Source organism: Agrobacterium sp. M50-1 (assembly GCF_049843495.1).
GTDB classification, from domain to species: Bacteria; Pseudomonadota; Alphaproteobacteria; order Rhizobiales; family Rhizobiaceae; genus Agrobacterium; species Agrobacterium radiobacter.
Genome location: NZ_JBBHZH010000012.1, coordinates 1 through 56,423, shown reverse-complemented (window position 1 = coordinate 56,423; position 56,423 = coordinate 1). Strand labels below are relative to the sequence as shown.

At 59.2% G+C, this 56,423-nt stretch carries 60 protein-coding genes, 1 tRNA gene and 1 pseudogene (1 of these 62 running past the window's edge); 29 read left to right on the top strand and 33 right to left on the bottom strand.

Going from position 1 to position 56,423, the window contains the following annotated elements; genetic code table 11:
* Positions 1-899 carry the 3' portion of a LacI family DNA-binding transcriptional regulator gene (locus WDZ78_RS22095; RefSeq protein ID WP_026363663.1) on the top strand. The gene continues 127 nt to the left of window position 1, outside the view, so 899 of the gene's 1,026 nt are visible here — the last part of the coding sequence; its start codon lies off the left edge, out of view; the stop codon is at positions 897-899.
* Between the two features lie 18 nt (positions 900-917).
* Here the strand turns inward: WDZ78_RS22095 and WDZ78_RS22090 are convergent, their stop codons facing one another.
* The 29 genes from WDZ78_RS22090 to motA form a co-directional block, all read right to left on the bottom strand.
* Positions 918-1,817: a bifunctional methylenetetrahydrofolate dehydrogenase/methenyltetrahydrofolate cyclohydrolase gene (locus tag WDZ78_RS22090; RefSeq protein WP_026363662.1), complete on the bottom strand. Its 900-nt coding sequence runs from the start codon at positions 1,815-1,817 to the stop codon at positions 918-920.
* Positions 1,818-1,894: 77 nt separating this feature from the next.
* The gene (locus WDZ78_RS22085) at positions 1,895-3,670 is read right to left on the bottom strand and encodes a hypothetical protein (protein ID WP_425674249.1); all 1,776 of its coding nucleotides are present in this window, start codon (positions 3,668-3,670) and stop codon (positions 1,895-1,897) included.
* A 114-nt stretch (positions 3,671-3,784) separates the two neighbouring features.
* The gene (locus WDZ78_RS22080; RefSeq protein WP_425674248.1) at positions 3,785-4,459 is read right to left on the bottom strand and encodes a WecB/TagA/CpsF family glycosyltransferase; all 675 of its coding nucleotides are present in this window, start codon (positions 4,457-4,459) and stop codon (positions 3,785-3,787) included.
* Between the two features lie 203 nt (positions 4,460-4,662).
* Positions 4,663-5,202: a flagellar basal body-associated FliL family protein gene (locus tag WDZ78_RS22075; RefSeq protein WP_020010447.1), complete on the bottom strand. Its 540-nt coding sequence runs from the start codon at positions 5,200-5,202 to the stop codon at positions 4,663-4,665.
* Positions 5,202-5,570, bottom strand: coding sequence for a hypothetical protein (locus WDZ78_RS22070; RefSeq protein ID WP_026363659.1), 369 nt, complete (start codon positions 5,568-5,570; stop codon positions 5,202-5,204). The genes WDZ78_RS22075 and WDZ78_RS22070 overlap by 1 nt, the downstream gene beginning before the upstream one ends.
* Before the next feature lie 29 nt (positions 5,571-5,599).
* Positions 5,600-6,157: a rod-binding protein gene (locus tag WDZ78_RS22065; protein ID WP_003503348.1), complete on the bottom strand. Its 558-nt coding sequence runs from the start codon at positions 6,155-6,157 to the stop codon at positions 5,600-5,602.
* A gap of 114 nt (positions 6,158-6,271) precedes the next feature.
* A complete protein-coding gene (locus WDZ78_RS22060) occupies positions 6,272-6,691 on the bottom strand; it encodes a hypothetical protein (RefSeq protein ID WP_003503349.1) in 420 nt (139 codons plus the stop codon).
* A gap of 15 nt (positions 6,692-6,706) precedes the next feature.
* Positions 6,707-7,462 carry a flagellar biosynthetic protein FliR gene (gene fliR / locus WDZ78_RS22055; RefSeq protein WP_020010443.1) on the bottom strand — a complete coding sequence of 252 codons (756 nt, stop codon included), beginning with the start codon at positions 7,460-7,462 and terminating at the stop codon, positions 6,707-6,709.
* On the bottom strand, positions 7,459-9,546 hold the full coding sequence (gene flhA / locus WDZ78_RS22050) for a flagellar biosynthesis protein FlhA (protein WP_026363658.1): 2,088 nt from the start codon (positions 9,544-9,546) through the stop codon (positions 7,459-7,461). The genes fliR and flhA overlap by 4 nt, the downstream gene beginning before the upstream one ends.
* 157 nt (positions 9,547-9,703) lie before the next feature.
* A complete protein-coding gene (gene fliQ, locus WDZ78_RS22045; protein WP_003503352.1) occupies positions 9,704-9,970 on the bottom strand; it encodes a flagellar biosynthesis protein FliQ in 267 nt (88 codons plus the stop codon).
* Between the two features lie 48 nt (positions 9,971-10,018).
* Entirely contained in the window at positions 10,019-10,489 is a 471-nt protein-coding gene (gene flgD, locus WDZ78_RS22040) for a flagellar hook assembly protein FlgD (RefSeq protein ID WP_425674247.1), read from the bottom strand.
* Positions 10,480-10,929 carry a flagellar biosynthesis repressor FlbT gene (flbT, locus tag WDZ78_RS22035; RefSeq protein ID WP_020010440.1) on the bottom strand — a complete coding sequence of 150 codons (450 nt, stop codon included), beginning with the start codon at positions 10,927-10,929 and terminating at the stop codon, positions 10,480-10,482. Before flbT ends, flgD begins: the two co-directional genes overlap by 10 nt.
* Entirely contained in the window at positions 10,926-11,270 is a 345-nt protein-coding gene (gene flaF / locus WDZ78_RS22030) for a flagellar biosynthesis regulator FlaF (protein WP_004432537.1), read from the bottom strand. Before flaF ends, flbT begins: the two co-directional genes overlap by 4 nt.
* Before the next feature lie 34 nt (positions 11,271-11,304).
* The gene (locus tag WDZ78_RS22025; RefSeq protein ID WP_425674246.1) at positions 11,305-12,408 is read right to left on the bottom strand and encodes a flagellar hook-associated family protein; all 1,104 of its coding nucleotides are present in this window, start codon (positions 12,406-12,408) and stop codon (positions 11,305-11,307) included.
* 3 nt (positions 12,409-12,411) lie between these two features.
* Positions 12,412-13,890, bottom strand: a complete 1,479-nt coding sequence (flgK, locus tag WDZ78_RS22020; RefSeq protein WP_026363657.1) for a flagellar hook-associated protein FlgK — start codon at positions 13,888-13,890, stop codon at positions 12,412-12,414.
* Positions 13,891-13,912: 22 nt separating this feature from the next.
* Positions 13,913-15,208 (bottom strand): flagellar hook protein FlgE, encoded by a 1,296-nt coding sequence (locus tag WDZ78_RS22015; RefSeq protein WP_020010437.1) that lies wholly within the window; start codon positions 15,206-15,208, stop codon positions 13,913-13,915.
* Positions 15,209-15,312: 104 nt separating this feature from the next.
* On the bottom strand, positions 15,313-15,984 hold the full coding sequence (locus tag WDZ78_RS22010) for a response regulator transcription factor (RefSeq protein WP_004432529.1): 672 nt from the start codon (positions 15,982-15,984) through the stop codon (positions 15,313-15,315).
* 282 nt (positions 15,985-16,266) lie between these two features.
* Positions 16,267-16,833 (bottom strand): lytic transglycosylase domain-containing protein, encoded by a 567-nt coding sequence (locus WDZ78_RS22005; RefSeq protein ID WP_020010435.1) that lies wholly within the window; start codon positions 16,831-16,833, stop codon positions 16,267-16,269.
* The gene (locus WDZ78_RS22000) at positions 16,781-18,130 is read right to left on the bottom strand and encodes a flagellar hook-length control protein FliK (protein WP_425674245.1); all 1,350 of its coding nucleotides are present in this window, start codon (positions 18,128-18,130) and stop codon (positions 16,781-16,783) included. The genes WDZ78_RS22005 and WDZ78_RS22000 overlap by 53 nt, the downstream gene beginning before the upstream one ends.
* On the bottom strand, positions 18,127-19,404 hold the full coding sequence (motC, locus tag WDZ78_RS21995; RefSeq protein WP_425674244.1) for a chemotaxis protein MotC: 1,278 nt from the start codon (positions 19,402-19,404) through the stop codon (positions 18,127-18,129). The genes WDZ78_RS22000 and motC overlap by 4 nt, the downstream gene beginning before the upstream one ends.
* Entirely contained in the window at positions 19,401-20,687 is a 1,287-nt protein-coding gene (locus WDZ78_RS21990) for a MotB family protein (protein ID WP_425674243.1), read from the bottom strand. Before WDZ78_RS21990 ends, motC begins: the two co-directional genes overlap by 4 nt.
* Positions 20,684-21,340: a hypothetical protein gene (locus WDZ78_RS21985; RefSeq protein WP_425674242.1), complete on the bottom strand. Its 657-nt coding sequence runs from the start codon at positions 21,338-21,340 to the stop codon at positions 20,684-20,686. Before WDZ78_RS21985 ends, WDZ78_RS21990 begins: the two co-directional genes overlap by 4 nt.
* A 313-nt stretch (positions 21,341-21,653) precedes the next feature.
* Positions 21,654-22,946, bottom strand: a complete 1,293-nt coding sequence (locus WDZ78_RS21980; protein ID WP_020010430.1) for a flagellin — start codon at positions 22,944-22,946, stop codon at positions 21,654-21,656.
* Positions 22,947-23,254: 308 nt separating this feature from the next.
* A complete protein-coding gene (locus tag WDZ78_RS21975; protein WP_003503394.1) occupies positions 23,255-23,692 on the bottom strand; it encodes a hypothetical protein in 438 nt (145 codons plus the stop codon).
* A gap of 5 nt (positions 23,693-23,697) precedes the next feature.
* Positions 23,698-24,780 (bottom strand): flagellar biosynthesis protein FlhB, encoded by a 1,083-nt coding sequence (gene flhB / locus WDZ78_RS21970; protein ID WP_425674241.1) that lies wholly within the window; start codon positions 24,778-24,780, stop codon positions 23,698-23,700.
* A gap of 128 nt (positions 24,781-24,908) precedes the next feature.
* Positions 24,909-25,952, bottom strand: a complete 1,044-nt coding sequence (gene fliG, locus WDZ78_RS21965; RefSeq protein ID WP_020010428.1) for a flagellar motor switch protein FliG — start codon at positions 25,950-25,952, stop codon at positions 24,909-24,911.
* 27 nt (positions 25,953-25,979) lie between these two features.
* Positions 25,980-26,519 (bottom strand): flagellar motor switch protein FliN, encoded by a 540-nt coding sequence (fliN, locus tag WDZ78_RS21960; protein ID WP_003503403.1) that lies wholly within the window; start codon positions 26,517-26,519, stop codon positions 25,980-25,982.
* A gap of 63 nt (positions 26,520-26,582) precedes the next feature.
* Positions 26,583-27,542 carry a FliM/FliN family flagellar motor switch protein gene (locus WDZ78_RS21955; RefSeq protein WP_425674240.1) on the bottom strand — a complete coding sequence of 320 codons (960 nt, stop codon included), beginning with the start codon at positions 27,540-27,542 and terminating at the stop codon, positions 26,583-26,585.
* Positions 27,539-28,411 carry a flagellar motor stator protein MotA gene (gene motA, locus WDZ78_RS21950; protein WP_020010426.1) on the bottom strand — a complete coding sequence of 291 codons (873 nt, stop codon included), beginning with the start codon at positions 28,409-28,411 and terminating at the stop codon, positions 27,539-27,541. The genes WDZ78_RS21955 and motA overlap by 4 nt, the downstream gene beginning before the upstream one ends.
* Positions 28,412-28,597: 186 nt before the next feature.
* On the opposite strand from motA, the gene WDZ78_RS21945 reads away from it, so the two are divergent.
* The 17 genes and pseudogenes from WDZ78_RS21945 (at position 28,598) to WDZ78_RS21865 (ending at position 42,207) form a co-directional block, all read left to right on the top strand.
* Positions 28,598-29,377 carry a DUF1217 domain-containing protein gene (locus tag WDZ78_RS21945; RefSeq protein WP_425674276.1) on the top strand — a complete coding sequence of 260 codons (780 nt, stop codon included), beginning with the start codon at positions 28,598-28,600 and terminating at the stop codon, positions 29,375-29,377.
* A 1-nt stretch (position 29,378) separates the two neighbouring features.
* Positions 29,379-30,113, top strand: coding sequence for a flagellar basal-body rod protein FlgF (gene flgF, locus WDZ78_RS21940; protein ID WP_003503411.1), 735 nt, complete (start codon positions 29,379-29,381; stop codon positions 30,111-30,113).
* 11 nt (positions 30,114-30,124) lie between these two features.
* On the top strand, positions 30,125-31,531 hold the full coding sequence (gene fliI / locus WDZ78_RS21935; RefSeq protein ID WP_026363656.1) for a flagellar protein export ATPase FliI: 1,407 nt from the start codon (positions 30,125-30,127) through the stop codon (positions 31,529-31,531).
* A 3-nt stretch (positions 31,532-31,534) separates the two neighbouring features.
* Positions 31,535-32,095, top strand: a complete 561-nt coding sequence (locus WDZ78_RS21930; protein WP_425674239.1) for a hypothetical protein — start codon at positions 31,535-31,537, stop codon at positions 32,093-32,095.
* Positions 32,096-32,266: 171 nt separating this feature from the next.
* A complete protein-coding gene (gene flgB, locus WDZ78_RS21925; protein WP_020010423.1) occupies positions 32,267-32,659 on the top strand; it encodes a flagellar basal body rod protein FlgB in 393 nt (130 codons plus the stop codon).
* 3 nt (positions 32,660-32,662) lie between these two features.
* The gene (gene flgC, locus WDZ78_RS21920) at positions 32,663-33,082 is read left to right on the top strand and encodes a flagellar basal body rod protein FlgC (RefSeq protein WP_003503422.1); all 420 of its coding nucleotides are present in this window, start codon (positions 32,663-32,665) and stop codon (positions 33,080-33,082) included.
* Positions 33,079-33,417: a flagellar hook-basal body complex protein FliE gene (locus WDZ78_RS21915; protein ID WP_003503424.1), complete on the top strand. Its 339-nt coding sequence runs from the start codon at positions 33,079-33,081 to the stop codon at positions 33,415-33,417. The genes flgC and WDZ78_RS21915 overlap by 4 nt, the downstream gene beginning before the upstream one ends.
* A 17-nt stretch (positions 33,418-33,434) precedes the next feature.
* Complete coding sequence (gene flgG, locus WDZ78_RS21910; protein ID WP_003503427.1) at positions 33,435-34,223, top strand: flagellar basal-body rod protein FlgG; 789 nt, start codon at positions 33,435-33,437, stop codon at positions 34,221-34,223.
* Between the two features lie 20 nt (positions 34,224-34,243).
* Positions 34,244-34,732: a flagellar basal body P-ring formation chaperone FlgA gene (gene flgA, locus WDZ78_RS21905; RefSeq protein WP_081629524.1), complete on the top strand. Its 489-nt coding sequence runs from the start codon at positions 34,244-34,246 to the stop codon at positions 34,730-34,732.
* Positions 34,733-34,797: 65 nt separating this feature from the next.
* Positions 34,798-35,850: pseudogene (locus WDZ78_RS21900) on the top strand (flagellar basal body P-ring protein FlgI); the annotation flags it as partial.
* Entirely contained in the window at positions 35,847-36,383 is a 537-nt protein-coding gene (locus WDZ78_RS21895; RefSeq protein ID WP_003503433.1) for a MotE family protein, read from the top strand. The pseudogene WDZ78_RS21900 and the gene WDZ78_RS21895, both read left to right, overlap by 4 nt.
* Positions 36,380-37,099 (top strand): flagellar basal body L-ring protein FlgH, encoded by a 720-nt coding sequence (flgH, locus tag WDZ78_RS21890; RefSeq protein WP_003503434.1) that lies wholly within the window; start codon positions 36,380-36,382, stop codon positions 37,097-37,099. The genes WDZ78_RS21895 and flgH overlap by 4 nt, the downstream gene beginning before the upstream one ends.
* Positions 37,100-37,126: 27 nt before the next feature.
* Entirely contained in the window at positions 37,127-37,627 is a 501-nt protein-coding gene (locus WDZ78_RS21885) for a flagellar basal body-associated FliL family protein (protein ID WP_035259607.1), read from the top strand.
* Positions 37,624-38,361, top strand: coding sequence for a flagellar type III secretion system pore protein FliP (gene fliP, locus WDZ78_RS21880; protein WP_003493833.1), 738 nt, complete (start codon positions 37,624-37,626; stop codon positions 38,359-38,361). Before WDZ78_RS21885 ends, fliP begins: the two co-directional genes overlap by 4 nt.
* 374 nt (positions 38,362-38,735) lie before the next feature.
* Positions 38,736-39,656: a flagellin gene (locus WDZ78_RS21875; protein WP_020010418.1), complete on the top strand. Its 921-nt coding sequence runs from the start codon at positions 38,736-38,738 to the stop codon at positions 39,654-39,656.
* 406 nt (positions 39,657-40,062) lie between these two features.
* Entirely contained in the window at positions 40,063-41,025 is a 963-nt protein-coding gene (locus WDZ78_RS21870; RefSeq protein ID WP_020010417.1) for a flagellin, read from the top strand.
* Positions 41,026-41,265: 240 nt separating this feature from the next.
* Complete coding sequence (locus WDZ78_RS21865) at positions 41,266-42,207, top strand: flagellin (protein WP_020010416.1); 942 nt, start codon at positions 41,266-41,268, stop codon at positions 42,205-42,207.
* A 187-nt stretch (positions 42,208-42,394) separates the two neighbouring features.
* On the opposite strand, the gene WDZ78_RS21860 is transcribed toward WDZ78_RS21865, so the two are convergent.
* A tRNA-Thr gene (locus WDZ78_RS21860) sits at positions 42,395-42,469 on the bottom strand.
* Positions 42,470-42,624: 155 nt separating this feature from the next.
* Between WDZ78_RS21860 and WDZ78_RS21855 the strand changes: the two genes are divergently transcribed.
* The 10 genes from WDZ78_RS21855 (at position 42,625) to WDZ78_RS21810 (ending at position 49,473) form a co-directional block, all read left to right on the top strand.
* Positions 42,625-42,891: a hypothetical protein gene (locus WDZ78_RS21855; RefSeq protein WP_020010415.1), complete on the top strand. Its 267-nt coding sequence runs from the start codon at positions 42,625-42,627 to the stop codon at positions 42,889-42,891.
* Between the two features lie 102 nt (positions 42,892-42,993).
* Positions 42,994-44,286, top strand: a complete 1,293-nt coding sequence (murA, locus tag WDZ78_RS21850) for a UDP-N-acetylglucosamine 1-carboxyvinyltransferase (RefSeq protein WP_425674237.1) — start codon at positions 42,994-42,996, stop codon at positions 44,284-44,286.
* A 114-nt stretch (positions 44,287-44,400) separates the two neighbouring features.
* Complete coding sequence (locus WDZ78_RS21845; protein ID WP_020010413.1) at positions 44,401-44,841, top strand: DUF2948 family protein; 441 nt, start codon at positions 44,401-44,403, stop codon at positions 44,839-44,841.
* Positions 44,842-44,974: 133 nt separating this feature from the next.
* The gene (gene hisD, locus WDZ78_RS21840) at positions 44,975-46,273 is read left to right on the top strand and encodes a histidinol dehydrogenase (protein WP_425674236.1); all 1,299 of its coding nucleotides are present in this window, start codon (positions 44,975-44,977) and stop codon (positions 46,271-46,273) included.
* A 3-nt stretch (positions 46,274-46,276) separates the two neighbouring features.
* Positions 46,277-46,750, top strand: a complete 474-nt coding sequence (locus tag WDZ78_RS21835) for a UPF0262 family protein (protein ID WP_003503448.1) — start codon at positions 46,277-46,279, stop codon at positions 46,748-46,750.
* Between the two features lie 2 nt (positions 46,751-46,752).
* Positions 46,753-47,241, top strand: a complete 489-nt coding sequence (locus WDZ78_RS21830; protein WP_425674235.1) for a low molecular weight phosphatase family protein — start codon at positions 46,753-46,755, stop codon at positions 47,239-47,241.
* 143 nt (positions 47,242-47,384) lie between these two features.
* Complete coding sequence (gene infA, locus WDZ78_RS21825; protein WP_003503453.1) at positions 47,385-47,603, top strand: translation initiation factor IF-1; 219 nt, start codon at positions 47,385-47,387, stop codon at positions 47,601-47,603.
* 33 nt (positions 47,604-47,636) lie between these two features.
* Entirely contained in the window at positions 47,637-48,260 is a 624-nt protein-coding gene (locus WDZ78_RS21820; RefSeq protein WP_020010410.1) for a Maf-like protein, read from the top strand.
* Positions 48,261-48,264: 4 nt separating this feature from the next.
* Positions 48,265-48,489 carry a DNA gyrase inhibitor YacG gene (gene yacG / locus WDZ78_RS21815; protein WP_020010409.1) on the top strand — a complete coding sequence of 75 codons (225 nt, stop codon included), beginning with the start codon at positions 48,265-48,267 and terminating at the stop codon, positions 48,487-48,489.
* Between the two features lie 147 nt (positions 48,490-48,636).
* Complete coding sequence (locus tag WDZ78_RS21810) at positions 48,637-49,473, top strand: DUF6030 family protein (RefSeq protein ID WP_425674234.1); 837 nt, start codon at positions 48,637-48,639, stop codon at positions 49,471-49,473.
* A gap of 12 nt (positions 49,474-49,485) precedes the next feature.
* Here WDZ78_RS21810 and galE read toward each other — a convergent pair whose 3' ends face one another.
* The 3 genes from galE to mscL form a co-directional block, all read right to left on the bottom strand.
* The gene (gene galE / locus WDZ78_RS21805; RefSeq protein WP_425674233.1) at positions 49,486-50,517 is read right to left on the bottom strand and encodes a UDP-glucose 4-epimerase GalE; all 1,032 of its coding nucleotides are present in this window, start codon (positions 50,515-50,517) and stop codon (positions 49,486-49,488) included.
* Between the two features lie 328 nt (positions 50,518-50,845).
* Positions 50,846-52,012 (bottom strand): pyridoxal phosphate-dependent aminotransferase, encoded by a 1,167-nt coding sequence (locus WDZ78_RS21800; protein WP_060722889.1) that lies wholly within the window; start codon positions 52,010-52,012, stop codon positions 50,846-50,848.
* A gap of 154 nt (positions 52,013-52,166) precedes the next feature.
* Positions 52,167-52,595, bottom strand: a complete 429-nt coding sequence (gene mscL / locus WDZ78_RS21795; protein WP_425674231.1) for a large conductance mechanosensitive channel protein MscL — start codon at positions 52,593-52,595, stop codon at positions 52,167-52,169.
* Between the two features lie 217 nt (positions 52,596-52,812).
* On the opposite strand from mscL, the gene WDZ78_RS21790 reads away from it, so the two are divergent.
* Positions 52,813-56,322 (top strand): PAS domain-containing hybrid sensor histidine kinase/response regulator, encoded by a 3,510-nt coding sequence (locus tag WDZ78_RS21790; RefSeq protein ID WP_425674229.1) that lies wholly within the window; start codon positions 52,813-52,815, stop codon positions 56,320-56,322.
* Positions 56,323-56,423 lie beyond the last annotated feature (101 nt).

The window sequence follows — 56,423 nt, the reverse complement described above, 5'->3', positions numbered from 1 at the left end:
GATATCGCCCGAATGCGGCAGCGCAACGGCTGGCGACGGGCAAGGTCGGCTCCATCGGACTTGTGATGCCGATTGGCGAGCATCACCGTTCGGATGTGCATTTCGGCGAATTCCTGAGCGGCCTCGGTGAGGAAGCATCACGTAGCGGCTTTCATCTCGTCATCATGCCAACCGAGCCGGAAAAGGAGCGCGAAGCCCTGCGTGGGCTGGCGGCCAGCGGCAGCGTCGACGGCATCTATCTCGCCTATATGAAGAACAACGATCCACGCATCGCCATGATGCAGTCGCTCTCCCTGCCCTTCCTCGTGCATGGCCGCTCCATCGGCGTGGAGGAGGACTATCCCTATCTCGACGTGGACAATGAGGGCGCCTTCCGCGATGCCACCCAGCTTCTCCTCCAGCTCGGCCATACCCGCATCGGGCTGCTGAACGGCCCCGCGGGTTATGATTTCACTTTCCGCCGCTGTCTCGGAGTGGAAAAGGCGATGGCGGCAAACGGCCTGGCATTACATGCGGACAATGTAAGACACGGCAGCATGACCGACGAGGAAGGTTATCTCGGCATGGAAGCGCTGCTCTCACGCCCGGAAAAACCGACCGCCATCCTCTGCGCCAGTACCGCGCTTGCGCTCGGCGCGATCCGCTCGCTCAATCAGCGAGGCTTAAAACCCGGCAAGGATATTTCGCTGATCGCCCATGACGATGTGCTGCCGCTGCTGAAACCCGATAATTTCTCCGTCCCGCTCACCACCACCCGCTCGTCATTGAGGGCTGCGGGCGTGCGTGTGGGCCAGCGCCTGATCAACCGGATCAAGCTCAACCAGACGGAACCATATCAGGAACTCTGGAAGGCGGAACTTGTGGTGCGCGCGTCGACGGGGCCGGCTCCGAAAGCGTAGCCGGCCATTTTAAACCGCTTAGAACTTCGGCGCCGCCAGACCCACTGCGCGATGGGCGGCGATGACGGTGTTGGCCATCAGCATGGCGATTGTCATCGGGCCGACACCGCCCGGAACCGGCGTGATAGCGGCGGCAACCGCGCTTGCTTCATCATAGGCGACATCGCCCACCAGCTTCGACTTGCCTTCACCCTTTTCCGGCGCGGGAATGCGGTTGATGCCGACATCGATGACGGTCGCGCCTGATTTCACCCAGTCGCCCTTCACCATCGCCGCGCGGCCGACCGCCGCGACGAGAATATCGGCCGTCTTGCAGACGGCGGCCAGATCCTTGGTGCGCGAATGCGCCATCGTCACCGTGGCGTTGGCATTCAACAGAAGCTGGCCCATGGGCTTGCCGAACAGGTTGGAGCGGCCAATGACCACGGCGTTGAGGCCGGAGAGATCATCGCCGTGAATGCCGCGCACCAGAAGCATGGCGCCGGCGGGCGTGCAGGAGATGAGCCCGGTGGCGAGATCGCCGGTCGCGAGCTTGCCGGCGTTCAGCACGCTCAGGCCATCGACATCCTTTTCGGGCAGGATCGACTGGATGATCTCATCGGAATTGAAGTGTTTCGGCAGCGGCAGCTGCACCAGAATGCCGTGAATGGAGGCATCGGCGTTCAGTTCGCCGACCAGCTTCAGAAGGTCAGCTTGCGTGGTTTCCTCCGGCAGCGTGTGCTGGATGGAATTGAAACCGCATTGCTTGGCCATCTTGCTTTTGGAGTTCACGTAAGCATGGCTGGCCGGATCATTTCCGACGATGACAACCGCGAGACCGGGCTTTACGCCCTTTTCCGCCTCAAGCGCTTCTGCCGATTTGCGGACCGCCTCCGTTACCGAAGCCGCCTTCGCCTTCCCGTCAATCACAACTGCCATGCGTCCTGCTCCTGCTGGGTTACGTAGGCTCCGTATGGTGCCCCCTTCGCAGGAATGCAAGCTAAAATGCGGCGTTTTCAGGCTGTTTTGCGGTAGTCTTCGCGGTGATCGGCGTAATCGGTAAGACGCTCTCTCAGGAACGCCAATTCGCGTCGCAATTCCATCAGCTCCTCGGCTTCGGCCTGAGCATGGTCGAAGCGCCCGGCAAGAGCTTCCGCCAGGAGCGGAGGAAGCCCGGAGGAGGCCGGATCAGCAGTGCCGACCGTGCGGTTGCCCATCAGGACCTGACGCACGCGTTCGTCCAGCGGCATATCGTCGTCATCATTGACGGCCTCGCCATAATAATCTGCGAAGCTGTCTTCCTCCGGCTCGATGTTGCCCTCTGCGGCAAGATCCGGCAGATCGTCAAACACAGCAGGCTCGATCGGTTCGAATTCAGAAACCTGCAGAGACTGGACCGGCGGCTCGACGGAGGATGGAAGTTGCGCACCGTCTTCGATGAGCCATGCGCCCTCTTCTTCCTCGTCATGGCGGCGGTAGCTCAGGAGATAGAGACTGCTTAGCAAGCCGATTAATCCGCCGCCGCCCGCCAGCATGGCGGCCTGCGTCAGGTCGCGGGTCAATTCTCCCGGTGCTGCCTTCTTGGTCAAACGTGTTTCGACCGCAGGCGTGGCGGATGCGGACAGGTCACGGCGTTCGCTTGCCTCCAGATAGGTATTTCGCGCTGTTTCCAGTTCACCCTGCAATCTCGAGAACTCGCCGGGGGCGACACCGAGCTCGCTCAGGCGGTCGAGGTATTTCCTGTGCTCGCCATTGGCGGTCGCGGCCTCCTGAGCGATGCGCTTTTCATCCGCCCGCAGACCGTCGAGTAACTGCCGCAATGCGGGGGCGGCAAGTGCCTGTGCCGCGTCCACTGCATTCTGGGCGGCGATGCTGCGGGGATGTTTCGGGCCATAATCGACCGAAACGGCAGCAAGCGCCATGCTGGCGCTCGCATGCTTCTGCCTGACGTCCTCAAGCGCCGAAAAAGCCACGCCGGCCGGCAGAGGCTTCACAAAGACATCATTCGGTTTCAGGCCCGAAGCCGCCGTCAAATCAGCCTGAATGGATTGTTGCTGCGGGGTAATTCCGGCAAGCCTATCGTTTACGTCGCGCAGCTGCTGCTCGAGTTGCTGCACCTCGGACATTACGGCGTCACCGTGACGCATCTGGAAACCGTTCAGCGCGGCTTCCGCCTCATCGAGCCTTGTCCGCGCCCTCTCCGTCTCGCGCATGGCTGGTGTCATCGTGCCGGCCTTGCCATCCGCGATCACGCGCATCGAAAGATAATCGGTCAGCCGCATGGCGGTTTCCGGCGTCGCGGCCTTACCGGTCACGATCAGCGTATTTTCATCCGGTGTCAGTTCCAGCCGGATCGCCTGGCCCACCGCGCCGTTCAGCGCCTCACGCGCGGACAGCGGACGCGCATCCGCGCCGGTCAGAAGGTCGAAAAGCAGGCCAAGCTCGCCCTGATTGCGAACGCCGACCATATCGGCGGGTTTCAGTTTGAGATCGGCGGTTATACGGTCGAGCCCGGAGGGTGACAGCAGGGTGCGACGCGCCATCGCCAGAAAACGGGCCGTATCGGGGGCATCATAGGCGGTCTGGGTAACCTCGATCCGGGCCTGCGAAACATAACCGCGAAAGCCGGAATCGATGAGCAGAAGCGGAAGGGCAGCCCCGGCAACGGTGGCAGCGGCGATGCACCCGGACGTCAGGAGCCGCAGCCAATGTCTGCGCCATTGCGATACTGGCGCGGCGACATCATCCTCGTCAGGGCGGATCGCCATCATGTCCGGATTGTCATCAACCATCTGAAGCCGTCTGCCGCGCTCGGCGCCGCCCGCCACGGGCGACTGTCAAAACCTTACGGGAGGTTAAAGGATCGTGGCAAACAAATGGTTAACGCGGCGATTGCAGACGTTGTCTCAGCTCTTGCCGAGCGCGATGTGCCAGGGTTCGGCGCAAAGGCTGTAGAGCCAGCTCATGTGAAGCTTGCGGAAAATTTCCGGCATACCGGCCACTTCGGATGACAGAACCTTGAACAGAGGCCCAACCGCGATGGTGACCCGCGCATTCTCGCGACTGACCGTGCGGTGCAGCCATGTCTCCTGGTTTTCCTTCAGCATTCCCGCCAGCAGAACATCCACCTTAACGCCCGATGCATCCCGGTTCAGCATGACGAAATCGTGCCAGGGTGCATGCGCCCGCAACTTGGCGAGAACCTCACCGATCTGCGCCGCATCATCTCCAGCTACACCGATCCGTTTCGGCACCGCCATATAGGTCAGAAGCGCCATGGTGAAGGCGACGCCGTCGATGGCGGCACGCACAGGCTCGCCATTCCCGTTGCGCGCGGCGGCCCTCATTGCCTTGCCCTGCGGCAGAAGCAGGCAGCTTTCCAGAATCTGTCGGTAGGCATTGTCCTTGAGCGACAGCTTCGCTTTCTCCAGAGTAAGAAAGGACAGCATCGTGTGCCCTTCACAGGCTGAAGCCCTGCTACTGAGCAATTCCAGCGCCCCATTCCAATCGAGATCACAGACGCGCAGTCCGTGGATATTCCGTTGCGATCCCGGCCGCGCGAAACCTGACGCGAAACTCATTGCCAACCCCCAATACCAAACCCGTCGCCACCGATCCGACGCATGGTCTGCGGGATGGTGGTTCATGGGTCTGTTTATACAGGTGCAGGTTGAATTTAGCTTGAAAGCAATCTCTCGAATGCCCGGGGATGCGGCAAGAGACAATTAACCAGAAAGGTGCTCCGCATCCTGCAGCCGGCCAAAGCCCCCTCGCCCCTTGGCCGTCAGTGGCTTGGCGCCGCAGCCGCTTCTTTTCCGGCTTCGGCCTTCTCGCCTTCGACGAGCTTGACCGAGCGCGGCGTGCCGTTGCCGTTCTGCTCACGGATGTCGGCTTTCGACAGATAATCGAGCTGTTCGATCAGCACATCCTCGACCACCTCGTCATCGAGCCTCTTGTTCAGCCCCTCGCGGATGCGCTGCTTGAAGGCTTCGGGATCGAAGGTGGAGATGTTGGCGATATTGACCATGGAAGAACCCGCGAGCAGCGTGAACAATTCATCGGTCATCAGCTGTGTCGCCGGCAGCTCGATCTTCGCCATCTTGGTCTTGTCGACGCGCAAGGAAATACGGCTGAGGAAATAGCCGTTCACCCCGCCGTCATTGATGACGGGGATCGTGATGCTTTCACCCTTGACCAGTTGCAGACTGGCCTTTTTCGCCCCCGCCTCATCCGGCGCGGGCGCCGTCGCCAACTGGACGGAGAAATACACCGCGCCGAGCGTGACGGCGCAAACCCAGACGCCGGTGAGAAGAAGCTTCAACATCAGGAGGCAGCACCGTACATGAATTGTTCCTGCGAATAGGTGCCGTCCGTATCGGCTTCCTGGATCGCGTTCTTGAGCAAGTCCGCAACGGCGCGAACCGCGTTCAGATGCGCCTCGACACGGCTGGCGTTGGTGGCTAGCTTGGACTTGATGCCCTTGACCTGTTCCATGTAACCGGCGGCGATTTCCTCGCGCGGCGTATCGCGGAACAGCATCGTCAGCTCATAAAGGCAACGGCTCTTGTGAGCATTGGAGACCTTGAAGTCGAACTGTGGGTCCTTACCGATATTGTCGTTCTCATTGTCGATGATCATCTCAAGGCGGCCGAGAACGGATTGGATACGGTGGTCGTTCGACATAAGGTCCATGCTTGTCTCCTCGTTAAGGTTTTTCATTATCAAGCCTCGTCTGTTTTCTCATTGGAAACACCGAGGACCTGCCGCTCGAACTCCGCCACCATCCGAATTGCAGCATTATGGTCTTTTTCATTCATCGATACGTCGGTAATGCCTTTGCTTTCGGCTTTCCGCAACGCATCCTTGTAAGCCTGCTCCGCAATGCCGACGCCGCCATTTCTGGAGATCGTGTCAGCAAACTGTTCGGCCATCATGCTTTTCCAGATCTCGCCGGCATTGCCCTTGCCGTAAACTTCCTCGCTGTCTTTCGGCAGCATGTTGGCCACGAAGGTCTGGAGTACCGAGGCTTCATATTTGCGGTAGGTTTCCGGGATTTCGGTGCGGGCCGCGCGAATATTAGTGTCCCCGAGGCCAGCCTTCGAGGAAGCGCCATCCAGCATATCGACCGCAGCGCCAAAACCCTTGCCGGCATCGGCAAGGCTGGTTGCGGCAAAAGCCGCCTTGTTCGCCTTGAGTTTTTCCTGCGCGACCTGAACTTCCTGGGGATCCGCAGCGCGAACCACATCCATCACCAGATCACTTATCACCGATATCGCCACGTCCAGATCTCCCGAGCTGACGAATGGGCGGCACAGAAAGCCGGCACATCCGCTCAATCAAGAAACATCGCCGGAGGCGTCCTCAAAACGCCTGCGATGCAACAATGGGACAGATTATGGATCGCCAACCTTGCTGGAGGCTGGTGTGTGGGAAACATTCGTAATTTCTAACAAATCATAGATTGCATTATCGTCGGCCTCGCGATCCTCAAGATCGCGGGCGATGTGCATCCGGTCCTCAAGCCTGTCGGCCTTGGTCTTTTCCTTCAGGACCTTGTTTTCCTGAAATTGCTGAACGCCTTCAAGCTGGCGGTCCTGGACGACGAGACGGCCGTAGCGGTCCGAATAATGCTTGGAGAATGTCTGATGCACAGGCTCCATGGAACTCATCGCCTCCAGCACGTTCTCCATGGATTGCGCCACTTCAGTGCGGGTGCGGGTGGTGTCGGCAAGTTCCACCTCGGCCATTTTCTCCATGTGCCGCTGAACCGTTACGAGACGTTTGAGTTTGGCCGAGCGCTTGTCCGAAGCCATGGCGTTTTCTCCCGATCAAAAGCCGATGAAGACCGGGCCGAAACCATCCACGAATTGGCGGATGAGGGCCGCGACCGACAGGTAAAGCATGAAAATGCCGCCCGCGAGAATGAAGGGCGTCGATATGAAGAAAACCGGGATCTGCGGTGCGAGCTTGTTGATGAGGCCAACCGCGACGTTGAACATCAAGCCGTAAATTACGAAGGGGCTGGCGAGCCGCAGCATGATCGAGAAGGAGGCCCGGAGCGTATCGGTCAGCGTAATCAGCATCTTCTGGCCGCTGATGAGCGCGCCGACCGGTGTGGCGGTATAGGAATCCACCAGCGCCTTGAGGACGATGTGGTGGAAATCGAATATGAAAAGCACCAGCAGGCCGCCGAAGGTGATGAAGTTGGATATCTGGTTTTCCTGCACGTCTTCGATGACATCGGCGCCGCCCGGCGCACTGAGACCGATGGAAGCGCCGATGAGCGCACCGGTGAACTGGAAACCGAGCGTGTAGAACCGCGCGATCAGGCCATACATCGAACCGATGACAACCTCGGTAAAGATGAGGCCGACGACCGTGCCCTGGCTTGCGCCGGAAACTTTCGGATAGATCGTGTCCCACAGCACGGGCAGAAGCGCCATGGACACCGCGACGCACAGAAGCATGCGAATCTGCGGCGAAATGCGCGAGCTTGAAAAGCCCGGCATGGTCATGAAGCATGCGCCGATACGGCAAATGGCAAGGAACAATGCAATGATTGTCCCCTGCGGGTCGGTTATCATGAAATGGCGCCCAGAATCTTGATCTCGAGACCCTTGGCCAGTTCCACATGCGAAAGAACCGGCAGGGTCGCAAAGAGTCGCTCGATAATCATGCGCACATAGGACCGCGTTTCCGGCGAGGTTACAAGGACAAAGGGCAGGCCGCGATCCATGAATTCACGGATAACTTTGGATGCCTGCTCGGAAAACTCCTCGAGATGGCGGGGATCGATGTCGAATTCGACGATTTCGCCCTTCTGGTCGCGCTTGAGCGCCTGATGGAAAACCATATCCCACTTGTTGCCGAGGCGCAGGACGCGCAACACGCCATTGTCGGCCAGATCGCCGCAGAGCTGCTGCGACATGCGCACCCGCACATGTTCGACGATCTGTTCCGTCTTGCGCACATGCGGCGCGAGTTCGGCGACCGCTTCGAGAATGAGATGCAGGTTGCGGATCGACACGCGCTCGGCGAGCAGCAGTTTCAGCACCGCCTGCAGACCGGAATAGGACATGTGCGACGAGCAGATCTCGTCGGCGAGCTTCTTGTATTCGGGATCAAGCCTGTCGATGAGGATCTTGACGTCCTTATAGGACAGGAGCTGCGGCAGGTTGTTGCGGATGACTTCGCTCAGATGCGTCAGCACCACGGAGACGTTGTCGATCGGGTGGAAGCCTTCGCGCTTCAAATCCTCGGTGAAGGTTTCGAGAATGGAGACGGCGGGCATGCCGAAGGCGGGTTCACGGATTTCGTCGCCCGGAATGCTCGGCTTGCGCCCTGCACCCGTCACGACAAGAACATCACCGACACGCAGGCTGCTGGAGGCGATGGTCGTGCCGTGGACGCGGATCTGATAGGCCTTTTCCGGGATCATGATGTCGTCGGCGACCTTGATCTCGGGCACCACGAAACCATATTGGCTCGCGAATTTCTTGCGCATCTTGCCGACGCGGAAAGCCAGTTCCTGATGCGCGCCGAGAAGACGGGTGGAAACCTGCTTGCCGAGCGCCAGTTCGATCTCTGCCGTCTTCAGCACCTGCTTGACCGAATCCTTTTCCGCCTCGGTGGTCTGGAGAACCTTGTTCTCCTCTTCCTGACGCCGCAGCGCGCTTTCGGCTTCCGCCTGGCGTGGAATATACCAGCTGCCGAAGGCCATGATGCCGCCGAGGAAGATGAAGGGCAGGAAGGGAAGGCCCGGAATGACGGCGAGCAGTCCCATCAGCATGGCCGAGACCATCAGCGCGCGCGGATAACCGCTCAGCTGATTGACGACCGCCTGATCGGTCGAACCGGCGGTGCCGCCGCGCGACACCAGAAGGCCGGCGGCCAGCGATACGATCAGGGCCGGGATCTGCGAGACGATACCGTCACCGACCGAAAGCTTGACGAAAACATCAGCCGCTTCGCCGATCGGCATCCCGTGGCGGAAATAACCGATGATGATTCCGCCGAAGACGTTGATGGCGGTGATGATGAGACCGGCGATCGCGTCGCCGCGCACGAATTTCGAGGCGCCGTCCATCGAGCCGAAGAAGGAGCTTTCCTCTTCCAGTTCGCGGCGGCGGCGCTGGGCTTCCTTTTCGTCAATGATGCCGGCGGACAGATCGGCGTCGATCGACATCTGCTTGCCGGGGATAGCATCGAGCGTGAAGCGGGCGCCGACTTCGGCGATACGCGTCGCGCCCTTGGTGATGACGATGAAGTTGACGGTGATCAGGATCAGAAAGACGATCAGACCGATGACGAAGTCGCCGGACATGACGAGGCTGGAGAAGCCCGCAATCACACCGCCCGCCGCCGTCGGTCCCTCATTGCCGTGGGACAGGATGACACGCGTCGTCGCAATGTTCAGCGACAGGCGGATCATGGTCGCGATCAGCAGCACGGTCGGGAAAGACGAGAAATCGAGCGGCCGCTGAATCCAGAGCGCCACCATGAGGATAAGCACCGAAAGCGCAATCGAAAACGCCAGACCAATATCCACCAGAATGACCGGAATGGGCAGGAAGAGAACGCAAAGGATCGCCACAATGCCCAATGCGAAACCGATGTCTCGCATGCTCGGACTTACCTTGGGCAAGGAGATGACTGGTGGTTGCGCCATAAAATCGTCCTGTCTCTTCATGAGAAGGGCGACGGAAAAGCCGCCGCACGGTTCCGCGGCACCGGTTTTCGAAAAGCGAACGCAATTCGGCCCGATGCTTCAGCCTATCCCTAGCCGCCGAAGCTTGCGCGAAGGTGGCATCCATAGCGGACGGGCGTCAGAAGCCGGATTGAATGCGGGAGAAGACGAGATTGGAAAAGAGCGATATCTGCGCGCCCACGAAGGGAGCGGCGACGCCGAGCACGAGCATGATCGTGACGATCTTGGGAACGAAGGTCAGCGTCATTTCCTGAACCTGGGTCAGGGCCTGGATGAAGGCAATGACGACACCGACGATCATGGCGGCGAGAACCGCCGGTCCGGCCGCGACGAGAACCGTCCAGACTGCCGCCTGCATGATATCAAGCGCATCGGCCTCGTTCATCGTCGCATCCTTTATTCAGAAGGGCGGCATCATACCGCCCCTTTCATATCACGAACCGGCTGACTTATCCGAATCGCCATCGCTATCAGGTGTAGTCGCGATCGGGCCGTTCGAGAAGGTCACACCAGCCTGCAGCAGCACTTTGTCACCAGCTTCCGTGATGGCGACAACGCCGTCCGAATAGACTTCGACTTCCTTCACCACGCCGGTGACCTTGTCGTCGGCGCTCTTGACCGTCTTGCCGACCAGATCAGAAGCGCGCGTCAGCGCTTCGGCCTGCAGCATGCTCTTCAAGTGGCTGTTGGTCTTGATCGTCTGCTCGACCTGCGAGAAGCTTGCCAGCTGCGACATCTGCTGGCCGGCATCCATCGGGCTGGTCGGATCCTGGTTCTTCATCTGGGCGATGAGGAGCTTCAGGAAGCTGTCGTAGTTGAGCGATGCCGCGTTGCCATCAGTGCTGTTCGCACCGGCATTGGCCCAGGGATTTGACGCTGCCGAACTGACTGCATCTACCGCCATGGTGCTATCTCCTTGCGAATCTGTTCAATGGTTGCGGGGGTCATTTCCTGATTGCTGAGGATTTTTTCCTCGATCGGATAAAGACCACGAATGGCTTTGAGCGCCTCGAAAGCCTTGCCCGACGCAACCAGCCCGTCGATCCGCTTGAGTTCCGCCAGAACCTCATCATGCTGGAAGCAATTCAGCAGCATGCTGACCGACTTGCGGAACATGTTGGTCGACTGATCGCGTCCTTCCGGGTTGATGAGGATCATCTGCGCGATGAAATAGAGCTGCCTGAGCGGCGTCGTCGCCTGGTCGGGCTGCAGAACGTGGTTTTCAAGCAGGAACGTGACATCGTTCAGGAATTCGAGCGCCACCTTGCGATCCACACGCAGAACCGCGCCGTTGATGAAAATCTTTTCGCCCGATTTCAGCGAAATTCGAAGTGTACTTTTCATTTCAGTCCATCCCTGATGATGGTTGTCACGTCAATTATGCCCTGGAAATTCGTCGACTGACGTTTCCGGATCAGTTCGCACTCTTTCAAAATCCAGATCGCGATGGAGATCAGATTGGCTCTGAGTTCCATGGCCAGCTGGTTGTCGGGCTGCTTGAGATCCTCAATGAAGCGGATCCAGACCCGTCGAGTGTAAAAAAGTGCTTCGATCGTGTGGCGCTGCGAAGAGGAATCCCTTGCCTCCACCAGAAGGTCGATCGATTTTGTCAACGCCTGCCGCTCGCGATCCTTCGCGTTGGCGACACCATCCTCCATGATTTCGGCGTAGGAAAACTGGTACATTCATGTATCCTTTATCTGCCGCCACCCCTGTTCATCAGAGGTAGTTTACCAGACTCATTTTTTGCAGACGCGACGTGAGGCTGTATGCGATTTCAATCTGCTGCTGCAGCAGATCGAGGCGGGTCTTCGCCTCATAGGTATCGATCCCCTCAATATCCAGCAGATGCGTTTCGATGATCTTCTTCTGGGCGGCCAGTGAATCATTGGCTTTCGAAACACGGCTTTCGGAAAGACCAAGCTGGCTTTGCTGCTGGTTCAGGCCATTGATGGCGGTGCCGATATTGGTCACCGACTTCATCGCCACCATTTCGCGGATGCCGCTGTCCACCTTCGCGTCGAGGAAGGTCATGGAGGTCATCGCGGTCAAGGCGAAATAACGCATGCCCTGCGAATTGCTATTGCTCGACGTTTCAACAACCTCGTTCTGGCTGATGCGGCTCGTCATGTTTGTGTCGCTCGCCTTCGAACCGAAGGTCGTCCAGAAATCATAGTTCTGGCCGGCCGTCAGGCTGCTATGCGGCGGGTTCGTGACCGTGGTCGTGCCGTTGAACACGCCTTCGATATGGGTCATGAAGGCTTCGACCTGCGGTTTCGACAGGCTGGCAAAATCACCCACCGGCGGCGTCTGCGCCGCCATGAACGCGTTCAACTCCGTCTCATAGGCTTCCTTCAGCGGAGATCCATCCGCGAAATAGTCATCGACAGGCTTCACATCCGTATTGATGCCGGAAAACAGATACTCGCCATTGACCGCTGTATTGGCGAAGCTGGTGAAGTTGTTGAACGCATTCGAGATGGTCTGGGCAACCGTCGACAGCGTCGGTGCTTCACTGCTGGTATTGGGGACCAGAACTTTCTGAATCTCCTGCGCGGCCTTCGCCATGCCGTCCAGCGCCGTCTGCGAGGACTTGAGGCGTTGCGTTGCAATCGAATTGACGCTGACCAGCGAGGTGATGCGGTCGATATCGCGATTGAGATCGAGGCTGCGGGCGGTGTTGGCGCCCAGCGTCACGCCGAGATCCGCATGCTTGCCCGTCGTCAGCTCGGTATTGAGATTGGTCATCTCAAGCTGAGCCTTAAGAATGGTGCTGCGCATGCTGTTCTGCATCGCCAGCGATGAAATGAATGACGTTTTCATCGTTTACCTCACCATGTCCATCAGGGACTTGAGCATTTCATCAACGGTCGTCACCAGTTTGGTCGCGGCCTTGTAAGATTGCTCGATATCCATGAGCAGCGACAGTTCCTCGTCCAGGCTGACCGCCGTGCTGTTCGAATAGGAAGTGGCGGAGCGCTCATAAAGCGCGCTTTTCGCTTCGTTTGCCGAAGTCGCGCCGGAACGTTCCTGTTCGAGCCACCCCATCGAGTTGGTGCCGTATTTCAGGATGCTGGTATTCGTATCGATACGTGTCGACGCGGCAAAATTCATGGGCGCGTCAAAAGCAGTGACATAGCTGCGGATCAGGGTGGAGAAACCGGTTCCACCTGATGTTGCGGTATTGATCACGTAATCGGTACCGTTGATACCGCCGTCACGCAACAATTCCGGATTGCCACCTTTGGAAATAATTAACGCCGGGTTGACGGTAATGCTGGCCGCGAGCCCCGGAGAGACAGTTCCGTCCGGCGGAATTGTCGTCGCCAACGGCGAACCGTAGGTAAAGAGGCCAGGCATGTCTGGCAGACCGCTGGTCGGGTCCGCGGGCTTTTCCGCAAACATGGTGATGAGGCCGCGCGCGATTTCGTCGAGCTGGCTCTGCATCGTCGGCGCCAGATCATCACGCACCTGCATCAGGCCCTGAAGCGACCCTTCCGCCGTTGTGTTGCTGCCGCTGCCCGCCTTCAGCGCTACGCCATCGACATAGATGGCGTTGCCCGTGGTCGTCGCATCGTAGCCCGGCTGCGTCTTGAAGGTCACCCTGCGCGGCACGATCTCGAACAGCGTCGCGCCGTCAGTCGTATAAAGCGCCACATCGTTATTGGGGCGATTGACGACATTGATGCCGATGATGGAGGAGATGTCCTTCAGAAGCGCTTCGCGTTGATCGAGAGCGTCGCTTGGATCGCCGCCGATCGCCGTCTGCGCCTTGACCTCGTTATTGGCTTCCTCGAACTTCGCGAGCAGCCCGTTCAGCTTGTCGACCTGGAGGGAGATTTCCTTGTCGGCGCGCAGACGCATCGCCTGCAATTCGCTCGAAGCCTTGTTGAGGGAACTGGCGACATCCGTGGCCGAGGTGACGGCCGTCGCAGCCAGAGCGGCATCGCTCGGCTTGGCCGCGTAAGCGTCCAGGCTTTTCAGCAGTTCCTTCATATAGGTGGCCGGCGAACTCTCATAATCGTTGCCGCCGAAAACGCTCTTCATTTCCTGAAGGCCGTTGAGCACGGTGCTCTGGCCGGAAGCAAGAGAAGAGCTGGAGATTGTCTGCCTGAGAAGACTTTCATTCTGGGCACGACCGTTGGAGACGATACTCGCTCCAGCCATGGTCGTGCCGAGAATGGCGGTTCGCTTGACGTAGTTCGCATTGCCGACATTGGCAATGTTTTTCGAGGTAACGTCCGTCTGCTTACCTGTATTATTGAAAATCGACTGCGCAGTATTCATTGCTGACGTGAGCGACATTCATCTGTCCTCGTGAGAAGTATTATCTCTTCAGATTGATCAGGACGTCCATCAAATCCGATCCAGTCTGGAAGACTTTCGAATTCGCTGTGTAGATACGCTGGGATTCAATCATGTCGGTGAGTTCGCTGGCGATATCGACGTTCGACCCTTCCAGCGCACCCTTCTGGATGTAACCGAAGCTGCCCGACTGCGGGAAGCCGATGGTGACGACACCCGACTCGTTGCTCGGCAGATAGACGTTGCCGTTCTGCGGGCTCAGATTGTCGACGCTCGGCACGGTGGCCAACGCGAGCTGGTAGATGTTGCGGCGACCGCCATCCTGATAGACCGCCGTCACCAGACCATCCTTGCCGATTTCGACATCCTTGATCTGGCTCGGACCGTTACCGTTTAGAACGGCAGTACCGGGCGTGAATTTCGAGGAAAACTGCGTCATCTGCGACATGTCGATATCGATCGCCTGCGCCACACCGCTGTTGCTGTCGTTGATCGTTATCGATTTATCGGATCCGCTGGTGAGCTTATTGGTAGCGGGGTCGAAGGTCAGCGTGACAGTTTCCTTGACAAGCGTCGCCGGCGCGGTTGCCGTATAGGGGAAGCCGCCATCCGTTGACTGGTCCTGACGATATACGCTGACTTCCCACTGAGGGTTGCCGGAAGCGTCATTGTCGATCCGCGTGTAATAGAAGTCGTAGAGAACCTTGGCGCCGCCGCTATCAAAAGCTGTCAGCGAAGTCTTGGCGCCAACCGTCGAGGTCGCAACGTTATCGCTCGGACGCGATCCCGCAGCAACGATTGCCTCGTCACGATTGAGGTTTGCCGGGAAACTGCCCTGCGTGGAAGGCGAAGCCGTCAAACCGAAGTCGTTGATGTTTATGGCTTCGAGGCCGGTAAAGCCGTTGACGACGGCAGCCGGCGGATTAGCTCCGTAGGGATAGCCCATCAGCTTGAAGCCGGCAGCATTCTCCAGGAAGCCTTCGGAATTCTTCTGGAAGGAGCCCGCACGTGTGAGATAAGGCGTGCCCGATCCATCCTGAACCACGAAGAAGCCGTTGCCCTGAACCGCAAGGTCGGTGCTCGAGGTGGTGTAGGACAGGTTTCCCTGCTCCGAAATGCTGTAGCGAACATTGGACTGTACGCCGCCCGACGCGTAGCTGCCCGATGAGGAGGGCAGAACGAGCGAGGAGAACGACGTGGATGCACGCTTGTAGCCGGTGGTGCTTGCGTTGGCGATGTTGTCGCCCACGGTCCCCAGCTTGTTCGCCTGCGCATTCATGCCGGACACACCGGTTCGCATAGTGCCGAAAATACTCATTCAAAAACCCTCGTGGTCATCTTCAGGGAGAAGGTAAAGCGTTTGGCTTGCGTGAAGCTGTCGGAAATACCGCGTTTGAAAAAGACCACGCGGGTCAATGAAAATCATTGCCAATCAATGCTATAGCCGAGAAACCGCTTGGAATCGACCGGATCGTAGCCGAGCTTCTTGCGCAGCTTCTTGCGCAGCTTGCTGATGTGGCTTTCGACAACGTTTTCTTCGACGTCATCATCGAAGATGCCGTAGATGGCATTGAAAATCTGCGCCTTGGAAACGCGGCGTCCGCGATTGGCGATCAAATATTCGAGGATACGGCGCTCACGGCGCGGCAAGGGAAATACCTCGCCACCCACTTCGGGGTCGCGGCCGTCGGAGAAAACCCGAATCGGCCCCGCATCTGTGAAGTTCGATATGACCTGCAGCCGGCGACGGATGGCCGCCGCACGCGCAAGGATTTCACGGGGGTGAACCGGCTTGCGCACGACGTCGTCGACGCCGCTGTCGAAAAGCGCCAGTGTCGATTCCAGCGAGGGCTGGTCGCTGACCGCGATGACAGGCGCCGTCGTGCGATCCCTGATCGCCTTCGGCAAGGAGAAGCTCCGGTCGCCCTGGCCGATCAGGAAGGCTTCCACAGCCGCAAGATCGCTTTCCGCCGCCGTCGAGACCCACTCCCCGAATTCGACCGGATCGAACCCGGTCGAGGGAATGCCCTCACGCCCAAATAGAGATGTATAGCCGTCTTTAACGAGCTCGCGCTCATCAACCACTACGATCATTCGTCCGCCTCCGAATCAGTGTGGTGTTTTCCAATAAGGCATTGGTACGAATCGGGGGATTCAGCGACAACTGTAGGAAATCATCGATAGTTATTAATAATTGATTAACCATTTTGTGCCGATTTGATCTATATATAGTGGGTATTAACCATATATGGCACAAAATTTTTGTGTAGAAATTTCAAAATTCCGAAAAAACCGCTTGAAATGCCTTTTTTCGATCAATCTATCGCCACATTTCAAAATACGAGGCCTGCGGCGCCTAAAAGCAATTTCAGGTTGTTATCCGTCGCAGAAATTTTTCGCGTTGGGAGTCCATTTCCCGTAGCCCGTCGCCACCAGATTGGCGATAACACGGCAGACGTATTTCTTCTGCGCCGGATCATTGTTCGGGCCGGCATGATAACGGGCCACCGCCATGGTCCAGGTTTCATGCCTGTTGTGAAGGTTGCGAAGGAACATGGCGGCATATTCCACATTCCGGCGCGGATCGAACATTTCCCGCGCTGATGCGAAGTTTTCGCCGTGGAAATAATGATTTATCTGCATGCAGCCGAGGTCGATCAGCTTGGCGCCGTTGCGCTTTGCAGCCTCGAAAGTCACCAGGGCTTCCTCGGTGGAGGTCGCAAATACCGGTTTTCCTTCGATATTCATGGCATTGGGGTCGAGCCGCCCCTTGCGGCCCGTCTCGGTCAGGCCCACAGAATAGAGAATTCCCTCCGGCACGCCATATTTGCGTGCCGCCGACTGGATCTCTCTTTCACAGACGCCTGATGTCGCCGAGGCTGACGCCTTCTCAGAGGTAGACGCCATTGTCAGCAGAAGAGCGGGCAGAGCCAGGAGCGCCATCCATGCTTTCATTATGCACCCCCAAATTATCGCCATTGCCTTGCCGACTGCCCCGTGCTCCGGACTCGTCACGGTTGCGCCCAGCGGCGGCCTGCTGGCCCTGCTGCTGCGCCTGCTGATTTTGCTGATTGTTGCCCTGTGTGCCCGTTTGGTCACTCTTGTCGGAAGAAGCGATGCTGATGGTGATGTTATCGACCGTCAGACCCTGCGCCTTGAGACCCTCAAGGATGCTCTTGCTGTCGTCCTGGAGCTTTTTATAGGCCGCTACGCTCTCCACCGTCATGTGAACGGCAAGCTCGTCACCGGCGAGACGCAGCGACATCGTCACCGATCCGAGCTCGATCGGCGTCATGTGCAGCTTCAGCGTATGCACGACCTTGCCGGTGCTGCTCTGGGCCGCCGCATTGGAAAGCGACGAACCGGGCTGCATGGCGCTCACCCATTCCGGGTCATTAACGATCAGGCCGGTCAGGGCCGAAGCGTTGGTGGAAGGCGCCAGACCGATGAAACGCCGCGAATCGAGGACCGTGATGGTATCTGCCGCTTTGCCGTTGCTTTCCCGTGCATCGAATTCGACACGGCCCTCACGCTGCACCGTGCTCATATCGAGAGCCCGGGCAGCGCCCGAACGCGGAGACGAGAAACGGAACGACGAGGCATCACCTTCGTTTTCGGAAGCAGAGCCCGCCTCGTTACCGGCAGCTGCAATGCCTGTCGGCATGTCCTTGACCAGATGCTCGGCCTTGCCCCGGACAGGTTCAGCCCGGTCCGATTTCACCGTGTCGGTCTTGCCGGCAATCGCCTGTGCAATTTCCTCAAGCGGCGTCTTGGCTGTCGCCACATCGGCGGCGTTGGCCGCAACCAGCTGCAGTTCCGCGAGCTTCGGATCGATCACATCGGCCGCCGTCTCGGCGTCCTTGTCGGTGTCGTCCTTGAGCTTCTTGCCGGTTTTGCCGTTCTCGGGTGTGCGAGCCGTTTTCACGGCGTTCTGAAACTCCGCCAGCGTCTCATGGGCGCGGCCTTCGCCGGCATGCTCGTTGACGATGGCATTCAGAAAAGTTGCGGGCCGCTTGACCGGGACATCCATCTTTTCCGCCTCGCTATCACCCTGTGCATGCTGTTCTTCGGCAGGGTTCTTGTCCTGCTGATGCCGTGAATGCAGAGCCTGCGGCGGCCGCTCGTCCCGGACCGTGGAAAGGGCGTCGCCGAAACTGCCGCCCTTGGCGTCGTCCCTGACGCCGGCGCGCGGATCGGATGGTGGCGCATTCATTATCGCGTTGATGGTTGCGTCGATCATGGTGCCCCCTCGCCTTTCTTCAACAGGCTGTCGATTTCATCGAGCTTGCTACGGCCACTCGTCACGAGTTGCCGGACATTCTCGCCCTCATCGTCAGCCTTCTGGGTTTCAACCCGCCATATGCTCTTTGCATCGGCACCGGTCGCCTCGTTTTCGGGCGTATTCCGCCCGGTATCCTTCGTGGCCGCAGTGTCTGCCCCAACACCAGACTGCAGGGAAGGAGGACGAACCACCTGCTCTGCAATCGCCCTTGCCGCCTCCCGCAGGGCCCTGTCCCGATCCGAAAGCTGTGCTTCGGGGATTTGCCCGATTGTCTCGATCGCACTCACCACATCTGGCGTGCCGATGTTGGAAAGGCTTTCATAGAGATTTGCCTGGACTTCAGGCTCACCCGGCAGCGACGGAGACAGCGCCTTCGCCTTCAACGCCGCCATACGCGCCAGCGAATCCTTGCCGCTGATCGCCGCCAGGCGGGAAAGGCGCAGGTAAGCTTCTTTCTGCCTCTCGGTATCCATCATGGCGAAGGTTTCCTGTATCGCCTCTTCGCCGATGGAGTCGGCGCGTTTGACCACCAGCGAGACCAGAAGGTCGGCGAACTGGCTGGCATAGGGCGAATGCAGGAAGCGCCGCGCATAACGCTGCGCATAGTCGACGCCGCGCGCAGCATCGCCGTCTTCAACCGCGATAGCGAGCGAGCGGCGCAACGCCGCCTCCTCAACGATGGTGCCGGGCGCTTCGAGCCGGGCTATGTCGTAAAAGCCGAGTGCGGCAAGCGGATCGCGCGGGATCGTCACATTGCCGCCGATCAGCGCCAGATAGGCGCCAATCCGCTTGCCGCGATATTCAGGCACCATGGCCGCGATGCTCTGTGCGACCAGCGTTCCCTTGCCGGACAGGTATTTGCGCAGGATATCGGCAACACGGCTATCGAAATTGCCGTCTACATCGCGCGCGACCAGCAATTCCAGCGTGGCCGGGTTGCCGCCGCTCATCGCATAGATGAGCGCCGCATCGACATTGCGCGGATCCTTGAAGATCGCCGAAGGGGCGCTCTTCAGCCGCTCATCGATCGTCTGCAGCAGAAACCGCTGCATTTCAGCGGCGGAATGGTCTCCCATAGCCACAGAATCCTGCACGAACTGCAGGGAGCGCAACATGGCATAGGGCATCAGATTTTCTTGCGACTGCGAAAACGCCTTGATCGGCTCGGAGCCGAGACCGCAAAGCGTCGCCGCAAGAAGAAGCCAGCGTTTCGAGGTTTTCGTCACACTCACCCCCGATCGGCCTCAAGCAGAATTTCGATGCGGCGGTTGGCGTCTGCCAGAGGGTCCGCCGGCACCTGCAATCTGCGGTCCGCGAAACCCGAGACCTGCTTTACCCGCTCTTCCGACAGGCCGCCGCGCACCAGCATGTAATAGGCGCTGTGCGCACGATCCATGGAGAGCCGCCAGTTGTCATTGGCCTCACCCTTGAACTGCCGTCCGTCGGTATGGCCGCGGATCACCACGCTGCCGCCCCGCTCCTGAAGCAGTTTACCGATTTTTTCCATGGCCAGAACCATTTCGCGCCGGGGAACGGCCGATCCGATATTGAACATCGGCGTTTCCGTCTGGTCGGAAATGGTAAGCAGCAATCCGCCTTCGGCCGGCGTCACCACCAGACCTTCGGAAAGCTTGCCGGTAATGCCTGAGATCTGCTTCTCGATTTCCTCGCGCAGCGTATCGGCCTTTTCCCACTCGGCGTCGCTGGCCTTTTGCTGCTGCTCCGGCCTGGGCTGAGAAAGCGCTGCCTGCTCTGCGGCGTCCGGACGCTGCTGCGGCACCACGGCGGCGACTTCCATCGACTTGCCGTCTTCCGTCTTGTCGGCCGGTGTCTCGGACGACTTAAGCGCGACCGCCTGAGCGTTTTCGGCCGCATCCTCCTGTTTGTTCTCCGCGAGCTGCTGCTGTTCAACCGGTTTCTGCGGCTGATCGGCGCGGGTGATTTTCACCTGCTGGGTCCAGAAATCGGGATCGAAGGGATCGCGATAGGCTTCACCGCCGCTCGCGCCCGTCGCCGGGCCGGAATCAGCAGCGCCGCCCTCGCCCTTGGCGCTGACATTGGCCTGCTGCCCCACCTGCTGGGCAATTTCAGCCAGCACGGAATAGGGATTTTCGAAGAAGTCCGCTTCGGAGAAATTCGACTGCTCACCGGTCTGGGAGGTCAGATCTTCGCCCGTCGCCGCGGCGGAGCCTTTGGTGACTTTTTCCGCCTGGATGTTGGACTGATCCTTCTTCTGGACGCCCTCTTCCTTATCGACAGGCTTTTCCAGCCCCTTGGACGAGGGTTTCTCATCGGACAGCTTGATCGGATTGAAATAGCTGGCGACCGAGGCCTTGGTTTCCTCGTTGGCGGCATTGACCAGCCACATGACGAGGAAGAACGCCATCATCGCCGTCATGAAGTCGGCATAGGCGATCTTCCAGGCGCCGCCATGGGCGCCATCGTGCCCGCCCTTGTGGCGCTTGACGATGATGATCTCGTTCTTGCCGTGGTGGTGGTTCTCGCCTTCACTCATTTCATCACCTTGCGAAGACTGGAGGCCCAGGCGGACATGCGCGTCACGAACACGCTTTCACCCAACTCGACGGAAAGATCGATATCGGTGGTCTCGGTAAATTTCATCGTTTCTTCTTCAAAGCCCGGCTGCGTCTTCAGTCGCTCGAACAAATCTCTCGGGCCTTTCACGACAAGCGTAACCCCTTCGCCATCCGGCATGGCGGCGCGCACCACATCGGCCAGCGCCGTAACCGCCTTGAGCGACAGCTTTTCCGTCAGGAGGGGGGCAAGGATATTGGCTGTCTGTTCGCTAAGATTGGCCGCGATCGCGTCGATACCCTCGCGCAGACCACGGGACAGGGACGCCGCAATTTCTTCGAGATGGCCCGAACGCAGGGCCTCCAGCTCGGCCGCATGGGCAGCGATCAGCTCTTCCCGTTCCGCCTGCATCTTCTCGGTGATCTCGCGGGTGGCGTCTTCGCGGCCGCGGTCATAGGCCGCCTGTTTCTCGCTCTCCACGTCAACGGGAGCAAATTCGTCGAAAGCGGAAGCACCATCGGCAAAACTGGAGAGGAAATCTGTATCGGCCAACGGGTCGCCGAGGGCCGGCGCCGCCGGTTGCGGTTGCGCTTCACCGAAGTCCTTGAGAAACCGTGCAATGGACGCGCTCATGCCTGCCTCCGGCAAAACAGGAGAAAGGGGCCAGACATGTTTCGTTGCCCGCGCGAATCGCAAAAGCCTCGCCGCATTTCCAGACGGAAAACCGGGGTCCACTTTTCCTGGAAATGCTCTAAGCCGTTTGGCGGCACCACCGTCATCCTTGCTACCCTGCCCGTCTCTTCCACGTTTCCCGGCCGGATCACGCCATGCGATCCGCCCCATACTGACCCGACGTTAGGTGTTCAAACTTGTGCGAGGATGAAGGCGGGCGTGATCGGCAAGCCTGCGCCCATTCATCCCCGCGCGCCCACGCCGGTCGAACCCGTTACTTGAAGAGCTGGAGGATATTTTCCGCGTTGGCATTGGCGATGGAGAGAGCCTGGATGCCGAGCTGCTGCTGCGTCTGCAGCGCCTTCAGCCTGGTCGATTCCTCGTTCATGTCGGCATCAACAAGACGGCCAATACCCTTGTCGATCACATCCATCAGGCTGGAAACGAAGTTATCCTGCATGCTGATGCGGCTCTGCAGCGAACCGAGGCTGGAAGCCGTGCTGGTCATCGCCTCAAGCTGCCCGTCGACGAAGGACATCATCATGTCGATGGCGTCGGCGTCGGTATAGGTCGTGCCGCCGCCGGCAAAACCGCCCATGGCTGCGGCGACGACATCGAGATTACCGAGATTGAGGGTGGACACGGAAAACCCGAGGGAACGATCGGCGGAAGCCGCCCCGCCGCTAAGGTCGTAAAACCAGTCGTTGCTGCTGGTGTCGCGATAGGCGGGAGAAACGGTGGTGCCACCGCTCGACGGATTTGTCGCCGTCACCTTCACCCATACGTTTTCGGCAAGGCGGAGATAATTGGCAGTCCCGTCGCTATAGACATTCGGATCCGTATTCGTATCCGTAGTCGCGGCATTCAGCGCGCCGATCTGCGCATCACTGAGCTTCTCGACGACGTGACCGGCGTTCGTCGCCTTACCCGCAGTCGTCGAGGTCTGAGTGACTTCATATTCCGTCTTGCTGACAAAAACGGCGTTCTTGTCGAGAATCCCGAGCTTTCCACCGCTGAGGTCGAAAAGCACCGTACTGCCGTCGAGCACATAATCAACGGTGGTGACGCCGACATTGCCTGCGCCCGTGCGGGTGAAGGATGCAACGACCTTTTTCGTGATCGATTCTTCAACCGGCGGCGTGCCACCGTTGCTGATGCTGGCCTGCAGCCAGTTTTCGCCCGAGAAGGAGGCCGATTCGGAGATGCTCTTCAGCTGTTCCTGAAGCTGCTTGATTTCATCCTGAATCTTGCCGCGGTCGGCGCCAACGCCGTAGGCGGCGACGAGCTTGGCCTTGATCTGCTTGACAACCTCGATCGTGCTTTCAAGCGCGTCGTAGGCGGTGTCGACCTTGGCGGCTCCCAGACCCAAAGCGTCCTGCACGGCCGAAAGCGCGTTATTGTCAGAGCGCATCGTCGTTGCAATGGACCAGTAGGCCGCGTTATCCGCCGCAGTCTCGACACGGTAGCCGGAAGACACGCGCGCCTGTGTTGTCTCGAGGCTCTTGTCGATCATGCGCAGGGTTTGCAGCGCGGCCATCGCCGCCGCATTGGTCAAAATGCTGGTCATGGGGTCCACCCAACTCAAAATTTAAGAAAAAATCCGGCGCTGTGCCGACAACGAGCAGAAGCATCATGCGCATCGGCAATGGCCTGAACCGGCCACCGCGACCTGCTGTTCGTTAACAAATCGTTAATGCGATAGGTAACAAACAACGGGACTGATTTGCAAGGCGTTCCTGCCTTTCGCAGCCGGGTTTCGCATAAACCGGCAGGCTTCAGGCAAGCTCTGGTCAAAACGCACCGGAACGAGGCCGTTGCGCCCGCGATTTCGGCGGGCGCAACGGACATGACGGCAATATTCCGCAGATGATCCGGTTAAGCCGCTTCGCCCTGACGGGTGGGTACGAATCGGGCAGCCGTCAGGCTTTTCCGAAGAAACTCGGTGTTTTCGTCCGGATTTTCGGAAGGGTTCTGAAACGAGACGTGATTGATCTCAACCGCTGCATGTTCGTTGGCGAGCGTCAATCGCGCATAGACCGTGGCGCCCTTCGGCTTGAGCTCGAGATCGAGAACGATCTCCGGCGCGCCTTCCCATTCGAGCTTGTATTCGCCGCCGGCGCCGAAATTGATCGTACCAGGGTGATAATAAAGCTCAGCCGCCGACGAAACGAGGTCGGCGATACTGCTATAGCACTCAAATCTAAGCAGCGAAATCAGGTCGGCCGGGTCTAACAATCGAAGTTCGGTGGCGATCGGGTTGATCGCCTCTGCGACGATCATCTCCCGCTGTTCGGAATAGGCGGATTTTTTCATTGGTTTTATTGAACCCGTATTTTCGATGACTTCATGGCGTAAACCCGATGAACGAGCTCGGCCACAGCCTTGTAAAAGACTGGTGGAATCACACTATCTACCGAGACTTGCGCAAACATGGAGCGTGCAAGCGGAGGGTCCTCAAAAACGGGGATATTGTTTTCTTCCGCAATCTCGCGGATTTTCAATGCGATAAGGTCCTGGCCCTTGGCCACGACAACAGGCGCGTCACCTTCTTCGCGAACATAACGCAGCGCCACCGCAAAGTGTGTGGGGTTGGCGATGACAAGCGTTGCGCGCGGCACATTGTTGATCATGCGGCGGCGGGCGCGGTCGCGGGCGATGGAACGCTGGCGGGATTTGACCACGGGGTCGCCCTGCGACTGCTTGTATTCTTCCTTCACCTCATGCTTCGTCATTTTCAACTGGCTGAACCAGTGATGGCGCGTCCACAAAACGTCGACGGCGGCAAGCAGCGCGGTGGAAAGCAGAATAACGACCATCATTTTTTTGACGATCTCGACCACCCGGACGAAAATGACCTGCGGATCGGAGAACATCAGATCGATGAGGCTGTAGAAATCGCCACGCAAAGCAAAGAACATGATGATCGCGACGATCATGATCTTGAATACGGATTTGCCGAATTCCACGAAACCCTGCTTGCTGTAGATGCGCGTAAAGCCCTTTGCCGGCGACACGCGTGACCATTGCGGACGCACCCGCTCAAGCACCGGCGACGGCAGGTTCTGGAAAAACGACGAAGCAAGCCCGAAAACCATGAACATGATCATCGCCGGCATGAGCAGATAGGCAATCGAGGTGCCGAGAAAATACAACAGCGACAGGGCGTCCGGCCGGGTGCTGAGGTCCCACTGTTCGGGCTGACCGAACAGGTCCTTCAATGTGACGCCAAGGCGACCGGCGCCATCGGGCAGGAAGAAGACCAGGTAACAGTAAAAAGCGAGCGACGAGGCAAAGATCGGCACTTCGCGAGAAAAGGGAAGATTGCCCTTTTCCGCCGCATCGCGGAGTTTTTTCTCCGTCGGGGCTTCTGTTTTACTGTCCTTGTCCTGATCGTCTGCCAAGGCACGTTCCCGGGATCAAAAAAAGGGCCCGCCGATCCCGGCAGGCCGTCATCCCGAAACTAGCGTCCGTGACCGGCCATCGCAATGGCCGGTTCCGCGGTAAGGGCGGGTTATCAACCGGCTTCCGCTTAAGCGGCGGCCGGTTGTTCCTCCGCAGCGGCTTCCTTCAGCTGTATCTGGCCGGAATTGGCCAGCCGGATCGCCTCCTGCGCCACCGCGCGGCGGGCAATCGCCACTTCACGGGTGTTGATCGAGGCCTGCGGCACCGCAAGGTCCGATTCGATCATGCGGCGCTGGCGCGGGCTGATGCTGGAGAGCACACATTCCTTGATTTCCATGGTGGCGCCGCGCAGCGCCATCGTCATGACATCGGCCGAAACATCGTTGAGCAGCAGGACGCGGCTGCGCTGCGGCATGAACATGAGGTCGTCGAAGAGGAAGATCTTCGGCTTGACCTTGTTTGCGGCTTCCTTGCTGAGCGTCTCGAGAGAGCTGAGCAGCGTATCGACCTGCGGCTTGTCCAGTTCGTTCATCAGATCCGCAACCTTCGTGGAACCGCCCGCATTGCGCTCGGCCTCTATTTCGTTGATGAGGTTGACCACACGCTTCTCGATGATCTGGGCAGCCGTCGGGCTGACTTCCTTCATGTTGACGGTACGGTTCATGATATCGGCGCGCTGCTCTTCCGGAATGGTGAGGAGAACCTTGGCGCCGAAGGAGGAAGGCAGCATGGAGAGAATATAAGCGATGGTCTGCGGATGTTCGCGCAGCAGGAACTTGCCGACGAATTCCGGCTCGGCTTCCTGCAGGCGGTCCCAGATCGATGCTTCATAGGCCTGGAAAGCCGCGCGGCGGCCGAGAAGGCTGTCCACCTCTTCAGGGGTCAGGCCCTCTTCGAGAATGCTCTCGATCGCCTTGGCATTGTCCATCAGACCCGTTCCTTCGGTGAACAGGTCCTCGAACTCGGCTACGATCTGTGCAAGCTCATCGGGAGGAATGACCCGCAGGGTCTGGGCCGAGGAAATGATCATCTGCAGTTCGTGCTGGGTGAAAAACTTCAGCAGCTTGCCGGCGACGCCCTTGCCCATGGCAAGAAGCACCGCGGCCGCCTTGTCGGCCTGAGACAACGGCTTGCCCGCAAGGGGGTTACCGAAATCCTCGAAGTCCATCATGGTCTTTCCTCTCCGTCCCCACAGGGATCAGGCTTTTCGCGTACTCAGTACTTCAATCAATTTTACGCCGAAGCGCGTATCGTCGTCTTCCAGAACCGTTATTTCACCGCGCGCAATACGGCGGCCATTCACCATGATCTCGACCGGCTCGCCGATCTTGCGATCAAGCGCGATGGTTGCGCCCTCTTCGAGGCTCATCAGCCCCGAAACGAGCATTCTGCTGGTGCCGAGAACGATCTGGACATCGATCGGGATGTCCATGATCATTTCCATGTTTTCGGACAAGCCGCTGCCGAGCGGCGCCTTCACGCCCGCAACCTGCGGGGCGGCGGCAAAATCGTCCATCGCAAAGTCGGCCGCTCCGCCACCAAAGGCGGAAAGGTCGGTTTCGGTCGAAACCTCGTCCGTGCTTCCGAAATCGCCGAAGTCGCCAAAATCGGAGAGCGAGCCTTCCGCATCCGTCTTGAGGACGCCACGCAGATCGCCGATAGCCTGGTCGAGGTCGCCGCCGTCTTCAAACGACGGCAACGCCGCATCATCGGTCACAGGTGTTTTCTTCGTAGCCATGCGCTGATTATTCCCTTTGAAACTTGCGTCAGCCTGCCCAGAACCCTAAAGGCCGGGCAGGATTTAACCCATCAAATGTCGTAAGATCTCGTCGTCCGTGCTGACATTGTTCTTCACCCGAACCATGTAGCGGTCGCCGGACTTGCCGAATTCGCAATTATAGAGCTTGGAACCGTTAGCGCTGACCTCGACGCCGATATCGTCCTGCTTCAGAGCCTGGAACGGAATGACGTCACCGGCCACCAGCTTGGAAATTGTCCTCAGCGTCAGCGTTTCGAGCTTGATGCGCGCCTCGAGCGTTACCTGCGATCGCTTCACCTGCTCGGAAATCATCTCCATCCATTCCTCCTGCTTCTTCAGCGCCTGGGCGGAAGCCTTGGGAGCGACGATGGAGGTTCTGAGCAGGGGACGCTGCGGCACGATGAGGGTAAATTCCGACGAGACCTTGCCGATATCGATCTTCATGCGGATGGTCACGCCGTAAAGACCGGCGATCATTTCCTCGAAGGCGCTTTTGCCGTTGGAGTTGAACGGCGGCTCGATCGCCGCCTCAAAACCGCCGGGCGCGTTGACGCCGGAGCGCAGGACACCGGCGATGCGGCCAAGAACCATGGCCGCGAGGTCGAGCTCGATATGGGACAGGCTGCGCTCGTCCGGTTCGCCGATCATGTCCGGCGACGCGCCCAGCATGCGCTCCATGAGCGCGATGACGAAGCCGTTGCCGACCGTCATCATGAAATTGGGGCACCAGTTGCGCAGGGAACAATCGGCAACCGCGACATTGCCCCCGACATTGGCGATGAGATCGGTCATCAGGCCCGATTCGGAGCTGACATATTCCACATCGATCGCGATGCCGGTCTCGCTGTGGAAGATGTCCGGCAGGAATTCGCTGTAGAGATGGCCGATATCGGAACCGATCTTGGCGATCGTCTTGCGGTCCGACAGCCCTCCCGTCAATTTTGCGAGCAGGGCGGTGTCGATGGCGGGTGCTTGTTGCGCTGCAGCTTTTGCCATCGTCATGCCGCCTTGTTTTCGCCGCCGGGGTTCATCATCTCCTGTTCGACGGCGTCAATGGACGGCCGCTCGTAGTTGGAGATGGTCTTGCGGCCATATTCGAGCGCGACCTGCGGCACCGAGCCGTTCATGTAGGCGATCAGCGTCTGCTTGACGATGATGTAGAGGCGGTGCTGCTTGGTGCGGACGATCTTGACCTGCGAAGCGAGCGGGTTGCAGATCGAATAGGACAGGATGATGCCGAGCATGGTGCCGACGAGTGCGGCGCCGATCAGGCCGCCGAGCACTTCAGGCGATTCGTTGATCTTGCCCATGGCCTTGATGACGCCGAGAACCGCCGCGACGATACCGATGGCGGGGAAGGAATCGCCCATGGTGGTGATCGCGTGATAGGGCTTCAGCTTGTCGTTGAGGATGGTCTCGATTTCCTCATCCATCAGCGCCTCGATTTCGTGGCTGCGGGCATTGCCGATGATGATGAGACGGACATAGTCACAGATGAACGAGGTCAGTTCCTTGTTCTTCAGCACCGAAGGCGCGCTCTGGAAGATCGAGGATTCCTCGGGATTGTCGATATGGGCCTCGATCTCGTTGCGCGATTTCGTGCGCAGATCGCGCATCAGCGAATAAAGCACGCCGAGCACGTCGAGATAGTTTCGCTCCTTCGGGACCGAATGCTTGAAGGCCTCGCCAAGCGCCTTGCCCGAATCCTTCACGACCTTCATGGGGTTTGCCATGATGAAGCCGCCGAGACCGGCGCCGCCGATGATCATCAATTCGAACGGCTGAACCAGCACGTCCAGATGACCGCCCATCGCCATATAGCCGCCGATGATGCAGCCGAAGGTGATTATAAGTCCAATTACAATATTCATTGATCGACCACGCCCGAACAGTGTTCCATGCCGCCATGTCTAGAAAATGTGGCTTGCGTGAACCTGTCCGCAAAGCCTCCCTCGCGTTCCCGCCTTCAGCCAGTTTCGCACAAGCAAGCCACGGCACTATGCCGGCAAAGGCGGACGTGCGCCTTGAGATCGGGATCAAACGAGAGCGGCGGTTCAGTGACTTCCACCTATACCAGCTACAGACTGATCAGTCAGGACATCGGCAAATCGCTTGAGCGGGTGTCGAAGCAGCCTGATGTGGCGCGCGAAACCGAATATTACCGGTCGAAGATCGGCGATGTGAAATCCATCGACGACTTCATGGCCGATACGCGCCTTTATAATTACGCCCTGAAAGCCCACGGGCTTGAGGATATGGCCTATGCGAAGGCCTTCATCCGCAAGGTGCTGACGGAAGGCACCTCGGACAAGAACGCCTTCGCCAACAAGCTTTCCGACAACCGATATGCCGAACTTGCAAAGTCCCTGGATTTTGCAGGCCTGGGTGCGGCAGCGACCTCCACCGAGGCAGCCAAATCAGGTGTCGTCAGTAAATACACGCGCCAGACGCTGGAACAGGAAGCGGGCGACGACAATAACGGCGTCCGGCTTGCCCTTTATTTCGAGCGCAAGGCGCCGACAATCAAATCCGGCCTCGATTTCCTCGCCGACGACGCGCTTGCGCAGGTGTTCCGCACCACGTTCAACCTGCCCGACGCATTTGCGGCGGCCGATGTCGACAAGCAGGCCGCGCTCATCGAAAAAAGCATCGATATCAAGGATCTGCAGGATCCTGAAAAGGTCGGCAAGCTGCTCGAGCGTTTCACCATCATGTGGGAAATGCAAAATCCCTCAACGACCTACGACCCTTTGGCCGTTTTCGGCTCCTCCAGCGGCTACGGCATTTCCCCCGACCTGCTGATCTCCATCAACTCCCTGAAACTCGGAGGCAAATGATATGCAATCCGGACTATACGTCGCCCTGTCCTCGCAGATCGCGCTGGAGCGCCGTCTCACCACCATTTCCGACAATATGGCGAATGTGAACACGGTCGGCTTCCGCGGCTCCGAAGTGAAATTCGATGAGATGGTCGCCAAGAACCACAATGACATGAACGCCAGGGTAGCCTTCGTTTCCCAGGGCAACGACTATCTCTCCACCCGCCAGGGTGCATTCGAGCAGACCGGCAATTCCTTCGATTTCGCCATCAAGGGCGATGCCTGGTTCTCGCTGGATACGCCCGATGGCCAGATCCTGACCCGCGACGGCCGTTTCACCATGCGTCCGGACGGCGCGCTCATCTCGTCCAGCGGTTATCCCGTTCTTGATGCCGGCGGCGGCCCGATCCAGCTCAATCCGAATGGCGGTCCGATCACCGTCGGTCTCGACGGAGCCATCCGCCAGAACGAGAATATCGTCGCCACGCTCGGCATCTACCAGGCGGATTTTTCGCAAGGCTTCCTGCGTCATCCCAATAGCGGCGTGAAGCCGGTGGCCCAGCCGGTTCCGGTGGTCAACAATCATGAAGTCGGCGTCGTGCAGGGTTACCTCGAGCAGTCGAACGTCAACGGCATTTCCCAGATGACGCAGCTCATCCAGGTCAACCGCGCCTTTGAAAGCATCTCCTCGCTGATGCGCGACACCGAATCGACCTTCGGCGAGGGCATCAAGACGCTTGGCGGCGCGCGTTGAGGAACTGAGTGATGACAATGCCGGAATCCATGCTCTCGGCTGATGCCATTTCACCGAAGCTCGCGCAGCTGGCGAGCCTTGCCGGGCATTATGCCGATCCGGAGTTCTCAGTTGCGCATGGCGGTCATGTCCGCACCATCGCCGCCGGGCACTATACGGTTTCCGGCCTGTCACGGCATGTGCGGCTCGGTGAATTCGTCGCCCATCGCAGTGCGACCGGCATTCATCTCGGCGAAGTCGTGCGCGTGGAGCCGGACATCTGCTATGTCTGCCCGATTGAACCCGGCGAGCCGATCGGCATTCACGACACCGTCATCCGCAAGGGCGCCTTCCGCGTCTCGCCCGACGACAGCTGGTGCGGACGCACCATCAATGCGCTCGGCGAGCCGATTGACGATCAAGGGCCGCTTTCCGCCGGTATTGAGCGCCGTTCGATTTCCAGCAATGCGCCGCCCTCGATGACGCGCAAAAGAGTGGAGACGCCCTTCAAGACGGGTGTGCGGGCAATCGATATCTTTTCGCCGCTTTGCCTCGGCCAGCGCCTCGGCATTTTTGCGGGTTCCGGCGTCGGCAAATCAACGCTGCTGTCGATGCTCGCCAAGGCAGACGCCTTCGATAAGGTCGTCATTGCGCTTGTCGGCGAACGTGGCCGCGAAGTGCGCGAATTCATCGAAGACACGATGGGCGAGAATATGAGCAAGTCCATCGCCGTCGTCGCGACGAGCGATGAGAGCCCGATGCTGCGCAAGATGGCGCCGCTTTCCGCCGTTACCATCGCCGAGCATTTCCGCGATCAGGGCGACAACGTCCTTCTCATCATCGACAGCGTGACGCGATTTGCCCATGCGATCCGCGAAGTGGCGGTCGCTTCGGGCGAGCCGCCGGTGGCGCGCGGCTATCCGGCCTCTGTCTTTACCGAACTGCCGCGCCTTCTGGAGCGGGCGGGACCGGGCGCAGAAGGCACCGGCACCATCACCGCCATCGTCTCCATTCTGGTGGATGGCGACAATCACAACGATCCGATTGCCGATTCGACCCGCGGTATTCTCGACGGCCATATCGTGCTTGACCGCAGCCTTGCCGAAGAAGGCCGTTATCCGCCGATCAATCCCCTCGCCTCGATCTCCCGTCTGGCCAAGAAGGCCTGGACGCCGGATCAGGAAAAGCTGGTCTCGCGCCTCAAGGCGCTGGTGCACCGCTTCGAGGAAACACGGGATCTTCGCCTTATCGGCGGTTATCGGCCCGGCACCGACCCCGATCTCGACATGGCGGTGAAGCAGGTGCCGATCATCTATGAAACGCTGAAACAGCTGCCGAGCGAACCGGCAGCGCAAGACGCCTATGCCGACCTGGCGACCGCGCTGCGCGGGGGAGCACAGAATGGCCAGCCCCAGGTAAACCCGAGAGTGAGAGGCTGACCCGTGAACAAGCCGACCGACAATAGCCATGATGAAGACGTGCTGCCCAAGCCTGTTTTCTTTACGCCCGACCGTATTCTCGCATGGACGGGCATCGGACTTGCCGCTGCAGCAGCCTTTTTTCCATGGTACGTGTTCTTCAACGAAGACAAATTCGGCATGAAGGTGGCGGGCGGCGACCGCACCCGCGATCTGCCCCATACCGGCCCGCGGGAAGTCTTCAGCGTTTCGCCAATGGCCATGACCAACCGCAACAAGGAAGACACCCCGCCGCCGGCGGAGCTGCCCGACATGCTGACGACGGCAACCGTCAACGCGGGCGGCAAGGAAAAACAGAACAATCTGGCAGCCGGGATCGAGGACCAGCCCTTCCCCGGCCAGACATCCTTCCGTCTGCTGCATGTTTCCAATGGCCGCGCCCTGATCGAGGACGGTTCGGGCATGTATATGGTGCGAGTCGGTTCGACCCTGCCGGACAATGCATTGCTGACAAAGATCGAGCAGCGCAACGGCGAGTGGCTGATAGAGACCTCCTCCGGCAAGACCTACCACCCCGAAAAATAACGGTTTTTCTCTCAACGGAAGGGCGCGCCGCATCTGCCGGCGCGCTTTTTTTGTTTTGTGCGGGCCGCGTGTGCAGGCCCGTTTCTCCATCGTTGCGCAGTATCATCCCTCCCCGCAAGTCTGACGCAAGATTAGCCCCGTAGGTTCGGGCCATACGAGATGGAGAAGTCTATGCAACCGATTCAACTGTTCGAACTGGCATCCCGCCAAGCGGAATGGCTGAGCGTGCGGCAGGAAGTCGTGGCGACCAACATCGCCAACGCCAACACACCCAAGTTCCACGCCAAGGATGTCAGCCCTTTCGAAGCGGTCATGCAGGCCACCAGCCAGCAGGTCGGCATGGCGAAGACCCATCCCGCCCATTTCGGGGCGAGCGATCTCAGCGAAAACATCGCGGTGCGCGACAACCCGATCAATAACGAGATCGGCATGCAGGAGTCCGGCAATTCGGTCGCGCTTGCTGAAGAAATGACCAAGACCGGCGAGATCAAGCGGCAGTACGACCTGAACGCCAATCTCGTCAAATCCTTCCATCGCATGATGCTGATGACGGTAAAGAGGTAATCCATGGATCCCTTGAGTGCGGCGAGCAAGATCGCCGGCAGCGGTCTCGAAGTGCAGTCCACGCGCCTGCGCATTGTTTCGGAAAACATTGCCAACGCCAGATCCACCGGCGACACCCCCGGCGCCGACCCCTATCGCCGCAAGACCGTCACCTTCGGCTCCGAGCTCGACCGTGTCAGCGGTGTGGAGCGTGTGACGGTGAAAAAGCTCGGCGTCGACCGTGGTGATTTCGTCAACGAATACGATCCCGGCAATCCGGCCGCCGATAGCAACGGCATGGTGAAGATGCCGAACGTCAATATCCTGATCGAAATGGCTGACATGCGCGAAGCCAACCGCAGCTACGACGCCAATCTTCAGGTCATCCGCCAGACACGCGACCTCGTCGCCTCCACAATCGACCTTCTGAAGGCATCGCAATGATCGACGGTATCAAGCAAGTCAGTTCCCTCTCGCTTACCCGCGGCGCAAGCGGCGTCTCCTCGCTGACGGAAAGCCTTTTCGGCGACCAGCAGCAGACGACACCCGCGCAGCAGACAGGCGCAAGCTTCGCCAGCGTTCTCGGCAACGTATCGATTGATGCGATGAACAATCTGAAGAAGGCGGAAGTCGCTTCCTTCGAAGGCATTCAGGGCAAGGCGAATACGCGTGAAGTGGTCGATGCCATGCTTTCGGCCGAACAGTCACTGCAAACCGCCATCGCGCTCCGAGACAAGATCGTGTCGGCCTATCTCGACATTACCAAGATGCAGATCTAGCCCACAGGAATATTGACATGAGAGCTCTTGCCATCGCTGCCACCGGTATGGACGCCCAGCAGACCAATCTGGAAGTCATTGCCAACAACATCGCCAACATCAACACCACCGGTTACAAGCGCGCGCGTGCGGAGTTCACCGATCTTCTCTACCAGACCGAGCGCATGCAGGGCGTGCCGAACCGCGCCAATCAGGCGATCGTACCCGAAGGCGCCAATATCGGCCTCGGTGTACAGACCTCGGCGGTGCGTAACATCCACACCCAGGGCAACCTGATCGAGACCGGCAACAAGCTCGACGTCGCGATCATCGGTCAGGGCTGGTTTCAGATCGAGGCGGCCGACGGTTCGACGCTCTACAGCCGCGCCGGCGCCTTCAACAAGAACGCCGATGGCAATCTGGTGACGGTCGATGGCTATAACGTCATTCCCAACATCAATATCCCGACCGACGCGCAGGACATCACCGTTACCCGCACGGGTCAGGTGACGGCCCGCATCGGCAACGCCGCCGACTTTACCGAGCTTGGCCAGCTGACCATCGCCAACTTCGCCAACGAAGCCGGCCTGAAGCCGCTCGGCGACAACCTCTTTGCCCAGACGCCGGCATCCGGCGACGCTGTCATCGGCGTGCCTGACGATCCGAGCTACGGCTACATCAAGCAATCCTACCTCGAAGGCTCGAACGTCGATGCCGTCAAGGAAATCACCGACCTGATCACGGCGCAGCGCGCCTACGAGATGAATTCCAAGGTCATCACCACCGCTGACGAAATGGCTTCGATTGTCAGCAAGAACCTGAAGTAAGAACGGAAAGGCAGGCGAACATGAGGTTTGTCCGGAACAATAGCAGCTGCAGAACGGCGCTCGTCCGTATGTGCCTGGCGTCTGCCTTTTCACTGGGGGCTCTTGTCCCCGCGCTTGCCCAAGCGCCGATGGCGCTGGTCCCGACGCGCACCATCTATCCGGGCGAGACGATCACGCCTGAGCAGGTGAAGCCGGTGGAAGTGACCAATCCCAATATTTCCTCGGGTTATGCGAGCGATATCAGCGAAGTGGAAGGCATGATCTCCAAGCAGACCCTACTTCCCGGCCGCACGATCCCCGTTGCCGCCTTGCGCGAACCGTCGCTCGTCACGCGCGGCACCAGCGTCAAACTCGTCTTCACAATCGGCAACATGACGCTGATGGCCTCGGGAACGCCGATGACCGACGGCTCGCTCGGCGAAGTCGTGCGGGTACGCAACATCGATTCCGGCGTGATGGTCAGCGGCACGGTCATGAAGGACGGAACCATTCAGGTGATGGCGAAATGAGAGTGCTTCGTATCCTGGCCGCGGCCATCCTGTTTTCGGCACAGCCTTTCCTCTCCCTCCCCGCAGCCCATGCGGATACATCCCGTATCAAGGATATCGCATCGCTGCAGGCGGGGCGTGACAACCAGCTGATTGGATATGGTCTCGTGGTTGGCTTACAAGGCACGGGCGACAGCCTGCGCTCCTCGCCGTTTACCGAACAATCCATGCGGGCGATGCTGCAGAACCTCGGCATCACCACGCAGGGCGGTCAGTCGAACGCCAAGAATATCGCGGCTGTCATGGTGACGGCCAACCTGCCGCCCTTCGCCAGCCCCGGCAGCCGTGTCGACGTGACGGTCAGCTCGCTGGGCGATGCCACCTCACTTCGTGGCGGCACCCTCATCATGACTTCGCTTTCCGGCGCGGACGGACAGATCTACGCGGTCGCGCAGGGCGCACTGATCGTCAACGGCTTTTCGGCTCAGGGCGATGCGGCGACGCTGACCCAAGGCGTGACCACCTCCGCCCGCGTGCCGAACGGCGCGATCATCGAACGGGAGCTGCCGTCCAAGTTCAAGGATTCAGTCAATCTCGTCCTTCAGCTGCGCAATCCCGATTTTTCGACCGCCGTGCGTGTCGCCGATGTCGTCAACGCCTTTGCCCGCGCCCGTTACGGCGACCCGATCGCCGAGCCGCGCGATTCGCAGGAAATCGCGGTGCAGAAGCCCCGCGTGGCTGATCTCACCCGGCTGATGGCGGAAATCGAAAACCTGACGGTGGAGACGGATACCCCGGCCAAGGTCGTGATCAACGAACGCACCGGCACGATCGTCATCGGCGCCGATGTACGCATTTCCCGTGTCGCGGTCAGCTACGGAACGCTGACCGTGCAGGTGACGGAATCGCCGCAGGTCATTCAGCCCGCACCCTTCTCGCGCGGTCAAACGGCGGTGCAGCCGCAGACGGATATCATGGCAATGCAGGAAGGCAGCAAGGTCGCCATCGTCGAAGGTCCCGACCTTCGCACACTGGTTGCCGGTCTCAACAGCATCGGGCTCAAGGCGGATGGTATCATCGCCATTCTGCAAGGCATCAAATCCGCCGGCGCCCTTCAAGCGGAGCTTGTGCTGCAATGATGGACAATCAGAAGAAAAACGCTTTCCCGAATGGCCTTGTCCGCTTCGCGGCTGTCGCCTCGCTGCTTTTCCTGCTTCCCGCCGCTGGCGCCGAAAGCCAGCAGAACGTGGTCTCGGAACTCAGCACGCAGGATGAAATCCAGAAATTCTGCACCAACATCGCCGATGCGGCCCGCGACCAGCGTTATCTCATGCAGAAGCAGGAGCTGGAAAAGCTGCAGTCCGACGTCAATGAGCGCATTGCCGTGCTGGAAGACCGCAAGGCGGAATATGAGGACTGGCTGGCGCGCCGCGAGCATTTCCTCAATCAGGCGAAAAGCAATCTCGTCGACATCTACAAGACGATGAAGGCCGATGCCGCCGCACCGCAGCTTGAGAAGATGCATGTGGAGATTGCGGCCGCCATCATCATGCAGCTGCCGCCGCGCCAATCGGGTCTCATTCTCAGTGAGATGGATGCGCAGAAAGCCGCCACTGTCGCCGGCATCATGTCGCAGGCAACCGATAAAAACACTTCGAAGGATCCTTCATGAGCACGCGTCGTCTTCCGGCCCTCCTCCTGCCGCTCGCTCTGCTTGCCGGCTGCCAGAACAACCAGACCCTGAAGGAAATAGGCAACGCACCTGCGATGAGCCCGATCGGCAGCGGCCTGCAATTCAGCCAGACGCCGCAGATGGGTATGTATCCCAAGCAGCCGAAGCACATGGCCAGCGGCTATTCGCTGTGGAGCGACAGTCAGGGCGCGCTGTTCAAGGATCTGCGCGCGCTCAACATCGGCGACATCCTGACAGTCAACATCCAGATCAACGACAAGGCCGATTTCGACAACGAGACCGAGCGCAACCGCACCAATGCCAGCGGCCTGAACTGGAAGGCCAAGGCCGAAATCTTCGGCTGGACCCCGGAAGCGGACTCGAGCATCAAATACGGCTCCGACACCGACACCCAGGCGAAGGGCAAGACCAAGCGTTCCGAAAAGCTGACGCTGCTGGTGGCCGCCGTGGTGACCGGCATTCTGGAAAACGGCAACCTCATCATCAGCGGCTCGCAGGAAGTGCGCGTGAACCACGAAATCCGCATCCTCAACGTCGGCGGTATCGTCCGGCCGCAGGATGTCGATGCCCAGAACATCATCTCCTACGAGCGCATCGCCGAAGCACGCATCTCCTATGGCGGTCGCGGACGTCTGACGGAAGTGCAGCAGCCCCCGGTCGGGCAGCAGGTCGTCGACCTGTTCTCGCCGCTCTGACGCCGGAACACGGGAACGGACTGACCCATGGAAAACGAACAGGCAGAGGGCAAGAAAAAATCCTCCCCTCTGGTCATGACCATCGCAGGCGTTGCGATCCTCACCCTGCTCGGTGCGGGGGGCGGCTGGCTCGTGGGTGGCATGATCGCGCCGAAGATCGCCGGCGCGGAGGCGCATGCACCGGCTGCTGCCGGCGGGCACGGTGAGAAAAAGGAAGAGGGTATCGAGAAAATCTCGGCTGAGGCGAACGGCATCGTCCAGCTTGATCCCATCACCACCAACCTCGCCTATCCCTCGACGAACTGGGTGCGGCTGGAAGTGGCGCTGATGTTCAAGGGACCGGTCGAGGTGGGTCTGGCGGAAGATATCCACCAGGACATCATGGCCTATGTCCGCACCGTTTCCCTTCAGCAGCTGGAAGGGCCGCGCGGCTTTCAATATCTTAAGGATGACATTCAGGAACGAGTTGACCTGCGCTCTCAAGGGCGCGTATCCAAGGTCATGTTCCGGACCTTTGTCATCGAATGATTCGATTTCTTGTAACCATCGCCGTCCTCCTTGCTTTGCCGGGCCTTGCCAATGCCCAGCAATTTCCGTCCGATCTGTTCAACACGCAGATAGACGGCTCTGTTGCGGCATGGATCATCCGCACCTTCGGTCTTCTGACGGTTCTCTCCGTCGCACCGGGCATTCTGATCATGGTCACGAGCTTTCCGCGCTTCGTGATCGCCTTCTCGATCCTGCGGTCCGGCATGGGGCTTGCCTCGACCCCTTCCAACATGATCCTGCTGTCGATGGCGATGTTCATGACCTTCTATGTCATGTCGCCCACCTTCGACAAAGCCTGGACCGACGGCGTGCAGCCGCTGCTGCAGAACCAGATCAACGAGCAGCAGGCCGTAGAGCGCATCGCCGAACCCTTCCGCACCTTCATGAACGCCAATACGCGTGACAAGGATCTGAAACTGTTCGTCGACATTGCCCGCGAGCGCGGACAGGAAGTCATGACCAACAACGTCGTCGACTATCGAGTGCTCGTTCCGGCCTTCATGCTGTCGGAAATCCGGCGCGGTTTCGAGATCGGTTTCCTCATTATCCTGCCGTTTCTGGTCATCGATCTCATCGTCGCTACCATCACCATGGCCATGGGCATGATGATGCTGCCGCCCACCTCCATTTCCCTGCCGTTCAAGATCCTGTTCTTCGTGCTGATCGACGGCTGGAACCTGCTCGTCGGCAGTCTCGTCAGATCGTTCAACTGACGGGCCTTCGTGCCGGATTGACACCCGTTAACCCTGTTTTTTAACCCCGCGCGCCCAAGGCCGCGGGGTTTTTGCTTATTGATGCTTTGTTTACCATTTTTACTAGCCATTGGCTAACTATATTTATAAATATAAAAGTTACTATTCAAATAAATAAAAAAGTAACCATAAGTATCCTCCAATATTTCTTAACGCTCAAATTAATAATTGCGCAATTTTTCCCTGCGAAGTTCTGACTACACGCAGCGGGTTTGGTTTCCGAAACTAAGAATTTCTGGACCGAGTGGCATGAAGCCGAAACGTTGCGACCGGTAATACACAAACCCGGTATGTCCCCACTCCAGTATCTCGTAAAAACAAGGGACACATTTATTATGGCAAGCATTCTGACCAACAACAACGCAATGGCCGCTCTGTCGACCCTGCGCTCCATCGCTTCCGATCTGTCCACCACGCAGGACCGCATTTCTTCCGGCCTGAAGGTTGGCTCGGCTTCCGACAACGCTGCCTACTGGTCGATCGCGACCACCATGCGTTCCGACAACAAGGCTCTCGGCGCCGTCTCCGACGCGCTGGGCATGGGCGCCGCCAAGGTTGACACCGCGTCTGCCGGTATGGACGCCGCCATCAAGGTTGTCACCGACATCAAGGCAAAGGTCGTTGCCGCCAAGGAACAGGGCGTTGACAAGGCCAAGGTTCAGGAAGAAGTCACGCAGCTGCTCGACCAGCTGAAGTCGATCGGCACGAGCGCGTCTTTCAACGGTGAAAACTGGCTCGTTTCCAGCGCCAACGCCACCAAGACGGTTGTTTCCGGCTTCGTTCGTGACGCCAGCGGCAACGTCAGCGTCAAGACGACGGACTACGCTCTCGACGCCACCTCCATGCTTTACACGGAAGCTACGCCCGGCACGATCGACGCAAATTCCGGTATCCTGAACGCCACCGGTGCGACGACGACTGTCGGCGCCAAGACCTACACCCAGATCTCCGTTCTCGACATGAACGTCACCACCGACGATCTCGACAACGCCCTCTACTCCGTTGAAACCGCTCTGACGAAGATGACCAGCGCCGGCGCCAAGCTCGGTTCGCTGTCTGCACGCATCGACCTGCAGACCGACTTCGCCGACAAGCTGTCCGACACCATCGAAAAGGGCGTTGGCCGTCTCGTTGACGCCGACATGAACGAAGAGTCCACCAAGCTGAAGGCTCTCCAGACGCAGCAGCAGCTGGCAATCCAGGCTCTGTCGATCGCCAACAGCGACTCGCAGAACATCCTGTCGCTCTTCCGTTAAGAGCTGAGCTTCTCATAGCCCTTCGGGGCTGGGGGACAAATTTCTTCCCACAGGCAATCGGGGGCTGACCGAGCGCAGATTGGGATAGAAGGCATAAAGGTCCGAAAGGCTGAATCGGACTGAATGCATCAATGAGGCCGCATCCGGAAACGGTGCGGCCTTATCTTTTTTTTAAACTTTTGGCGATACGCGCGCGTGCGCGCGAGAGTTGCATTTTTTAATTTTGACGACGCTGAATTTCTTTCTCCGCTTATCAATTCATTAACCAAACCCGCGTTACCTAATGCTCATCGAAACGGCGAGCTAACGTTAAAAATCAGCCAGTTAGCAGGCATGATGCTGTGCGCCGTTCCCGGTGAAACCGGAATGTCCCTTCTTTAATCAGCCATTCAAGGGGCACACTACTATGACGAGCATTATCACGAATGTCGCAGCAATGTCTGCGCTCCAGACCCTGCGCTCTATCGGCCAGAACATGGAATCCACTCAGGCACGCGTTTCCTCCGGCCTTCGCGTTGGCGAAGCTGCTGACAACGCTGCTTACTGGTCGATCGCAACCACGATGCGCTCCGACAACATGGCCCTCTCCTCCGTTTCCGACGCTCTCGGCCTCGGCGCCGCCAAGGTAGACACCGCTTCTGCCGGCATGGAATCGGCAATCGAAGTCGTCAAGGAAATCAAGGCAAAGCTGGTCACGGCAACTGAAGAAGGCGTCGACCGCACCAAGGTTCAGGAAGAAATCGGCCAGCTCCAGAAGCAGCTCGCATCGATCGCACAGGGCGCTTCCTTCTACGGTGAAAACTGGCTCGTCGGCGTTTCGACGCTCGGTGCGACGACCCCCGGCACGGACCCGGACAAGTCGGTCGTTGCCGGCTTCGTTCGCTCCACCGGCGGCGCCGTTAACGTCACGACCACGAAATACGCTCTCGACAACACCGCAACCGGCAACACTCTGTTCGGCTCGGTCGACTCCGCAGGCGTTCCGGACACGAGCGGCATTCTCGGCACGACTGGCACGTTCACGACTGTCGCTGCCCAGTCCGTCTACACGCTTGATATCACCCAGTATGCAGCCGCTGACCGCGCCACGAACATGGCCGAAGCCCTGACGCTGGTTGAAAACTCCCTGAAGGCAATGACGAGCGCTGCAGCTAAGCTCGGTTCGCTCTCCATGCGTATCGGCCTGCAGGAAGATTTCGCTTCCAAGCTGTCCGACTCCATCGACAAGGGCATCGGCCGCCTCGTGGACGCTGACATGAACGAAGAGTCCACCCGCCTCAAGGCCCTGCAGACCCAGCAGCAGCTCGGTGTTCAGGCTCTCTCGATCGCCAACAGCAACTCCGAAAGCATCCTGTCGCTCTTCCGTTAATCAGAAGCCTCAGCCTAAAAAATCAACCGCGCCGAAAGGCGCGGTTTTTGTTTGTTTATTCACCTGCGAAATTAAGAGATTTTTTGATTAAGAGTTCGTTAACCAAATCACGGCTAAATCAGCGCATCGAAACGACTCGTTAACCAAGACGAAAAAGAGGTTAACAGGCATCACGCCGCTCAGTCGTTTCCGGCGATCCCGGAATGTCCCTTCCCATTTAGCCAGCTCAGAGGGGCAATTATGACAAGTATTCTGACGAACACAGCCGCCATGTCGGCGCTTCAGACCTTGCGCGCAATCAGCGGCCAGCTCGAAGAAACACAATCAAGAGTATCTTCGGGTCTGCGGGTCAAGACTGCATCCGACAATGCTGCTTACTGGTCGATCGCGACGACGATGCGCTCCGACAACATGGCCCTTTCCGCGGTTCAGGATGCACTGGGCCTCGGCGCGGCAAAGATTGATGTCGCCTATTCCGCAATGGAAAGCTCGGTCGAAGTCGTCAAGGAAATCAAATCGAAGATCGTTGCCGCCACCGAAGAAGGTGTGGACAAGACCAAGATCCAGGAAGAGATCGACCAGCTGAAAAAGCAGCTTGAATCGATCGCGCAGGGCGCATCCTTCAGCGGCGAGAATTGGCTGCTGGGCACCGGCGCCAAGACTGTCGTTTCCGGCTTTGTTCGCGACGGCGGCGGCACTGTCAGCGTGACGAAAACGGACTATACGCTTGTCGATACCACTGCCGGCACGACAACCGCCAATGTGCTTTTCGGCCTGACCGGCTCACCCGCGACGCTCGACACCACGAGGGGCATCATCGGACAACCCGGAACAGCCTCCGGCATTTCCGTATGGGACATCGATCTCAAGCTGTTCGCTTCTGCAACGCCGCCGGCCTACACCATCGGTAATCTTCTCACCGATGTCGAAACCGCATTTCAATCCCTGAGCAGCGCTTCCGCCGCTCTCGGCTCGATCAAGATGCGCATCGGCCTTCAGGAAGACTTCGTGTCGAAGCTCACCGACTCCATCGACAGCGGCATCGGCCGCCTGGTGGATGCCGACATGAACGAAGAATCGACCCGCCTCAAGGCGCTGCAGACACAGCAGCAGCTGGGCATCCAGTCGCTCTCCATCGCCAATACCAGTTCCGAAAATATCCTGTCGCTATTCCGTCAGTAAGCGGCGCCCGATGGCTACGGGCGGTTTCGTCCCGCTCTGGCAGCAACAGAATATTCGGATATGGAAACCGCGCTTCGCAAGGGGCGCGGTTTTCCATTTGCGGCCGGCTGCGCGGCGCGGGCATGCATCAACCGCCGCATGTGAGCGGTGCAAACCGTTGCGTAAACATTTGAAATCGCGGGGAAAATGGTGCTGCTAGAGAGATTTGAACTCTCGGCCTCTCCCTTACCAAGGGAGTGCTCTACCCCTGAGCTATAGCAGCATCCGGCGCCGAAGCGTTTGCTTCAGCATCAAGCGTGGCGGCCTATTGCCATAGGTTTTTGACGAGCGCAAGTCGCAAAACGATATTCTTCATCAAGCGGGGCAAAAAAGCGTGCCCCCTGTTGAAAAATGCATTTTTCAGATATTGCTGAATCTATGAACGAACATCATGACAAACAGGCAAAGGCAGCGGTTTCCGCCGGCGCTTCTGCAGAAGCATCCGCCCCGGTGGCCGAGGGTAAGCCGCAGGCAGGGCCCGGCGAAAAGGCGCGGCAGCGCGAAGCGGAGCGCAAGGCGCGAGCGGCCAAGAAGCTTCGTGAAAATCTTTTGAAGCGCAAACAGCAGGTTCGTGCGCGCCGTGCCGGCGAAGAGGACGATACTATTGGCCTGCCTGCCGCAAAAACGGACGAATCATCCTCATAGAGAATTCATCAGCATAAAATTGAAACGCCGCGGAAATTCGTCTAAGGACGCGCCTTTCCGCAAGGCACTATAAGAAAGGCGGGCACAGGCCCGTAGGGACGCATGGATCGCATCAGAATTACGGGTGGCAACAAGCTAAACGGCATCATTCCCATCTCCGGCGCTAAAAACGCCGCCTTGCCGTTGATGATCGCATCGCTTCTGACCAGCGACACGCTGACGCTCGAAAACGTGCCGCATCTGGCTGACGTGGAGCAGCTCATCCGCATTCTCGGCAATCACGGCGTCGATATTTCCGTGAACGGCCGCCGCGAAAGCCAGGGCGAAGCCTATTCCCGCACCGTGCATTTCACCTGCCGCACCATTGTAGACACAACAGCGCCTTACGAGCTGGTTTCCAAGATGCGCGCGAGCTTCTGGGTCATCGGCCCGCTTCTGGCGCGCGAGGGCCGCGCCCGCGTTTCGCTGCCCGGCGGCTGCGCCATCGGCACGCGCCCGGTCGACCTGTTCATCGAGGGCCTTGAAGCACTCGGCGCGACGATGGAGATCGATGGCGGTTACATCAACGCCACCGCTCCCAAGGGCGGCCTGATCGGCGCCGTTTACACCTTCCCGAAAGTTTCCGTCGGCGCGACACATGTGATGCTGATGGCGGCAAGCCTTGCCCGCGGCACCACCGTTATCCACAACGCCGCGCGCGAGCCGGAAGTGGTCGATCTGGCCCAGTGCCTGACCGCCATGGGCGCGAAGATCGAAGGCGCTGGCACCTCCACCATCACCATTGAAGGCGTCACTTCGCTTTCCGGCGCGCGCCACCGGGTTCTGCCTGATCGCATCGAAACCGGCACCTATGCCATGGCGGTCGCCATGGCCGGCGGGGACGTGGTGCTGGAAGGCACACGCGCATCGCTGCTCGACAACGCGCTCGATACGCTACGGCTCGCAGGCGCTACCATCAGCGAGACGGAGACAGGCCTGCGCGTCGTGCGCAACGGCAATGGCATCCAGCCGGTCGATATCGTCACCGAGCCCTTCCCCGGCTTCCCCACCGACCTGCAGGCGCAGTTCATGGCGCTGATGACCCGGTCGCAGGGCGTCTCGCATATTACCGAAACCATTTTCGAAAACCGCTTCATGCATGTGCAGGAACTGGCCCGCCTCGGCGCGAAGATTTCGCTCTCCGGCCAGATGGCCCGCATCGAAGGCGTCTCCCGCCTGAAGGGTGCACCAGTGATGGCGACTGACCTTCGCGCTTCCGTCTCGCTGGTCATTGCCGGCCTCGTGGCGGAAGGTGAGACCATGGTTTCGCGCGTCTATCACCTCGATCGCGGCTTCGAACGCCTCGAAGAAAAGCTCACCCGCTGCGGTGCGCTGGTCGAACGCGTCAGCGATTGATCCTTTCATCGCCGCTCATCCGTTTTCTACCCGTTGCAGAGTGGGCCCGGACTGCCTATTTCCATTGTAAGTCATGGAAATAGCGGTCCGCACCGCAGAAGAAGGAAGAAAACGATGAGCGGCCTGAAATTGCTGGCGCTGGATACTGAAGATCTCTCCGTCATTTCGACGCATATGCAGGACAGCGTCTTCAAACTGAAGGACGTCGCCTTCGAACCGAAGCATGGCCAGTTCACGCTTTCCGCCAATCGTTTCGTCTGGGAAAGCGCTGAGAAAAAGAGCCTGCCGCCGGAACGCTGCCGCAGCATCGTTTTCCTGAAGCGGGTCTCCGCCGTCCGCTCGCACGGCATCAACCGCGCCGACAAGGAACAGGTGCTGTCGCTCCTCGCCATCCGCTTCGTGCAGAATGGCGAAGGGCCTGACGGCGCGGTGGAGCTGACGCTGTCCGGCGGCGGCGCCATCGCGCTTGATGTCGAATGCATCGAGGCGCAGCTGACCGATGTGAGCGGCGCCTGGGAAACCGCTACCAAACCACATCATCCCGACAGCGAATAAACGTCGCGAGCCTTCGCAACGGTTGCCTTTCCTTGCCGTTTCGATTTATGCCACATACCAGAGCCGCAATTCTTCTGCGGCAAGTTCGTGCACCTCGCGGGATTTCCCGCGGGGACAATGAAAGGGTAATGGCGTGGCAATCTGGCTGGAGCGGGCATCGGCTGATTTCGAACAGAAATTCGCTGCCTTCCTGACAACCAAGAGAGAAGTTTCCGAAGACGTCAACGCGACCGTTCGCGACATCATCAACGATGTCCGCCATCGCGGCGATGCGGCCCTTGCCCACTATTCCCAGAAATTCGACGGCATCGATTTCTCGAAAGTCCCGATGCGGGTGACAGCGGATGAGATCGATGCGGCCTTTGTCGCCGTCGACAGAAGCGTGATCGAGGCGCTTGAACTTGCTGCCCGGCGTATCGAAAAACACCATGCGCGGCAGATGCCGAAGGACGATATCTACGAGGACGATATCGGCGTCGGCCTCGGCTCGCGCTGGACCGCCATCGAAGCCGTGGGCCTTTATGTGCCCGGCGGCACGGCCAGCTACCCAAGCTCGGTGCTGATGAACGCCGTACCGGCCAAGGTTGCCGGTGTGGAACGTATCGTCATGGTCGTGCCGGCCAATGGCGGCGCGGTCAACCCGGCGGTGCTGGCTGCGGCGCGTATTGCCGGCGTCGAGGAGATCTATCGTATCGGCGGCGCGCAGGCCGTGGCAGCGCTTGCCTATGGTACGGAAACCATCGCGCCGGTCGCCAAGATCGTCGGCCCCGGCAATGCCTATGTGGCCGCCGCAAAGCGCCAGGTCTTCGGCACTGTCGGCATCGACATGATTGCCGGCCCTTCCGAAGTGCTTGTCATTGCCGACAAGGACAATGATCCGGACTGGCTGGCCGCCGACCTTCTCGCCCAGGCGGAGCACGATCGCGGCGCGCAATCCATCCTGATCACCGACAATGCCGAACTCGGCAAGGCGGTTGAGGCCGCTGTCGAGCGGCAGCTGAAGCGTCTGTCGCGCTCCGAGACGGCGGCGGCAAGCTGGGCGGATTTCGGCGCGGTCATTCTGGTCGAAAAACTCACCGACGCCATTCCGCTGGCCAACCGCATCGCCGCCGAGCATCTGGAACTTGCCGTCGATGATCCGGATGCGCTGATGGCCCACATCCGCAATGCGGGTGCGATCTTCGTCGGACGCCATACGCCGGAGGTGATCGGCGATTATGTCGGCGGCTCCAACCATGTTCTTCCGACGGCCCGCTCGGCGCGCTTCTCCTCCGGCCTTTCGGTGCTGGATTTCGTCAAGCGCACCTCGATCCTGCGGCTTGGCCCCGAGCAGCTGCGCCAGCTTGCGCCGGCAGCGATTACCCTTGCCCGCTCCGAGGGGCTGGACGCACATGCGCGTTCGGTCTCCATTCGCCTCAATCCGGAAAGTTAAGAGATGGCTTCAGGCGATTTCCGGCTCTGCGACGTGGTACTGGACGACAGCATCGGCCGGTCCACGCCCGACGTGGAGCATGAACGCGCCGTCGCCATCTTCGATCTGATCGAAGAAAACACCTTTGAGCCGCTTGGCCATGCCGGCGGGCCATACCGGCTGCATATTTCGCTGGTCGACGCCAAGCTGGTTTTCTCGATCAGAACGGAAGACGAGAAGGATGTCGCGATCCATATCCTGTCGCTGACGCCATTCCGCCGCATCATCAAGGACTATTTCCTGATCTGCGAAAGCTATTACGAGGCTATCCGCTCCTCCACGCCGAGCCAGATCGAGGCGATCGACATGGGCCGGCGCGGCATTCACAATGACGGCTCGCAGACGTTGATGGATCGGCTTTCCGGCAAGATAAAGGTGGATTTCGACACGGCGCGCCGCCTCTTCACCCTTGTCTGCGTGCTTTATTGGCGGGGTTAGAGATGAGCGATCCTGCCGCAGCACCAAACGAGGGACGAGCGCCCAAATCGGTCCTCTTCATGTGCGGCATGAACTCCATTCGCTCCCCCATGGCGGAGGTCATCGCCAAACGGCTGGTGGCGCCCGGCATCTATATACAGTCGGCAGGCGTGCGGGCCGGCGAGCGCGATCCTTTCGTGGATGCCGTACTGGAAGAGCAGGGATTTTCGCTCGGCAAGCACAAGCCGCGCACTCTGGACGAGATCGAGGATGATTTTTTCGATCTGATCATTACATTGACACCCGAAGCCCATCACGCCGCACTGGAACTGACGCGCTCGAATTCGCTCGACGTGGTCTATTGGCCGACCATGGACCCGACGGTGATCACGGGCACGCGCGAGCAAATCCTCGAAGCCTATCGCGAAGTGCGGGACCATCTGGCAAAGCTGATCTCGGAACGACTGCCGAGGCGGCAGCAGCCGGTGGCGGATACGCTTTCAAAAGACTGAAAAATGCCTCGGCCTGTTAAAATCAATCGCGATTTTCAAGCCGATGCTTTAGAGGTTCACAAATGTGCCGGGATTGTGTAGTTTCCGCGCAATTTTCCCGGACTCGATATGTCCGGCACTATCAACAGGAAGAAAACCCTTACATGACAAAAGAAGAAGTCCTTGAATTCCCGGGCATCGTAACCGAATTGCTGCCGAACGCAACATTCCGCGTGAAGCTTGAGAACGACCACGAAATCATCGCCCACACGGCGGGCCGCATGCGCAAGAACCGTATCCGCGTTCTCGCCGGCGACAAGGTGCTGGTTGAAATGACGCCTTACGACCTCACCAAGGGCCGCATCACCTATCGCTTCAAGTAATCCACGTTCCGCAACGGACGCCCGGGCAGCGCAATGACCAATTCAAAACAAAAGCTCGTTCTGGCATCCGGCTCGCCGCGGCGTCTGGAATTGCTGCATCAGATCGGTATCGAACCGGCACGTCTGATGCCGATGGATATCGACGAGACCCCGGCCAAGCTTGAGCATCCGCGCACGCTCTGCCGTCGTCTGTCATTGCAGAAGGCGGAAGCCGCGCAGGCGGCGCTGAAGAACGAACAGGCGTGGAAAGACGCCTATGTTCTTGGGTCCGATACCGTGGTCGCCGTTGGTCGCCGCATCGTCGGCAAGGCCGAATATACGGAAGAGGCCTCGGCGGCGCTGCATCTTCTTTCGGGACGCAGCCATTGGGTCTATACCGGCATCTGCCTCGTCACCCCCGGCGGCAAAATCCGTCAGAAGGTGGCGGAGACAAAGGTGCGTTTCAAGCGCCTCTCCACGCGCGAAATCGAGGCTTACATTGCCTCCGGGCAATGGCGCGGCAAGGCGGGAGCCTATGGCATCCAGGGCATCGCCGGCGCATTCGTGCAGAAGCTGACCGGTTCTTATACCAATGTCGTCGGCCTGCCGCTTTATGAGACCATGTCGCTTCTTTCCGGAGAAGGATTTGAGGTGACTTCGGGCTGGCTCGAAGGATAGGCCCATGGCAAAATCTCCTGAAGGCGCTGGAAATGTCACGCCGCTTCGCAAATCCCAGCCCTGCCCTGAATGTGGCCGGCCCTCGACACGGGAAGACTATCCTTTCTGTTCGGATCGCTGCCGCTCGCTTGATCTCGCCCGCTGGCTGAACGGCTCCTACGCCATTCCGGTCGCAGACGATGAAAGCAGCGCCGGTGGACAGGACACGGCCAAGAACAACGGCGAATAAGACCTGCACCGCCGGAAACTTCGGCGGTGAATTGCATAAGATTTTCAGAGCCTCCGCTCCCACCATATATTCACCGGGCTGCCGACAGCCCGAAAAGCCATATCAGAACCGGCTGACGCCTTTCCGCCAGCCCCTTAAGGTCTTGCGATGGACGCAGGCTTGCAGAAAAGAGTGAGCTCCGGCGCGCTGCTGTTTGCGGTGCTGGCCGTTTGCCTTGCCATCGGGGCGACGGTGCTGCTGGCCAATGACGGGAAACACCTCAAAAGCCTGCTGATTTATCTCAATCTGGCATCCGCCACAGGCTCCGTGGAACCAACGCCGAAGATGAAGCCTGTCAAACGGCGGAAACCGGTTGCCCCAAAAGTCTCTCTGCCGCCCCATCTGCTGAAATTCGAGCAAGCGGGCGACAGGGCATCTTTCGCCCGCGATTTCGTTCTTTCCGGCAAGGAGCTTTGCGACCGCATTACTGCCGCAGGTTTTTCCAACCTACAGGGCTGGCACGCAAGCCAGATCAACATCCGCAATTTCGAGTGCATGGCCGATCTTACGGCCGGGAACGCGGCAGGCCCGACGGAGCGGGCGTCGCTCTTTCTCGAGATCAGGGGCGAGGCGTCCGGCGAAGTGCGCTCCATCAGGATGAAGGCCGTTGCGCCGAAGACGCCGGATGGTGCTGCCATTCTGACAAAACTCGATGAAACACTCACCATGATCGTCGAACAAACCCGCTGGGCTGATCTGGCGAACATGCTTGAGTCGGCACGGCGGATGCAACCCTATCAGGCACAACATTTCGGTATTTCGGTTTCCATAAAGCCGGAGCCGACGGCGCCGCATCGCCTGAACGTGATTTTGCTCGCAAGCGAACAATCGCCGGGGTTGAAACTGACACGCAGCTTCTTTGACCGGGATCGCTGGCTTCGACCAGCCGCCCCGCTGGATCGGCCGATCCTTTATCCTTCCGTCAGGAAAGACCGTTTTCGGTAAAGCAAAGTCCGCTCAGCCTATTGCCGCCAGCTTGCGCCGCACCGGCGGAATCCTGTCGCTTTGCTGGGCCTGGCGTTTGGCCTCCCACTGGAGCGCAGTGCGAACGATGGTCACCAGATCGTTGAAGCGAGGACGCCAGCCCAGCTCCGACTGGATGCGCGCCGAATCCGCCACCATGGCCGCAATATCGCCCGGGCGACGCGGACAATGGATGATCGGGAAATCGCACCCCGATTCCTGCTGCACGGCCTGCAGGACATCAAGAACCGAATAACCAACGCCATAACCGCAATTGAGCGTGCGTGTGCCGCCGCCGGCGCGCAGATGCGCCATGGCCAGCATATGCGCGTCGATCAGGTCGCTGACATGAATATAATCGCGAACGCCGGTGCCATCCGCGGTCGGGTAATCCGTTCCGTAGACTTCCACCCGGTCGCGGCGACCGGTAGCAGCTTCACAGGCGACCTTGATGAGGTTTGCCACACCCGTGGGAGATGGCCCGGCGCGCCCCTGCGGGTCGGCTCCGGCGACGTTGAAATACCGCAACGCCACGTAATTGAAGTCATGCGCCTGCACGACATCGCGCAGCATGATTTCGGAGGCGAGCTTCGACAGGCCGTAGGGGTTTTCAGGGCTGAGGATCGCGGTTTCGGGAACCGGGTCATCAAAGGGCTGGTTTCCATAGACGGCGGCTGTCGACGAGAAGATGAAATTGCGAATACCGTGGCCGACTGCCGCCGCAACGAGGGCGCGGGTCGTGCCCGTGTTGTTTTCGTAATATTCGAGCGGCTGGCTGATCGATTCAGGAACGCTGACGGAGCCCGCGAAATGGAAGATGGTCTCGATCTGGTTTTCTTCGAAAATCTGGTCGAGCAAGGCGCGATCCGCCGCATCGCCGAGATAAAAACGCGCCGCCGGCGCGACCGCCCAGCGCGACCCCGTCGAAAGCCGGTCGACAACAACGACCTCTTCCCCGGCATCGAGCAAAGCCCACACCATGTGGCTTCCTATATAGCCGGCCCCACCCGTGACCAGAACAGCCATGACACTACTTCCCTGTTTGCTTTTCTTGAGCCCATCAAAGCCAATAATTCTTCATCATTGATTACTTGCACAGCGAATACGCGGCCGAACCCCCGCCCCATTAAAAAGGTGGCTTACGATTGGTTAGCGCAATGAGGTGCTTTTTATTTATTAGATGAAAATGTTCTCATAAATGGAACAAGGAGCGCATATCACAGAAAATCCGCCACGTCGATGGTTGCGCCGTGGGGTTGCAGTTTTAGGTCTTCGCTGTGATTTTGTTGCCGATTTCCCTACCGCAGCGCGATCCCGGCGCGGCAGGGGAAACCATTATACGCAAAGGCGACGCTTACCTGCCGAGGATATAGGATGCCAGCCGCTCGGCCGCATCTTCTATCTGCCTTGGGTTGCGAAGGAAACAGGCACGGAGAAACAGCTCCCCTCCCGGGCCGAAGGCCGTGCCGGGCGCAAGGCCGACCCCTGTTTTGTCGACGATATCGAGCGCCGTGGCCCGGCTGTCCGTCACGCCGTCTATCTTGAGAAAGGCATAGAGAGCGCCGTCGGGTTTCAGGGTTTCCACACGGTTCGTCGCGATGAGCGCATCGCAGAGAATGTCACGGGATGTCAGAGCGCGCTCGTAATTCTCGCGGACGAAACCATCACCGTGATCAAGGGCGGCGACTGCGCCGCGCTGCATGAACTGCGCCACGCCCGAGGTGGAATATTGAATGAGGTTTTCGATGACCTGACCGATGGCCGGCGGGGCGACAAGCCAGCCGACACGCCAGCCGGTCATTGACCAGTTCTTCGAAAAGGAATTGGCGAAAACGATCTTGTCATCCGGCTCCATGACGTCGAGGAAGGATGGCGCACGGCTGCCGGAATAATGATAAAGCGCATAAATCTCGTCGGCGACGATCCACAGATCGTGTTTGCGGGCGAGCGCCAGAACATCACGAAGATTATCGAGCGTCGCCGTCCATCCGGTCGGGTTGGAGGGCGTATTGATGAAAAGCGCCTTCGTCTTGCCGGTGATCGCGCTTTCCAGCCTGTTGATATCGAGATCCCAGCGGCCGTCGCGGAAATCGATACCGACCGGAACCGCCTTCGCGCCTGCCACGCCGATGGCGGCGACGATATTCGGCCATGTCGGCGACAGATAGACCATTTCGTCACCAGGCGAGGTCAGCGCCTGCACGGCGAGCACGATCGCCTGCATGCCGGAACCGGTAGCGTAAAAATGCTCCGGCGGCAGCGACGCCGCGAAATGGCGTTCGTAATAACGGCTCAGCGCCTGGCGCAATTCGGGAATGCCACGCTGCCAGGTATAGAAGGTCTCGCCGTTGTTCAGCCCATCGATGGCGGCCTGATTGATGAAGTCCGGGCTCGGCAGATCACCTTCGCCGACCCAGAGCGGCAGGAGATTGTCCCGCCCCCGGGCATAATTCACGACTTCGACAATGCCGCTCTCGGGAGCCGCCAGAGAGCGCGCACTCAGACTGTTCAAAATGGACATTAAAGACACTCCGTTTGGTGCCTTCTTATCGCATCGAACCAGCCATGTGCATGATATTCCGTGAGGCGATCATGGATTTTCTTTATGGATCATCCCCGGCAGGAGACCGCCGGCCGCGCGGGCCGGCAAATCAGGCCGGGGACAATGCCGGCAATCAACGCGTCTTCAGCAGATCGCGGATTTCGGTGAGGAGCTTGACATCTTCCGGCAGCGGAGCTGCTTCCGCTTTTTCCTCAACCTTCTTGCGCTCAACCGAATCGCGCAGCTTGTTGACGCCCTTGACCATCAGGAAAATGATCCAGGCCAGGATAAGGAAGTTGATGAGAACCGTCAGAAAGCTGCCATAAGCGAAGACGGCGCCCTGATCGCGGGCGGCGGCGAGCGAAGTGGCGGTGACGCCGGAACTCAGCGGCAGGAAGTAGTTCGAAAAATCGAACCCGCCGAAGATTGCGCCGACGATCGGCATGATGAGATCGTTGACGACGGAGTCGACGATCTTGCTGAAAGCTGCACCGATAATAACACCCACGGCCAGATCCATGACATTGCCGCGGGCAATGAAGGTTTTAAATTCGTTAAGCATTCAGATTGTCCCTCTCTCCTGCTTCGCGAGCTGAAGCTATGTGACTGTCCCTACGCGCTCAACCATATAGGGTCCGGGCATCATTTGGAATCCGCGGGATTGCATTTATTAGCTTTTTTGCACGCGCGCCTTGAACTTTATGATCAGACCGCGCTCATTCTCAACGGCCCGGAATTCGCCTATGCTGATATGAGGGAACTCTTGCATGGGAGGATGCGTGCTTCCTGGGTGGATCATATTCGGTTCGGCCTTCGCTTATGTCCTGCTGCTGTTTGCTGTCGCGAGCTACGGGGACCGGAAAAGCCGTGGAAGAAACGCCCCGAAAAAGGGGCGTCCGTTCGTCTATGCGCTCAGCCTGGCAATCTATTGCACCTCCTGGACCTATTTCGGCGGTGTGGGGCTCGCGGCAGACAGGGGGCTGGAATTTCTCGGCATCTATACGGGGCCGATCCTTGCCTTCACGATCGGCATGCCGATCATCCGCCGCATCGTTGAACTGGCGAAAACGGAAAAACTGACTTCCGTTGCGGATTTCATCGCCGCCCGATATGGCAAGAATTCCACCGTGGCGATGATCGTCGCCATCATCGCGCTCGTCGGCGCCATTCCCTATATCGCGCTGCAGCTGAAAGCCGTTTCCAGCTCGGTGGCGACGATGGTCGATCCCGGCGATTACGGGATTGGCAGCGGCAATCTTTATTTCCTTGATCTGCCGCTGGTCGTCACCATCGTCATGGCCGGGTTTGCCGTCATGTTCGGCACCCGCCACACCGATGCCACCGAACATCAGGACGGGCTTATTCTGGCGATTTCGATGGAATCGCTGGTCAAGCTCGTCGCCATGTGCACCGTCGGCTTTTACGTGCTCTTCGTCCTTTTCGACGGGCCCGCGCATCTGTGGCGGCTTGCCACGGACAATGAGCAGGCCATGCGGGCCATCTCCTATCACACGCCCATCAGCCGCTGGATCGTAATGACGCTGCTCTCCGGTTTCGCCATCATCCTGCTGCCGCGCCAGTTCCACGTCACCGTGGTGGAGAACCGCACGCCGGAAGAGCTGCGCATGGCGGGGTTCCTGCTGCCGCTCTACCTGATCGCGATCAACATCTTCGTGCTGCCGATCGCGCTTGCCGGCATTCTGACGCTCGGCGCCAATGGCGACGCCGATCTCTACGTGCTGCAATTGCCGCTCAATCATCAGATGCCGGTCGTGTCGCTGATCACCTTCATCGGCGGCTTTTCGGCGGCGACCGCTATGGTGATCGTCGCTTCGGTGGCGCTGTCGATCATGATTTCCAATGATATCGTCATGCCGATCTTCCTGCGGCAAAAGCTGTTGAACCGCTCGCCGCACCGGGACGACTTCGCCAAGACGCTGCTCAACATCCGTCGAACGGCGATCTTTGCCGTGCTGCTGCTGGGTTATGGCTATTATCGCGCCGCCGATAGCGCCACGGGCCTTGCCTCCATCGGCCTTCTGGCGTTCGCCGCCATTGCGCAGATGGCCCCTGCCCTTTTCGGCGGGCTGTTCTGGCGGCGCGCCAATGCCCGCGGCGCGATCGCGGGGCTGAGTTCGGGTTTCTTCGTCTGGGCCTATCTGCTGTTCCTGCCCAGCTTCGGCGGGCCTGATAATTCCGAGGTGGCAGCCAATATTCTCGGTTTCCTGTTTTCCGGCAGCACGGTATTCAATGGGCCGGAAGCCGACCCATTCGTGAATGCGGTCATTCTCAGCCTGCTCGTCAACAGCCTCGCCTTCGTGCTCGGCTCGCTTTCGCGCAATCCGAGGCCGGTGGAGCGCATCCAGTCCGGCATCTTCGTCAAGCGCCACTCGAAATCGCAATTCGCCACCCGCGGCTGGAAAACCCGCGTCAGCGTCGGTGACCTCAAAAGCGCGGTCGCCCGTTATCTCGGCGAGGAGCGCATGCTGCGGTCACTCGCGACCTATGAAAAGACGGCGGGCAGGAAGCTCAATGACGACCAGCCGGCGGACATGGCGCTGATCCATTTCTCCGAACAGCTGCTGGGCAGCGCCATCGGCTCCTCCTCCGCCCGCCTGGTGCTTTCGATCATTCTTCAAAAGGCGGAAGATACCAGCGCGGACACGGCATGGCTGCTCGATCAGGCAAGCGAGGCCCTGCAATATAATCAGGACATGCTGCAGACCGCGCTCGCCCAGATGGATCAGGGCATTGCGGTTTTCGACAGTTCGCAGCAGCTGACCATCTGGAACCGGCGCTTCCGCACCCTTCTGGATTTGCCCGAGCAATTCGGGCAGGTCGGCGTACCGCTCACGGATATCGTTTCGATGCTGCAGGAACGCGGCGACATGCCTGATGGCGACACGAATGAGCTGATTACCAGCTTCCTGACCATGGACCTGCCCTTCTCGCTGGTGCTGGCGGGCGGGGAGCGCATCATCGAAGTGCGCTCCAACACCATGCCGGACAAGGGCATCGTCGCCACCTTCACCGATATCACCCAGCGTGTTGCGAGCGATCAGGCGCTGAAACAGGCAAACGAAACGCTGGAGCAGCGCGTGGCGGAGCGAACAGTGGAGCTTACCCGCGTCAATCGCGAACTGGCGGAAGCGAGAGCCTCCGCCGACGAGGCGAATATCGGCAAGACACGCTTTTTCGCCGCCGCCGGTCATGACATTCTCCAACCCCTGAACGCCGCCCGCCTCTATTCCTCCTCGCTGGTCGAACGGCTTGGCGCTTCTGGCGAAAGCGATCTCGTCCACAATATCGATTCGGCGCTGGAATCGGTGGAGACCATTCTCGGTGCGGTCCTCGATATTTCCCGTCTCGACACCGGCTCTATGAAGGCGCGCATGACATCCGTGCCGCTGAATGAGTTGCTGAAACGCATCGAGACCGATTTCGCACCGATGGCGCAGGAGAAGAACCTGGACCTCGTGGTCATGCCAACCTCGCTGACCGTCCGCTCCGACCCCAACCTCCTGCGGCGCCTGATACAGAATCTCGTTTCCAACGCCATTAAATATACGCTGAAGGGCAAGGTGGTCGTCGGTGCGCGCCGACGGGGCGGTGAAGTCGTCATTCAGGTGACTGATTCCGGTATCGGCATCCCCTCATCTAAATTTCGCACCGTCTTCAAGGAATTCGCCCGGCTGGACGAAGGTGCAAGAACGGCATCCGGCCTCGGGCTCGGCCTTTCCATCGTCGACCGGCTGTCGCGCATGCTGCACCATCCGGTGCAGCTGATCTCCACCCCCGGAAAAGGCACGACCTTCCGCATCCATCTGCCGCGCGAGGCGGATCGCCTCGTGCCGGCCAAAGCCGTTGGCGGGATAACCAGTCCCGCAGCCAGCGACCGCCTTCAGGGCGTCCGGGTGCTCTGCATCGACAACGAGCCGAAAATCCTCGAGGGCATGACGCTACTGCTGACGGGATGGGGCTGCGAGGTGTTGCCCGCAGGTTCCGTGGCGACGCTGGAGGAACCCTTCCTTACCTTGACCGCAGCGCCCGACGTCATCGTCGCCGATTATCATCTGGACGATGGCGACGGCATCAGCGCCATCCGCCTCATCAGGACATTTTACGGCAAGACGATCCCTGCGCTGCTTGTGACGGCGGATCGCAGCCCGGAAGTGCGCAGCGATGCCGAAAAATATGGAATTTCGGTTCAGCACAAACCGGTCAAACCGGCGGCGCTGCGGGCCTATATCAACCAGATATCCAGTAAGGTAAGGGCAGCGGCCGAATAAAAACTCCCGGACCTTGCGATCCGGGAGCGGTATTGACCTTCAAAAAAACAGACCTATCAGGCCGCCTGATTGTACCGATCCCTGCCGGTCGCCGAACCCTG

Bases quoted from the DNA above. Each gene is read 5' to 3' on its own strand.
- WDZ78_RS22090 (WP_026363662.1), bottom strand. From the start codon at position 1,817: ATGGCAGTTGTGATTGACGGGAAGGCGAAGGCGGCTTCGGTAACGGAG.
- WDZ78_RS22085 (WP_425674249.1), bottom strand. From the start codon at position 3,670: ATGGTTGATGACAATCCGGACATGATGGCGATCCGCCCTGACGAGGAT.
- WDZ78_RS22080 (WP_425674248.1), bottom strand. From the start codon at position 4,459: ATGAGTTTCGCGTCAGGTTTCGCGCGGCCGGGATCGCAACGGAATATC.
- WDZ78_RS22075 (WP_020010447.1), bottom strand. From the start codon at position 5,202: ATGTTGAAGCTTCTTCTCACCGGCGTCTGGGTTTGCGCCGTCACGCTC.
- WDZ78_RS22070 (WP_026363659.1), bottom strand. From the start codon at position 5,570: ATGGACCTTATGTCGAACGACCACCGTATCCAATCCGTTCTCGGCCGC.
- WDZ78_RS22060 (WP_003503349.1), bottom strand. From the start codon at position 6,691: ATGGCTTCGGACAAGCGCTCGGCCAAACTCAAACGTCTCGTAACGGTT.
- fliR (WP_020010443.1), bottom strand. From the start codon at position 7,462: ATGATAACCGACCCGCAGGGGACAATCATTGCATTGTTCCTTGCCATT.
- flhA (WP_026363658.1), bottom strand. From the start codon at position 9,546: ATGGCGCAACCACCAGTCATCTCCTTGCCCAAGGTAAGTCCGAGCATG.
- fliQ (WP_003503352.1), bottom strand. From the start codon at position 9,970: ATGAACGAGGCCGATGCGCTTGATATCATGCAGGCGGCAGTCTGGACG.
- flgD (WP_425674247.1), bottom strand. From the start codon at position 10,489: ATGGCGGTAGATGCAGTCAGTTCGGCAGCGTCAAATCCCTGGGCCAAT.
- flbT (WP_020010440.1), bottom strand. From the start codon at position 10,929: ATGAAAAGTACACTTCGAATTTCGCTGAAATCGGGCGAAAAGATTTTC.
- flaF (WP_004432537.1), bottom strand. From the start codon at position 11,270: ATGTACCAGTTTTCCTACGCCGAAATCATGGAGGATGGTGTCGCCAAC.
- WDZ78_RS22025 (WP_425674246.1), bottom strand. From the start codon at position 12,408: ATGAAAACGTCATTCATTTCATCGCTGGCGATGCAGAACAGCATGCGC.
- flgK (WP_026363657.1), bottom strand. From the start codon at position 13,890: ATGTCGCTCACGTCAGCAATGAATACTGCGCAGTCGATTTTCAATAAT.
- WDZ78_RS22015 (WP_020010437.1), bottom strand. From the start codon at position 15,208: ATGAGTATTTTCGGCACTATGCGAACCGGTGTGTCCGGCATGAATGCG.
- WDZ78_RS22010 (WP_004432529.1), bottom strand. From the start codon at position 15,984: ATGATCGTAGTGGTTGATGAGCGCGAGCTCGTTAAAGACGGCTATACA.
- WDZ78_RS22005 (WP_020010435.1), bottom strand. From the start codon at position 16,833: ATGGCGCTCCTGGCTCTGCCCGCTCTTCTGCTGACAATGGCGTCTACC.
- WDZ78_RS22000 (WP_425674245.1), bottom strand. From the start codon at position 18,130: ATGATCGACGCAACCATCAACGCGATAATGAATGCGCCACCATCCGAT.
- WDZ78_RS21990 (WP_425674243.1), bottom strand. From the start codon at position 20,687: ATGAGTGAAGGCGAGAACCACCACCACGGCAAGAACGAGATCATCATC.
- WDZ78_RS21985 (WP_425674242.1), bottom strand. From the start codon at position 21,340: ATGAGCGCGTCCATTGCACGGTTTCTCAAGGACTTCGGTGAAGCGCAA.
- WDZ78_RS21980 (WP_020010430.1), bottom strand. From the start codon at position 22,946: ATGACCAGCATTTTGACCAATGCGGCGGCGATGGCCGCGCTGCAAACC.
- WDZ78_RS21975 (WP_003503394.1), bottom strand. From the start codon at position 23,692: ATGAAAAAATCCGCCTATTCCGAACAGCGGGAGATGATCGTCGCAGAG.
- fliG (WP_020010428.1), bottom strand. From the start codon at position 25,952: ATGATGGACTTCGAGGATTTCGGTAACCCCCTTGCGGGCAAGCCGTTG.
- fliN (WP_003503403.1), bottom strand. From the start codon at position 26,519: ATGGCTACGAAGAAAACACCTGTGACCGATGATGCGGCGTTGCCGTCG.
- WDZ78_RS21955 (WP_425674240.1), bottom strand. From the start codon at position 27,542: ATGACGATGGCAAAAGCTGCAGCGCAACAAGCACCCGCCATCGACACC.
- motA (WP_020010426.1), bottom strand. From the start codon at position 28,411: ATGAATATTGTAATTGGACTTATAATCACCTTCGGCTGCATCATCGGC.
- flgF (WP_003503411.1), top strand. From the start codon at position 29,379: ATGCAATCCGGACTATACGTCGCCCTGTCCTCGCAGATCGCGCTGGAG.
- fliI (WP_026363656.1), top strand. From the start codon at position 30,125: ATGACAATGCCGGAATCCATGCTCTCGGCTGATGCCATTTCACCGAAG.
- flgB (WP_020010423.1), top strand. From the start codon at position 32,267: ATGCAACCGATTCAACTGTTCGAACTGGCATCCCGCCAAGCGGAATGG.
- flgC (WP_003503422.1), top strand. From the start codon at position 32,663: ATGGATCCCTTGAGTGCGGCGAGCAAGATCGCCGGCAGCGGTCTCGAA.
- WDZ78_RS21915 (WP_003503424.1), top strand. From the start codon at position 33,079: ATGATCGACGGTATCAAGCAAGTCAGTTCCCTCTCGCTTACCCGCGGC.
- flgG (WP_003503427.1), top strand. From the start codon at position 33,435: ATGAGAGCTCTTGCCATCGCTGCCACCGGTATGGACGCCCAGCAGACC.
- flgA (WP_081629524.1), top strand. From the start codon at position 34,244: ATGAGGTTTGTCCGGAACAATAGCAGCTGCAGAACGGCGCTCGTCCGT.
- WDZ78_RS21895 (WP_003503433.1), top strand. From the start codon at position 35,847: ATGATGGACAATCAGAAGAAAAACGCTTTCCCGAATGGCCTTGTCCGC.
- flgH (WP_003503434.1), top strand. From the start codon at position 36,380: ATGAGCACGCGTCGTCTTCCGGCCCTCCTCCTGCCGCTCGCTCTGCTT.
- WDZ78_RS21885 (WP_035259607.1), top strand. From the start codon at position 37,127: ATGGAAAACGAACAGGCAGAGGGCAAGAAAAAATCCTCCCCTCTGGTC.
- fliP (WP_003493833.1), top strand. From the start codon at position 37,624: ATGATTCGATTTCTTGTAACCATCGCCGTCCTCCTTGCTTTGCCGGGC.
- WDZ78_RS21875 (WP_020010418.1), top strand. From the start codon at position 38,736: ATGGCAAGCATTCTGACCAACAACAACGCAATGGCCGCTCTGTCGACC.
- WDZ78_RS21870 (WP_020010417.1), top strand. From the start codon at position 40,063: ATGACGAGCATTATCACGAATGTCGCAGCAATGTCTGCGCTCCAGACC.
- WDZ78_RS21865 (WP_020010416.1), top strand. From the start codon at position 41,266: ATGACAAGTATTCTGACGAACACAGCCGCCATGTCGGCGCTTCAGACC.
- WDZ78_RS21855 (WP_020010415.1), top strand. From the start codon at position 42,625: ATGAACGAACATCATGACAAACAGGCAAAGGCAGCGGTTTCCGCCGGC.
- murA (WP_425674237.1), top strand. From the start codon at position 42,994: ATGGATCGCATCAGAATTACGGGTGGCAACAAGCTAAACGGCATCATT.
- WDZ78_RS21845 (WP_020010413.1), top strand. From the start codon at position 44,401: ATGAGCGGCCTGAAATTGCTGGCGCTGGATACTGAAGATCTCTCCGTC.
- WDZ78_RS21835 (WP_003503448.1), top strand. From the start codon at position 46,277: ATGGCTTCAGGCGATTTCCGGCTCTGCGACGTGGTACTGGACGACAGC.
- WDZ78_RS21830 (WP_425674235.1), top strand. From the start codon at position 46,753: ATGAGCGATCCTGCCGCAGCACCAAACGAGGGACGAGCGCCCAAATCG.
- infA (WP_003503453.1), top strand. From the start codon at position 47,385: ATGACAAAAGAAGAAGTCCTTGAATTCCCGGGCATCGTAACCGAATTG.
- WDZ78_RS21820 (WP_020010410.1), top strand. From the start codon at position 47,637: ATGACCAATTCAAAACAAAAGCTCGTTCTGGCATCCGGCTCGCCGCGG.
- yacG (WP_020010409.1), top strand. From the start codon at position 48,265: ATGGCAAAATCTCCTGAAGGCGCTGGAAATGTCACGCCGCTTCGCAAA.
- WDZ78_RS21810 (WP_425674234.1), top strand. From the start codon at position 48,637: ATGGACGCAGGCTTGCAGAAAAGAGTGAGCTCCGGCGCGCTGCTGTTT.
- galE (WP_425674233.1), bottom strand. From the start codon at position 50,517: ATGGCTGTTCTGGTCACGGGTGGGGCCGGCTATATAGGAAGCCACATG.
- WDZ78_RS21800 (WP_060722889.1), bottom strand. From the start codon at position 52,012: ATGTCCATTTTGAACAGTCTGAGTGCGCGCTCTCTGGCGGCTCCCGAG.
- mscL (WP_425674231.1), bottom strand. From the start codon at position 52,595: ATGCTTAACGAATTTAAAACCTTCATTGCCCGCGGCAATGTCATGGAT.